This window comes from Streptomyces humidus, assembly GCF_014649655.1.
Classification (GTDB): Bacteria; Actinomycetota; Actinomycetes; order Streptomycetales; family Streptomycetaceae; genus Streptomyces; species Streptomyces humidus.
On the sequence record NZ_BMTL01000041.1, the window covers coordinates 1 to 57,387 of the forward strand.

Below are 57,387 nucleotides of genomic sequence, written 5' to 3' on the forward strand. Positions count from 1 at the left end.
GGGGGCCGGGGGCCGGGGGCCGGGGGCCGGGGGTCGGGGGTCGGGGGTCGGGGGTCGGGGGTCAGCCTCGCTGACCGTAGTCCCGGAGGCGGTGCGCCGCCTGCGCCAGTTGGTCCTCCGTCAGCAGCGTGGGGGTGTGGCCCGGGACCGACGAGGCCGTCAGCCACAGCCGGCACATCCACTCCAGCTGGGCCGTGCGGTCGTAGGCCTGGTCGAGGGTGGCGCCGTAGGTGAGGGTGCCGTGGTTCTGCAGCAGGCAGCCGGTGCGGCCGGCGAGCGCCCGGAGCGTGTTCCCGGCCAGCTCCTCGGTGCCGTACGTGGCGTAGGGGGCGACCCGGACGGGGCCGCCGAGCGCGCCCGCCATGTAGTGGACGAGGGGCAGTTCCGGGACGAGGGTCGAGACGGCCGTGGCGTGCACGGCGTGGGTGTGGACGACCGCCGCGGCGTCGGTGGTCCTGTATACGGCCAGGTGCATGGGCAGTTCGCTGGTCGGGACCAGGGAGCCGAGCACCTGCCGGCCGGCGAGGTCGACGCCGGTGACGTCGTCCGTGGCGAGCCGGTCGTAGGGCACCCCCGACGGAGTGACCAGCACGGTGTCGCCGACGCGTGCGGAGACGTTGCCCGAGGTGCCGACGACGAGCCCGTCGGCCACCGTGCGGCGGGCCGTCGCCACCAGCGCCTCCCAGGCCCGCGCCTCCTCGGGTGTCGCGCGCCTCCCCCGGCGCCCCTCCGCGCCCTGACCGCCGTCCCCGGGATCCCGGGCGTCCGTCTGCTCGTGCCGCTGCTCAGCCATGCCGCGATCCTGCCAGGACGCCGCCGCCCACGGGGACGCCCCGGCGGGTCCCGGACGTCTCGGCGGCGCGGGGCGTCGAGCGGAGCGTCAACTCCCCGCAAGGACACCGCGATGCCCGCCGGCGTTCATCTTCCGTTCACCCAGGTTGCCTACGGTCGACGCACCAATGACTTCGAACGATTGCCTGGGTAAATGGAAAGCTTCTCGCTGATTCTCGCGATTGTGGTCGTCACCGCACTCGCGTTCGATTTCACGAACGGTTTCCACGACACCGCCAACGCGATGGCCACGACCATCTCGACCGGTGCACTCAAGCCCAAGGTCGCGGTGGCCATGTCCGCCGTGCTGAACCTTGTGGGCGCCTTTCTCTCGGTGGAGGTCGCCAACACGATCTCCAAGGGTCTCGTCGACGAGACCGGCATCCGTCCCGAGGTCATCTTCGCCGCCCTGGTCGGCGCGATCCTCTGGAACCTGCTGACCTGGCTGGTGGGCCTGCCCTCCAGCTCCTCCCACGCCCTCATGGGCGGTCTGATCGGCGCCACCATCGCCTCAGCCGGAACTGGCGCGGTGCACGGCGACGTGCTGGTCACCAAGGTCCTGCTCCCGGCGGTCGCGGCCCCGATCGTGGCGGGCGTCGCCGCGATGCTCGCGACCCGGCTCTCGTACACCCTGGGCAGGAAGGCGGACGGAAAGGCCGCGGCGAAGGGCTACCGCACCGGACAGATCGCCTCGGCCGGACTGGTGTCCCTCGCTCACGGCACCAACGACGCGCAGAAGACGATGGGCATCATCACCCTCGCCCTGGTCGCCGGCGGCGCCGTGGCCCCCGACTCCGACCCGCCCACCTGGGTCATCCTCTCCGCGGGTCTGGCCATCGCGCTCGGTACGTACATCGGCGGCTGGCGCATCATCCGCACCATGGGCAAGGGTCTCACCGAGCTCGAGCCCCAGCAGGGCTTCTCCGCCCAGACCAGTGCGGCCACGGCCATCCTGGCCTCCTCCCACCTGGGCTTCTCCCTCTCCACCACGCACGTCGTCTCCGGTTCGGTGATGGGCGCGGGCCTGGGCCGCAAGGGCGGCGTGGTCCGCTGGTCGACGGCGACCCGTATGTTCGTCGCCTGGGGCCTGACCCTGCCGGCGGCCGCCCTGGTGGGCGCGCTCGCCGAGTCGGTGACCGGTCTGGGCGACTGGGGCACCGGCGTCGTCGCCGTCTTCCTGATCGCCTCCAGCGCGGCGATCTGGAAGATCTCCCGGCGCGAGGTCGTCGACGCCTCGAACGTCAACGAGCACGAGGAGCCCGCGGGCGTCGTCACGACGGCGATCGCGGTCGTCGCCCCGCCCCCGGCCGGTCAGCTCGTCGACGATCTGACCGCGACCATCGCCTCCCCGGCCCCCGAGCCCGTGGCCCCCGCCGCCCCGCCGGCCGCGGCCGTCTGAGCCGTCGCCTCCGGCACGAAGGAAGAGAAGCATCATGAAGATCGACTGGGCAGCCCTGGGCTCCGTGTTCGGCGTCAGCCTCGTGGTCACCGTGGGCCTCGTGGCCCTGTTCACCCTCGGCGTCATGGGCCTGTCGCGCCAGGAGCGCGCCACGGCGCAGGGCGGCTCGGCAGGCCTCGCGGTGACGGGCGCGTACGCGTGCTTCGCGGCCTGCGCGGCGGCGGTGGCGTACGGGATCTCCCTGATCGTGGCCTGACGGGTCATCGGGACACCCCTGGGGTGCGGGACGGGTCACCGTCCCGCACCCCTTCGCGTGTGACCCCGCCGATCACCCGCGTGTGGGGTTCTGCACACTCTCCCCTCGCAGGTCAACAGTGAGTTGACGGCCCTTCCGGGCCCGTGGTGGACTGCCCGGGCCATGTACGGCGGCAGAAGAGGAAGCCGGTGTGAATCCGGCGCGGTCCCGCCACTGTCACCGGGGTAGTGAGCCCCGGGAGCCAGGAACTCTCGCCGCGGTCTCGTCGAACCAGGGCGTGGACACCCTGAGTGAGGACACATAGCCATGTTCGGCTGCCCGGATCGCCCGTCGAGCGCCTCGCGCGTCGCCCCCAGGCCGTCTCCCGCCCGCACGGCCGGCTGAGCCGATGGGTGCCGATCGCGTTCACGCGTACGGCGCCGCCGCCGGCCTTCTCGGCGACCTGCTTCTCGGCGACCCCCGCCGGGGGCATCCGGTCGCCGCGTTCGGCCGGGCCGCGGGCGCCGTGGAGCGGCTGCTGTGGCGGGACCACCGGGGATGGGGCGCCCTGCACACCGTGGTGTGCGCGGGCGGCGCCGTCGCCGTGGCGGCCGTCGCCGCGCGGACCGTGCGCGAGCGTCCCGCCGCCTCCGTCGCCCTCACCGCCGCCGCCACCTGGGCGGTCGTCGGCGGCGCCTCACTCGTGCGCGAGGCCCGGGGCATCGCGCACGCCCTGGAGGCGGGGGACGTCGACGCCGCGCGGGAACGGCTGCCGCGTCTGTGCGGGCGCGACCCGCAGGCCCTGGACGCCGACGGGATCGCCCGGGCCGTGGTCGAGTCCGTCGCCGAGAACACCTCCGACGCCGTCGTGGGCGCGCTGGTGTGGGGCGCCGTGGCCGGTGTGCCGGGGCTGGCCGGGTTCCGGGCCGTCAACACCCTCGACGCCATGGTCGGGCACCGGTCGCCGCGCCATCTGCGCTACGGGTGGGCCTCGGCCCGCCTCGACGACGTCGCCGGATGGCCCGGGGCACGGCTGACCGCCGTGCTCGCCGCCGTGGCCGGCGACGATCCCCGGGGCGCGGTCCGGGCCTGGCGCGCCGACGGGCGCAGGCACCCCAGCCCCAACGCCGGGCCCGTGGAGGCGTCCTTCGCGGGCGCCCTCGGGGTGCGACTGGGCGGGACCCTGTCCTACGGCGGCCGGGTCGAGCACCGGCCCGTGCTCAACGGGGCGGCCGGGCGGCCCGTCGTCGCCGGGGACATCGAACGCGCCGCGCGGCTCTCCCGCCGCGTCGGTCTGCTCGCGCTCGGCGTCACCGTCGCCGCGCGCTTCGTCGTGACAAAGGCGCTCGACGCGCGGAAGGGGCGTACGTCATGAGCGGGGGTCTCCTGGTCGCCGGCACCACCTCCGACGCCGGCAAGAGCGTCGTCACGGCGGGGATCTGCCGGTGGCTGGTCCGGCAGGGGGTGAGGGTCGCGCCGTTCAAGGCGCAGAACATGTCCCTGAACTCGTTCGTCACGCGCGAGGGCGCGGAGATCGGGCGGGCGCAGGCCATGCAGGCGCAGGCCTGCCGGATCGAGCCGACGGCGCTGATGAATCCCGTGCTGCTCAAGCCCGGCGGGGAGCAGAGCAGTCAGGTGGTCCTGCTGGGCAAGCCGGTGGGCGAGCTGAGCGCCCGCGGGTACCACGGCGGGCGGCAGCAGAAGCTCCTCGGGACCGTTCTCGACTGTCTCGCCGAGTTGCGGGGCACGTATGACGCGGTGATCTGTGAGGGGGCAGGCAGTCCGGCCGAGATCAATCTGCGGCGGACGGACATCGTCAACATGGGGATCGCCCGCAATGCCGGGCTGCCCGTGCTGATCGTGGGGGACATCGACCGCGGCGGCGTCTTCGCCTCGTTCTTCGGGACCGTCGCGCTGCTGTCTCCCGAGGACCAGGCGCTGATCGCCGGGTTCCTCGTGAACAAGTTCCGCGGGGACGTCTCCCTGCTGGAGCCGGGCCTGGACATGCTGCACGGGCTCACCGGGCGGCGCGCCTACGGCGTGCTGCCGTTCCGGCACGGTCTCGGCATCGACGAGGAGGACGGCCTGAGAGTGTCGCTGCGGGGAACCGTGCGGGAGTCGAACACCGCCCCGCCCGTCGGGGAGGACGTGCTGCGGGTCGCCGTCTGCGCGGTCCCGCTGATGTCGAACTTCACGGACGTGGACGCGCTGGCCGCCGAACCCGGCGTGGTCGTGCGGTTCGTGGACCGGCCCGAGGAGCTGGCCGACGCCGACCTGGTGGTGATCCCGGGGACCCGGGGCACCGTGCGGGCGCTGGAGTGGCTGCGCGAACGCGGCCTGGCCGACGCCCTGTCGCGGCGGGCCGCCGAGGGACGGCCCGTCCTCGGCGTCTGCGGCGGCTTCCAGATCCTCGGCGAGCGCATCGAGGACGACGTCGAGAGCCGGCGGGGACAGGTCGACGGGCTCGGGATCCTTCCCGTCCGGGTGCGCTTCGCCCGTGAGAAGACCCTCACCCGGCCGGTCGGGGAAGCCCTCGGCGAGCCGGTCGAGGGGTACGAGATCCATCACGGCGTCGCCGACGTCACGGGGGGCGAGACGTTCATCTCCGACGGCGAGGGACGTGCCCTGGACGGCTGCCGGGTGGGACAGACCTGGGGCACGCACTGGCACGGCTCGCTGGAGTCGGACGGGTTCCGGCGGGCGTTCCTGCGCGAGGTGGCGGCCGCCGCGGGCCGCCGGTTCACACCGGCCCCCGACACCTCCTTCGCCGGGCTGCGCGAGGAGCAGCTCGACCGGCTCGGCGACCTGATCGAACAGCACGCGGACACCGACGCGCTCCGGCGGCTCATCGAGTCGGGCGCGCCGCAAGGACTGCCTTTCATTCCACCGGGAGCGCCCGCATGAGCACAGTGTTGTTGTTGTCGACCGCCGACACCGATCTGCTGGCGGCCCGGGCCGCCACCGGCGTCGACTACCGGATCGGCAACCCGACCCGCGTCGACGTCGCGCAGGAGCTGCCCGCGCTCCTCGACGGCGCGGACGTCGCCGTCGTACGGCTGCTCGGCGGGAAGCGCGCCTGGGAGGACGGGCTCGATGCGCTGCGGGCGTCCGGCGTCCCGACCGTGCTGCTGGGCGGGGAGAGCGTGCCGGACGCCGAGCTGATGGCCGCGTCGTCGGCGCCGGCCGGCGTGGTGGCGGAGGCCCTGCGGTATCTCGTCGAGGGCGGCCCCGCCAACCTCGCGGAGCTGGCGCGGTTCCTCTCCGACACCGTGCTGCTGACCGGCGAGGGGTTCGTCGAGCCGCAGCGGATGCCCGAGTACGGCGTCCACGGCGAGCGGGCGTTCGCCGAGGGCCGGCCGACCGTGGGCGTGCTGTTCTACCGGGCCCACGAACTGAGCGGGAACACCGCCTTCGTGGACACCCTGTGCGAGGCGGTCGAGGCGCGGGGGGCGAACGCCCTTCCCGTGTACTGCGGTTCGCTGCGCGGGGCGGACGCCGGCCTGTACGAGATCCTCGGCCGCTGCGACGTCCTCGTCGCCACCGTCCTGGCCGCCGGGGGCGCGCACGCCTCGCAGGCGTCGGCGGGCGGAATCGATCCAGTGGTGCGAAGCACCCCCGTTGAGGGTGGTGGCGGGAGACGGGCGGGCGAGGAGGCCTGGGACGTCGGAGCGCTCGCCGAACTCGACGTGCCTGTGCTGCAGGGCCTGTGCCTGACCTCGTCGCGCGCGGCCTGGGAGGCGTCCGACGCGGCCCTCTCCCCCATGGACGCGGCGATGCAGGTGGCGATCCCGGAGTTCGACGGGCGGCTCGTCACCGTCCCCTTCTCGTTCAAGGAGCAGGGGCCCGACGACGTCCCGGTGTACGTCGCCGACCCCGAGCGGGCCGCGCGGGTCGCCGGGATCGCCGTCCGGCACGCCCGGTTGCGGCACAAGCCGAACGCCGAGAAGAAGCTCGCGCTGGTCTTCACCGCCTACCCCACCAAGCACTCGCGGGTCGGCAACGCCGTCGGCCTGGACACGCCCGCCTCGGCCGTACGGGTGCTGGACGCCCTGCGGGACGCGGGCTACGTGGTCGAGGGGCACCCCGACGACGGCGACGAGCTGATCCACCGGCTCATCGACGCCGGCGGCCACGACGTCGAATGGCTCACCGAGGACCAGCTCGCCGCCGCGCCCGCGCGGGTGCCGCTGGCCGACTACCGGGCCTGGTTCGACCGGCTGGACCCGCAGCTCAGGGAGGGCATTCTCCAGGCGTGGGGCGAGCCGCCGGGCTCCCTGTACGTCGACGGCGACGACGTCGTGCTGGCCTGCCTGCAGTTCGGCAACGTCGTCGTGATGATCCAGCCGCCGCGCGGCTTCGGCGAGAACCCGATCGCGATCTACCACGACCCCGACATGCCGCCCTCGCACCACTACATGGCCGCGTACCGGTGGCTGGAGAACAGTTTCGGCGCCGACGCGATCGTGCACATGGGCAAGCACGGCACGATGGAGTGGCTGCCGGGCAAGGGGCTCGGACTGAGCGGCGGCTGCGCGCCGGACGCCGTCCTCGGCGAGCTGCCGCTGGTCTATCCGTTCATCGTCAACGACCCGGGCGAGGGCACCCAGGCCAAGCGGCGCGGGCACGCCACCGTCGTCGACCATCTCGTCCCGCCGATGGCGCGGGCGGACACCTACGGCGATCTGGCGAAGCTGGAGCAGCTGCTCGACGAGTACGCGCTCGTCTCCGACCTCGACCCGACGAAGGCGCCGGCGGTGCGCGCGCAGATCTGGACGCTGGTCAAGGCGGCCGAGCTCCACCACGACCTGCACGTCGACGACCAGCCCGACGACGACGCCTTCGACGAGTTCGTCATGCACATCGACGGCTATCTGTGCGAGATCAAGGACGTGCAGATCCGCGACGGGCTGCACATCCTGGGCGGCGGCCCGGTCGGCGAGCCGCGGGTGAACCTGGTGCTGGCCGTGCTGCGCGCCTCGCAGGTGTGGGGCGGGCAGGCCAACGCGCTGCCGGGGCTGAGGTCGTCGTTCGCGGCCCATTTCGGGCTCGACGAGAAGGAGTTGCTGGCCGAGCCGGGCGCGCCGGTGAAGGCGCCGGTGGAGCTGACGGACCTGGTCGAGGGGCCGTCGCGGTCCGCGGCCGACGCGATCGACCTGCTGGAGCAGCTGTGCCGGCGCGTCGCGGAGGGCATGGAGGCGCGGGACTGGGCGGTCGTCGAGTGCGGTCCGCTGGTGCGCGACGTCGTCGGCGCCGAACTGCCGGACGCCGTGGCGGTGCTGGAGTTCGCGTGCCGTGAGCTGGTGCCGAGGCTCGCCCGGACCACGGACGAGATCGGGCACATCCTCAAGGCGCTGGACGGCGGTTACGTCCCGGCCGGCCCCTCGGGCTCCCCCACCCGCGGGCTGGTCAACGTCCTGCCGACCGGCCGCAACTTCTACTCGGTCGACCCCAAGGCCATTCCCTCCAGGCTGAGTTGGGACGTCGGGCAGGCTCTCGCGGACTCCTTGGTGCAGCGGTACCTCCAGGACACGGGCGCGTACCCGAAGTCGGTCGGCCTGACGGTCTGGGGCACCTCCGCGATGCGCACCCAGGGCGACGACATCGCCGAGATCCTGGCGCTGCTGGGCTGCCGACCGGTCTGGGACGACGCCTCACGTCGGGTCACGGGCTTCGAGATCGTCTCCCTGGAGGAGCTCGGCCGGCCGCGCATCGACGTCACCGTCCGTATCTCCGGCTTCTTCCGGGACGCGTTCCCGCACGTGGTCGGGCTGATCGACGACGCGGTGCGGGCGGTGGCCGAGCTGGACGAGAGCGCGGAGTCGAACTTCGTGCGCGCGCACGTCGACGAGGACACGGCCGCGCACGGCGACCGGCGGCGCGCGAGCGCCCGGATCTTCGGCTCCAAGCCGGGGGCGTACGGGGCCGGTCTGCTGCCGCTGATCGACGCCCGCAACTGGCGCTCCGACGCCGACCTCGCCGAGGTGTACGCCGTCTGGGGCGGGTACGCCTACGGGCGCGGGCTCGACGGGCGGGCGGCGCGCGGGGACATGGAGACGGCGTTCCGGCGGATCGCCGTCGCCGCGAAGAACGTGGACACCCGCGAGCACGACCTCGTCGACGCCGACGACTACTTCCAGTACCACGGCGGCATGGTCGCCATGGTGCGGCATCTGACGGGCGCCAGCCCCGAGGCGTACGTGGGCGACTCCGCGACGCCGGACCAGGTGAGGACCCGCACGCTGGGCGAGGAGACGCACCGCGTGTTCCGGGCCCGGGTGGTCAACCCGCGCTGGATGGCGGCCATGCGGCGGCACGGCTACAAGGGCGCCTTCGAGATGGCGGCGACCGTCGACTACCTCTTCGGTTACGACGCCACCGCGGGGGTCGTCGACGACTGGATGTACGAGAAGCTCAGCGCGGAGTACGTGTTCGACGCGGACAACCGCGACTTCATGAAGAAGTCCAACCCGTGGGCGCTGAGGGGGATCACGGAACGGCTGCTCGAGGCCGCCGACCGGGGTCTGTGGGCGGAGCCGGACGCCGGCACGATCGAGCGGCTGCGCGCCACCTATCTGGAGCTGGAAGGCGATCTGGAGGACGACCAGAAGTGAGCACTCCTTTCCCGTTCACGGCCGTGGTCGGCCAGGACGACCTGCGGCTCGCGCTGCTGCTGAACGCCGTGTCGCCGAAGGTGGGCGGCGTGCTGGTCCGCGGCGAGAAGGGCACCGCCAAGTCGACGGCCGTGCGCGCCCTCTCGGCGCTGATGCCCGCGCTGGACGTGGTCGCCGGCTGCCGGTTCTCGTGCGACCCCGGCTCCCCCGACCCGGCCTGCCCGGACGGTCCGCACGAGCCCGGGGCGTACGAGACGCGGCCCGCGCGCATGGTCGAACTGCCGGTCGGCGCGTCCGAGGACCGGCTGGTGGGTGCCCTCGACATCGAGCGGGCGCTCGCCGAGGGCGTCAAGGCCTTCGAGCCGGGGCTCCTCGCCGACGCGCACCGCGGGATCCTCTACGTCGACGAGGTCAACCTCCTGCACGACCATCTGGTCGACCTGCTCCTCGACGCGGCCGCGATGGGCGCCTCGTACGTGGAGCGCGAGGGCGTCTCCGTGCGCCATGCCGCGCGGTTCCTGCTCGTGGGCACGATGAACCCCGAAGAGGGCGAGCTGCGGCCGCAGTTGCTCGACCGGTTCGGGCTGACGGTGGAGGTGGCCGCCTCGCGCGAGCCCGACCAGCGGGTGGAGGTCGTCCGGCGCAGGCTCGCCCACGACGACGATCCGGCCGCCTTCGCCGAGCGGTGGGCGGACGAGGAGGCCGCCGTGCGCGCCCGGATCGTGGCCGCGCGGGCGCTGCTGCCGTCGGTGCGGCTGGGCGACGGGGCGCTGCGGCAGATCGCGGCGACCTGCGCCGCGTTCGAGGTGGACGGCATGCGGGCGGACATCGTCATGGCGCGCACGGCCACCGCGCTGGCCGCCTGGGCCGGGCGCACGGACGTCCTCGCGGAGGACGTCCGGCAGGCCGCGCTGCTGGCGCTGCCGCACCGGCGGCGCCGCAACCCCTTCGACGCGCCGGGGCTCGACGAGGACAAGCTCGACGAGACGCTGGAGGAGTTCGGCGGCCCCGGCGACACCGGCCCCGGCGACGACGACCGCGGTGACGACGGCCTGGGCGACGAGGGACCCGAAGACGACGGACCCGACGGGGGCGGCGGGGGCGGCCGGCCCGCGCCCGACGCCGGTCCGGACGGCGGCGACCCGGGCGCCCGGCCCGAGGCCGGACAGGACGGCGGGCCACGGCCGGCGGGAGCCTCCGAGCGGTCCGCCGCACGGGCCGCCGAGCCGTTTCGCACCAAGGTGCTGAGTGTGCCGGGGATCGGCGAGGGGGCCGCCGGGCGGCGGTCACGGGCCCGGACCGAGCACGGGCGCACCACGGGCGCGCGCCGCCCCCGGGGCGCCCTGACCAAACTGCATCTGGCGGCGACCGTGCAGGCGGCCGCACCGCACCAGCGGGTGCGCGGGCGCTCCGGGCCGGGCCTGGTGGTGCGGCGGGACGATCTGCGGCAGGCGACCCGGGAGGGGCGCGAGGGCAACCTCGTGCTGTTCGTGGTCGACGCCTCCGGGTCGATGGCCGCACGGCAGCGGATGAGCGCGGTGAAGGGCGCCGTGCTGTCGCTGCTCCTCGACGCGTACCAGCGGCGGGACAAGGTGGGGCTCGTGACGTTCCGGGGGGCCGGTGCGGAACTCGCGCTGCCGCCCACCTCGTCGGTGGACGCCGCGGCCGTGCGGCTGGAGTCGCTGCCCACGGGCGGGCGGACGCCGCTGGCCGCCGGGCTGCTGAAGGCGCACGACGTGCTGCGGGTGGAGCGGCTGCGGGATCCGGCGCGCCGGGCGCTGGTCGTGGTCGTCACCGACGGACGGGCCACCGGCGGTCCGGAGCCCGTCGCCCTCGCCGGGCGGGCGGCGCGGCTGTTCGCGGCCGACGGCGTCGCCTGCGTGGTCGTGGACTGCGAGTCAGGGCCCGTGCGGCTGGGGCTCGCGGGGCAGTTGGCCGGTGAGCTGGGCGGCGCCGCCGTGACGCTGGAGGAGTTGCGGGCGGACTCCGTCGCGGGACTGGTCAGGGATGTGCAGGGGACTTCGAGGAGGGCCGCGTAATGCCGCAGGGACAGCCGAGTGTCGTGCCGGACGACGGACTGACGACCCGCCAGCGCCGCAACCGGCCGCTCGTGGTCGTGCACACCGGCGTCGGCAAGGGCAAGTCGACCGCCGCGTTCGGGCTCGCTCTGCGGGCCTGGAACCAGGGGTGGCCGATCGGGGTGTTCCAGTTCGTCAAGTCCGCGAAGTGGAAGGTCGGCGAGGAGAACGCGCTGCGCGTGCTGGGGGCGTCCGGCGAGGGCGGCACCGTCGACTGGCACAAGATGGGCGAGGGCTGGTCCTGGGTCCAGCGCGACCTCCAGGGTGACAACGCGACCAACGAGGAGAAGGCCCGCGAGGGCTGGGAGCAGGTCAAGCGGGACCTCGCCGCCGAGACGTACAAGCTGTACGTGCTCGACGAGTTCGCGTACCCGATGCACTGGGGCTGGATCGACACCGACGAGGTCGTCGACGTGCTGCGCGGGCGTCCGGGCACGCAGCACGTCGTGATCACGGGTCGCAACGCGCCCGAGAAGCTCGTCGGCTTCGCCGACCTCGTGACCGACATGTCCAAGGTCAAGCATCCGATGGACGCGGGCCAGAAGGGCCAGCGGGGCATCGAGTGGTGACGCCGTGCTGACCGCCCCCTCCCGCGTCCCCCGGCTGGTCGTCGCCGCGCCCTGCTCGGGCAGCGGCAAGACCACCGTCGCCACGGGGCTGATGGCCGCGTTCGCCGCCCGTGGGCTCGCGGTGTCCCCGCACAAGGTCGGGCCGGACTACATCGACCCCGGGTACCACGCGCTCGCCGCCGGGCGGGCAGGGCGCAATCTCGACGCGTATCTGTGCGGGCCGGAGCTGGTCGCCCCACTGTTCCTGCACGGGGCGCGCGGCTGTGACGTCGCCGTCGTCGAGGGCGTGATGGGGCTGTACGACGGAGCCGCCGGGGAGGGGGAGCTGGCGTCCACCGCCCAGGTGGCGAAGCTGCTGCGGGCCCCGGTGGTGCTGGTCGTCGACGCGTCGTCGCAGTCGCGGTCGGTGGCGGCGCTGGTGCACGGGTTCGCGTCCTGGGACCCGCAGGTGCGGATCGGGGGCGTGATCCTCAACAAGGTCGCCTCGGACCGGCACGAGGAGCTGTTGCGGGAGGCGCTGGAGTCGACGGGGACGCCGGTGCTGGGGGCGCTGCGGCGGACTCCGCAGGTGGACACCCCCTCGCGGCACCTCGGGCTGGTTCCGGTCGCCGAACGGCGTGCCGAGGCGGTCGAGGCGGTCGCCGCGATGGCCGCTCAGGTCGCGCGCGGGTGCGATCTCGAGGCGCTGCTCGCGCTGGCGCGGGGCGCCGGGGCGCTGTCCTGCGCGGCGTGGGACCCGGCGGAGGCGCTCTCCTCGGCCCCGCCGCCCCTTCCCGCCGCGGCCTCGGGGGCCGCCGCCCCGGCGTCCCGGTCCCGTCCGGTCGTCGCCGTGGCCGGTGGTGCGGCGTTCACCTTCTCCTACGCCGAGCACGCGGAGCTGCTCGACGCCGCCGGGGCCGAGGTCGTCGTCTTCGATCCCCTGCGCGACCGACGACTGCCCGACGGGACGGACGGGCTGGTGATCGGCGGCGGGTTCCCGGAGGTGTACGCCGCCGAACTGTCCGCCAACGAGGAGTTGCGCAAGGCCGTCACCGCGCTGGCGGAGTCCGGGACGCCGGTCGCCGCCGAGTGTGCGGGGCTGCTGTATCTGTGCCGTGAACTCGACGGGCTCCCGATGTGCGGGGTGCTCGACGCGCGGGCCCGGATGTCCGCACGGCTGACCCTCGGCTACCGCGACGCCGTCGCCGTGAGCGACAGTGTGCTCGCGCCCGCCGGTACGCGGATGCGGGGGCACGAGTTCCACCGGACGGTCGTCGAGCCGGGAGCGGGGGCGGCCCCGGCGTGGGGGGTGCGTGCGCCCGAGCGGCGGGTCGAGGGCTTCGTACAGCACGGCGTGCACGCGAGTTATCTGCACACGCACTGGGCGGCCGAGCCCGGTGCGGCCCGTCGGTTCGTCGAGAGGTGCCGGACGTCATGAGCAGCAGGCTGGTCGGAGTCGGGGTGGGCCCCGGGGATCCGGAGCTGGTGACCGTCAAGGGGGTCAACGCGCTGCGGGCCGCCGAGGTCGTCGTCGTGCCCGTGATGGACGGCGGTGAGCAGGGCCGGGCCGAGGCCACGGTGCTGCACTACGTGCCGCTGGACAAGGTCGTCCGGGTCGTCTTCGCGCTCAACGAGCGGACCGACCGGGCCCGCCGGGAGGCCGCCTGGGACGCCGCCGGGGAGCGGGTCGCCGAGCTGCTGCGGCAGCACGGGTCGGTCGCCTTCGCGACCATCGGCGATCCCAACGTGTACTCCACGTTCACCTATCTCGCGCAGACCGTGGCCGAGTCGGTGCCGGGCCTGGCGATCGAGACCGTCCCCGGAATCACCGCCATGCAGGATCTCGCCGCGCGGTCCGGCGCGGTGCTGACCGAGGGCACCGAGCCGCTGACGCTGGTGCCGGTGACCGCCGGATCGGCTGTCCTCAAGGACGCGCTCGCCGGTCCGGGGACCGTCGTCGCCTACAAGTTCGGGCGGCAGGCCGCCGAGGTCGTCGAGGCGCTGCGGGAGACCGGGCGGATCCAGGACGCGGTGTGGGGCTCGGCGCTCGGGCTGGCGCAGGAGACGATCCGGGCCGCCGAGGAGCTGGACGGCGAGCCGCTGCCGTACCTCTCCACGCTGATCGCGCCCGCGCGGCGCGGGAACGGCCGGGGCGGCAAGCTGTGAGCGCGCCCGCGTCCGGGTCACGCGGCCAGGCCCACCACCAGCCAGATGAAGGCCGCGCCCGCGATCGTGCACAGCACGGTCGAGCGGGCGGGGTGTTCGTGGTGGGCCTCGGGGAGGATCTCGGCGGCCGCCAGGTAGAGCAGCGCGCCGCCGAAGAAGCCCAGGTAGCCGCCGAGCAGCTGCTCCGGGATGGTGACGAAGGTCGTCGAGGCCGCGCCCAGGACCGGCGCGGCCGCGTCCGCGAACAGCATGGCCAGGGCCTTGCGCCGGGCGTTCCCGTACAGGCTGGTGATCGTGTAGGTGTTGAAGCCGTCCGCGAAGTCGTGGGCGATGACCGCCAGGGCCACGGCGATTCCCATGCCGCCGTCCACCTGGAAGGCCGCGCCGATCGCCACGCCGTCCATGGCGCTGTGGAAGACCATCGCCGCGGCCGCCGTCAGACCGACCTCCGGCGCCCTGCCGCCGCCGGGGGCCGCGCCGTGGAGGGCCGCGTCATGGCCGGCCGGGCCGTCGTGTGCCGGGCCGTCGGGGCCTCGTCCGGCGTGGGGTCCGTGGCCGGGGTGCTCGCGCGGCGCCGGGGTGCGGACGTGCTCCTCGGCGCCGTGCGCGGCCTGGCGGACGGCCAGCAGCCGTTCCACCACATGGGCCAGCAGGAAGCCCGCGACGAACAGCAGCAGCGCGGCCGGGACGCCGAACACCGGCGTGCCGGCCGCGCCGAGGGCCTCCGGCAGCAGGTCCAGGCCGACCACGCCCAGCATCAGGCCGCCGGCCAGCCCCAGCACCAGGTGACGGCGGTCGGTCACGCGTTGTGCCGTCCAGCCGCCGGCGAGCGTCATGAGGAACGCGCCGAGCGCGACGAAGACGGCCATACGCCCTTGCTATCCGATCGACCCACGATCGCGCACATCCGCGCCGCCCGCCGACACCGGTAAAACGGCACAAAGACCGTTATGAGAGGACCTGAACCCATGGCCGATGCCCCCACCGGCAAGGTGACCTTCGTCGGCGCCGGCCCCGGCGCCGCCGACCTGCTGACGTTCCGCGCCGCGCGCGCCATCGCCGAGGCCGACGTCGTGATCTGGGCCGCGAGCCTGGTGCAGGCGGAGGTCCTGAGCCACGCACGGGAGGGCGCGGAGATCCTCGACTCGGCGACGATGTCCCTGGAGGACGTGGTGGCCGTGTACGAGCGGGCGCGCGCCGAGGGGCTGAAGGTCGCCCGCATCCACTCAGGGGACCCTGCGCTGTGGGGCGGCACGCAGGAGCAGCTCGACCGGTGCGAGGAGATCGGTCTGGCGACCGAGATCGTCCCCGGCGTCTCCTCCTTCTCCGCGGTCGCCGCGATCGCCCGCCGCGAGCTGACGATCCCCGAGGTCGCCCAGTCCGTCGTCCTCACCCGGCTCGGCGGCGGCAAGACGCCGATGCCGCCCGGCGAGGAGGTGCGCGAGTTCGCCAGGCACGGCACCACGATGGCGGTCTTCCTGTCCGCCGCGCGCAGCGGGCAGCTCGTGCGGGAGCTGCTGGAGGGCGGCTACCCGACTGCCACCCCGGTCGTCGTCGCCCACCAGGCGACCTGGCCGGAGGAACTCGTCGTGAAGTGCACGATCGGGACGCTGGAGGAGACGGTGAAGGAGCACAGGCTCTGGAAGCACACCCTCTTCCTGGTCGGCCCGGCCCTGGACGCGCACGGCACCCGCTCGCACCTGTACCACCCCGGTCACTTCCACGGCCATCGCAAGGCCGACCCGGAGGCCCGGCGGGCCCTGCGCTCGCGGGGTGCCGGCACATGAGCCGTCCGATCACGGTGGTCGGCGCGGGGACGGGCGCGCCCGTCCCTCCCGACGCGCTGGCCGGGGCCGAGCTCGTCGTGGGCGGGCGCCGGCATCTGGACGCCGTGGAGCTGCCCGCGTCCGCGGAGCGGATCGTGCTCGGGCCGCTGGGGCCTGCCCTGGACGCCATGGAGGAGTACGTCGGCAAGGAGCGGCGCGTGGTCGTGCTGGCCTCGGGCGACCCCGGGTTCTTCGGGATCGTGCGGGCGCTGGCCGAGCGGTTCGGGCCGGAGCTGCTCGACGTCCGGCCCGGCGTCTCCTCCGTGGCGGCCGCCTTCGCGCGGCTCGGGCTGGCCTGGGACGACGCCGTGGTCGTCAGCGCGCACGGGCGGAACCCCCGGACGGCCGTCAACGTCTGCCGGGCGCACCCGAAGACGGCCGTGCTGACCGGACCGGGCGCCGGGCCCGGCGAGCTGGGCGCGGCGCTCGCGCGCAGCGCGCCCGGCCGGACGCTCGTCGTCGCCGAGGCGCTGGGCGATCCGGGGCGCGAGCGCCTGGAGCGGGTCTCGCCCGCCGAGGCCGCCGGGCGTGACTGGGGAAGCGCGGTGAGCGTCGTGCTGTGCCTGGACGAGACGCGGGCGCCCGGCCCGGCCCGCACGCTCGCCGGGCCCTGGGCCGGTCCCGCCGGGTGGGCGCTGCCCGAGGGCGACTTCGCCCACCGCGACTCGATGGTCACCAAGTTCGAGGTGCGGGCGCTGGCCCTGGCCCGGCTCGGGCCGCGCCCCGGCGAACTGGTCTGGGACGTCGGCTCCGGTTCGGGGTCGGTGGCCGTGGAGTGCGCCCGGCTCGGCGCCGCCGTCAGCGCCGTCGAGAAGGCGGCGGACGGGGTGGAGCGCGTCCGCGCCAACGCGGCCGCCCACGGCGTCGACGTGCACGTGGTGCACGGCACCGCGCCGGACGCGCTGAGCGGGCTCGACGATCCGGACGCCGTGTTCGTCGGCGGCGGCGGCCGCGAGCTGCCCGGCATCGTGGAGGTGTGCGCGCGGCGGGCCCGGCGCACGGTCGTGGTCGCCCTGGCCGCGCTGGACCGGGTGCCCGCGGTGCGCGCCGCGCTGACCGGAGCCGGGTTCGACTGCGACGGGGTGTTGCTCCAGTCCTCGCGGCTGGCGCCGCTGCCGGGCGACGTGACCCGGCTCGCGGCGGCCAATCCCGTCTTCCTGCTGTGGGGGAACCGGCGCCCAGCCGGCTCGAATCCCGTGAGACCTGAAGGAGTTGCCCAGTGATCGGCCTCATTTCCGCCACCGCGGCGGGCGCGGCGGCACGCGACCGGCTGGCCGCGGCATGGCCGGACCGCACCCGGGTGTACGACGGCCCCGTGGGCGACGCCGTGCGGCGGGCGTTCGCGGAGTGCGAGCAGCTCGTGTGCTTCCTGGCGACCGGCGCGGTCGTCCGGCTCATCGCGCCCCTGCTGTCCGACAAGGCGTCCGACCCGGGAGTGGTGTGCGTCGACGAGGCCGGGCGGTTCGCCGTCTCGCTGGTCGGCGGACACGGCGGCGGCGCCAATGAACTCGCCGTCCAGGTCGGGGAGTCGCTGGGCGCGGAGCCCGTGGTGACCACGGCCACGGACGCCGTGGGCATCCCCGGTCTGGACACCCTGGGCCTGCCGGTGGAGGGCGATGTGGCCGGCGTGACCCGGGCCCTGCTGGACGGGGAGCCGGTCGCGCTGGACGCCGAGGCGGCGTGGCCGCTGCCGCCGCTGCCGTTCACGGCGCGGGACCGTGCGCCGGGCGCACGCGTCGTGCGGCTGACGGACCGCGCCGTCGAACCCGGCGACGGGGAGGTGCTGCTGCGTCCGCCGTCCCTGGTCGTCGGCGTCGGCGCGTCCAGGGGCGTGCCGGTGGACGAGGTGCTCGATCTGGTGGAGGGCGCGTTGCGGGACGCGGGGCTGTCCCCGCGCAGCCTCGCCGAACTGGCCACGGTGGACGCCAAGCGCGACGAGCCCGGCATCGTCGAGGCGGCCGCGCGGCTCGCGGTGCCCCTGGTGACGTACCCCGCCGAGGAGTTGACGAAGGTCGAGGTGCCCAACCCCTCCGACGCGCCCCTGGCCGCCGTGGGCACCCCGTCCGTCGCCGAGGCGTCCGCGCTCGCCGGCGGCGGTGAACTCCTGGTCCCCAAGCGGAAGTCGGCGCGGGCGGACGGCCACGCCTCGATGGCCACCTGCGCCGTCGTACGGCGTCCCGCGCGCGGGCGGCTCGCGGTCGTCGGGCTCGGTCCCGGCGCCCGTGATCTGCTCACCCCGCGCGCCACGGCCGAACTGCGGCGGGCCGCCGTGCTCGTCGGCCTCGACCAGTACGTCGACCAGATCCGCGACCTGCTGCGGCCGGGCACCCGGATCCTGGAGTCCGGGCTGGGCGCCGAGGAGGAGCGGGCCCGCACGGCCGTCGAGGAGGCCCGGCGCGGACAGGCCGTCGCGCTGATCGGCAGCGGGGACGCGGGCGTGTACGCCATGGCCTCCCCCGCGCTCGCCGAGGCGTCCGACGACATCGACGTGGTCGGGGTGCCCGGTGTGACGGCCGCGCTCGCGGCCGGCGCGATCCTCGGTGCTCCGCTCGGCCACGACCATGTGTCCATCAGCCTGTCCGACCTGCACACGCCGTGGGAGGTCATCGAGCGCCGGGTGCGGGCGGCGGCCGAGGCGGATCTGGTGGTCACCTTCTACAACCCCCGCAGCCGGGGCCGCGACTGGCAGCTTCCCAAGGCGCTGTCGATCCTCGCCGAGCACCGGGAGCCGGCCACGCCCGTCGGCGTCGTGCGCAACGCCTCCCGGCCGGACGGGACCAGCAGGCTGTCCACGCTCGCCGGACTCGACCCGGCCTGGGTCGACATGATGACGGTCGTCACCGTGGGCAACACGGCGACCCGTGCCGTCGCCGGGCGCATGGTGACGCCCCGCGGCTACCGCTGGCAGGAAGCCGCCGCGGAGGAGGTCCGGTGACCCGGCCGCCGCACCCCGCGCCGGCCCACGACCGCCTGCCGTATCCACCCCTTCCCCACCCTGAGGAGAACCAGTGACCACCCCGCCGCCCGCCCTGCTCATCGCCGGCCACGGCACCCGGGACGAGGCCGGAGCCGAGGCGTTCCGCGAGTTCGTACGGGAGCTGGGCCGCCGCCATCCGGAACTGCCCGTCGCGGGCGGCTTCATCGAGCTGTCGCCGCCGCCGCTGGGCGACGCGGTCGCCGAGCTGGTGGAGCGCGGCGTGCGGCGCTTCGCGGCCGTCCCGCTGATGCTGGTCTCGGCCGGACACGCCAAGGGCGACATCCCGGCCGCGCTGTCCCGCGAGAAGGAGCGCCACCCCGGGATCTCCTACACCTACGGGCGTCCGCTGGGCCCGCACCCGGCGCTGCTGGACGTCCTGGAGCGACGGCTGGACGAGGCCCTGGGCACGGCGGGGCGGACGCCCGAGGACCTGGCCGACGTGACCGTGCTGCTGGTCGGACGCGGTTCGACGGACCCGGACGCCAACGCCGAGGTGTACAAGGCGGCCCGGCTGCTGTGGGAGGGACGCGGGTACGCGGGCGTGGAGACCGCGTTCGTGTCGCTGGCCGCGCCGGACGTGCCGGGCGGACTCGACCGGTGCGTACGGCTGGGCGCGCGGCGCGTCGTCGTCCTGCCGTACTTCCTGTTCACCGGGATCCTGCCGGACCGGGTGCGGCAGCAGACCGAGGACTGGGCGGCCGCGCATCCGGAGGTCGAGGTGCGCTCGGCGGACGTCATCGGCCCCGAGCCGGAACTGCTCGACCTGGTGATGGAGCGGTACGAGGAGGCCGTCAAGGGCGACCTGCGGATGAACTGCGACTCGTGCGTGTACCGGATCGCGCTGCCGGGCTTCGAGGACAGGGTCGGGATGCCGCAGCAGCCGCACTTCCACCCGGACGACGACGGACATCACCACGGCGGTCACCACCACGGGCACTCCCACTCCCATGCGCACTGAGGGCCACACCGAGGGGAACACCGAGGGGCACGACCTGCGCCACCACGGAGACGCCGAGGTGCGCGGCGACGGCTCGTCGCTCGTCGACCTCGCCGTGAACGTCCGCGCGGACACGCCCCCGCGCTGGCTGCGCGAGCGCGTCGCCGTGTCCCTCGGCGCCCTGGCGGCGTACCCGGACGGGCGGGCCGCGCGGGCGGCGGTCGCGGCGCGGCACGGGCTCCCCGTGGAGCGGGTGCTGCTCACGGCGGGCGCGGCGGAGGCGTTCGTGCTGCTGGCGCGCGCCCTGAAGGTCCGCCGGCCCGTCGTCGTGCATCCGCAGTTCACCGAGCCGGAGGCGGCGCTGCGGGACGCGGGGCACGCGGTGGACCGGGTGCTGCTGCGGGAGGAGGACGGTTTCCGGCTGGACCCCGCGGCCGTCCCCGACGACGCGGACCTGGTGGTGATCGGCAACCCGACGAACCCGACGTCGGTGCTGCATCCTGCGCGGGCCGTCCGGCGGCTGGCCCGGCCCGGGCGGACGCTGGTGGTCGACGAGGCGTTCATGGACGCGGTGCCGGGCGAGCGGGAGGCGCTCGCGGGGGCGACGGACGTGCCCGGTCTGGTCGTGCTGCGCAGCCTGACGAAGACCTGGGGGCTGGCGGGGCTGCGGATCGGGTACGTCCTCGCCGCGCCGGAGACTATCGCCGAGCTGGAGCGGGCACAGCCGCTGTGGCCGGTGTCCTCGCCGGCGCTGGCGGCGGCGGAGGCGTGCATGGGGGCGCAGGCGCTGGCGGAGGCCGCGCACGCCGCGCACCGCGTCGCGGCGGACCGGGCGCATCTGGTCGCCGGCCTGGAGGAGTTCGCCGCCGACGGGCTGCGGGTCGTCGGGCCGGCGGACGGCCCCTTCGTCCTCGTCCGGGCGCCCCGGGCCGCCGCCGTCCGGCAGCGGCTGCGCACCCTGGGGTTCGCGGTCCGGCGCGGGGACACGTTCCCGGGTCTCGACGAGGAGTGGCTGCGGCTGGCGGTGCGGGACCGGGCGACGGTGAACCGATTCCTCCAGGCACTGGACCAGGCGCTCGCGCTGACCCGCGGATAGACGGGCGGGGGACCGGACGGGACGGCCGAGCGCAGGACGAGGGCGGCTGCGTCCGGCCCTGCCTGGCGCGCCCCGCGCTCAGCCCACCACCCTCCCGTTCAGCACCACCCTGCGCGGCGCCGCCAGCACCCGGACGTCCGCGCGCGGGTCCGTCCCGTAGACCACCAGGTCCGCCGGGGCGCCCTCGGACAGACCAGGGCGTCCGAGCCACTCGCGGGCGCCCCAGGCGGCCGCCGAGAGCGCCGTCAGCGGCGGGATGCCCGCCGTCACCAGTTCGGCGACCTCCGCGGCCACCAGACCGTGCGGCAGCGCGCCGCCGGCGTCCGTGCCGACGAAGACGGCGATCCCGGCGTCGTGGGCGTTGCGCACGGTGTCGTACCGGCGTTCGTGGAGCCGGCGCATATGAGCCGCCCAGCGCGGGAACCTGGCCTCGCCGCCCATGGCCAGCCGCGGGAACGTCGCGATGTTCACCAGGGTCGGGACGATCGCCACGCCCCGTTCGGCGAACAGCGGGATCAGGTCCTCGGTGAGCCCCGTCGCGTGTTCGACGCAGTCGATGCCCGACTCGACCAGGTCCCGCAGCGAGTTCTCGGCGAAGCAGTGGGCGGTGACCCGCGCGCCCAGCCGGTGGGCCTCGGCGATGGCCGCCTCGGCCGCCTCCCGCGGCCAGCTGGGGGCCAGGTCACCCGCCTCGCGGTCGATCCAGTCGCCGACCAGCTTGACCCAGCCGTCGCCGCGCCGCGCCTCCCGGGCGACGTAGGCGACCAGGTCGTCGGGCTCGATCTCGTGCGCGTAGCCGCGCAGATAGCGGCGGGTGCGGGCGATGTGCCGGCCCGCCCTGATGATCTCCGGGAGGTCCTCACGGTCGTCGACCCACCGGGTGTCCGACGGCGAGCCCGCGTCCCTCAGCAGCAGCGCGCCGGCGTCGCGGTCGGCCAGCGCCTGCTTCTCGGCGACGTCCGCCTCGACCGGGCCGTGCGCACCGAGGCCCACATGGCAGTGGGCGTCGACGAGACCGGGCAGCGCCCAGCCCTCGACCACGCGCACGTCACGGGCGCCGACGGGACGGTCGTAGGAGATCCGGCCGCCGACGACCCACAGCTCGTCGCGGACGTCGTCGGGTCCGGTCAGGACCCGGCCCTTCACGTGCAGCACCGGGTGATCGCTCATGTCCGGCACTCTAGTGAAGCTACTTCCCGGGGCCGCCCACCTGGTCGGACGTCTCCTCCTCCACCTCGGCCATCGCCGGGTCGAGGAGTCGGGAGAGGAAGTGGCGGGTGCGTTCGTGCGCGGGGGCGCCGATGACCTGAGCCGGGGCGCCGTCCTCGACGATCACGCCGCCGTCCATGAAGACGACCCGGTCGGCGACCTCGCGCGCGAAGGTCATCTCATGGGTGACGACCATCATCGTCATGCCCTCCCGCGCCAGCATGCGCATGACGGCCAGGACGTCCCCCACCAGCTCCGGGTCGAGCGCCGACGTCGGCTCGTCGAACAGCATCACCTCGGGGCCCATGGCCAGGGCGCGGGCGATGGCGACCCGCTGCTGCTGGCCGCCGGAGAGGGAGGCGGGGTAGGCGGTCGCCTTGTCCGACAGACCGACGCGCTCCAGGTTCTCGGCGGCGACCTTCGCCGCCTCCGCCTTGCCGCGCCGGAGCACCCGGCGCTGCGGCAGCGTGAGGTTCTCGGTCACGGACAGGTGCGGGAAGAGGTTGAACTGCTGGAAGACCATGCCGATACGACGTCGTACGGCGTCGATGTCGACGTCTGGGTCGGTCAGTTCGGCGCCGCCGACGAAGACCTGGCCCCCGGACGGCTCCTCCAGCAGGTTCACGCACCGCAGCAGCGTCGACTTGCCCGAGCCGGAGGGCCCGATCACGCAGACGACCTCGCCGCGGCCGACCTCCAGGTCGATGCCCCGCAGCACCTCGTTGTCGCCGAACGACTTGTGCAGGCCGCGTACTTCGATCTCGGGTCGGCTCATTTCACGGCCTCCTGGGCCTTCGCCTCCATACGGCGCACGACGAAGCCGAGCGGGATGGTCACCAGCAGGTAGCAGAGGCCGGCGACCAGGATCGGCGTGGAGTTGGCGGTGGTGCTGGCCAGGTCGCGGCCGTACTTGGACAGTTCGCGCTCCTCCAGTGTCACGCCGAGCAGCAGGACCAGGGAGGAGTCCTTGAAGAGCATGATCAGCTCGTTGGTGAGCGGCGGGAGGATGATCCGGAAGGCCTGCGGGATGACGACCGAGACCATGGCTCGCGCGGGCGAGAAGCCCAGCGAGCGGGCGGCCTCCGTCTGGCCCTTGGGCACCGCCTGGATGCCGGCCCGGAACGTCTCCGCCATGTACGCGGCGCCGATCAGGCCGAGACCGAGGGCGGCCTTGCCGTAGGTGCCGCCGACGATCTCCGTGCCGGGGAAGGCCAGCGGCACCGCCACCCCGATGAACACGAAGATCAGCAGGGCGGGCAGGCCGCGGAAGATCTCGATGTAGACGCCGGCCAGCCAGCGGTACGGCCCCACCGAGGACAGCCGCATCAGGGCGACGACCAGCCCGAGCACCAGGCCCAGCAGGAACCCGGACACCGTGTACAGCACGGTGTTCTTCAGGGCCAGCGTGATGACGTCCGGGAACATCTGCTGGGCGATGTCCCACTGGGCGAACTGGTTCTTCAGCCGGCCCCAGTCCGCCGAGACCGCGAAGACGATCACGGCGGCGACGAAGACGACGTACTGCGCGCCCCGCGAGAGGCTGCGCTTCTGCCGCCGGGTCAGGCCCTTCTTCCTCGGCTGGAGGGGTACGTCCGTGTCGGCCATGGGGTCAGGACGCCGAGGCGGAGGCCGACGGGGAGGCGGCCGACGCGTCGTACGGGCCGATCCACTGCTCGTACAGCTTCTTGTAGGTGCCGTCGGCCTTCGCGTCCGCGAGCGCCTTATCGATGGCGGCGACCAGCTTCGCGTTGCCCTTCTTCACCGTGAAGCCGTACTGCTCGCCGGTGTTGAGGTTGTCGACGACCTTGAAGGCGTCGGCGTTGGCCTTGTCCTTCAGCCAGCCCTGGACGACCGGGTAGTCGATGACGACGGCCTTGACCTGGCCGGTGCGCAGACCGTTGAGGACGGCGTCGGAGGACTCGAAGGAGACCGGGTCGAGGCCCTGCTTCTTGGCGTAGTCCTCGCCGGTGGTCTGGGCCTGGGCGCCGAGCTTGACCTTCTCGGCCTTCACGTCGGCGAGCGAGGTGACGCCCGCGCCCTTGTCGACCAGGACGGCCTGGGTGGCGTCGAAGTACGGGTCGGAGAAGTCCACGTTCTTCTTGCGCTCGTCGGTGATGGTCATGCCGGCCGCGGCCAGGTCGCACTGCCCGGAGTTGAGGAAGGCGCCGGTCTTGAAGTTCTCGAACGGCGTGTCGGTGATCACCTGCTTCACGCCCAGGTTCTTGGCCACCAGGTCGATCAGGGACACGTCGAAGCCCTGCACCTTGCCGTCGATCTCCGACTGGAAGGGCGGGTAGGGCAGGTGGGTGCAGGTGGTGAGCTGGCCCGCCTTGACGAGCTCGACCCCTCCGGCGGCGGTCTTGGAGCCGCTGCCCCCGCTGTCGGTGGAGGTGCAGGCGGCCACGAGCATCAGCCCGGCCGTCGCGGTGGTGGCGGCCAGGATGCGGATCCGGCGCCCGGGGAGGGTGTTCACTGCGGGCCTTTCTGTCAGCGAGCTTTGGCTTCTGATTATAAGGAGAACTTTGGGTATCCCAAACCAAACCGATGGTTACGAGGCTGTGTGACCTGAGAAGTCGGCAGTAGGAGAGGCTCGGTAGGCGCCGGTTACCCTCGTCACCTCTACCCCGTGAGTGAAGAGAGCACCCTCGTGACCCACCCGTTCCTGGACCTCGCCCCGCTGAGCGCCGCGCACTTCGCCTCGATCGAGGACCGGGTGGCGCGGCTGCTGGACACCCGGCAGGACGTCGTGATCATGCAGGGCGAGGCGCTGCTGCCGCTGGAGGGCGCGATCCGCGGCGCGGCCGGTCCGGGCACGACCGCGCTGAACGTGATCACCGGGCCCTACGGGCAGGCCTTCGGCGACTGGCTGCGGGACTGCGGCGCGACCGTGATCGACCTGGCGGTCCCCTTCCACACCGCGGTCACGGCCGAGCAGATCCGAGCGGCCCTCACGGAGCACCCGGAGACCGACTTCGTGTCCCTGGTGCACGCGGAGGCGGCCACCGGCAACACCAACCCGGTCGCGGAGATCGGCGAGGCGGTCCGGGCGCACGGCGCGCTGTTCTACCTGGACGCGGTCGCCTCGGTCGGCGCCGAGCCGGTACTGCCGGACGCCTGGGGCGTGGACCTGTGCGTGATCGGCGCGCAGAAGGCGATGGGCGGGCCCGCGGGCGTGTCGGCGGTGTCGGTGAGCGAGCGGGCGTGGGCGCGGATGGCCGCGAACCCGCGGGCGCCCCGCCGCTCGTACCTGTCGCTGCTGGACTGGAAGGAGCGGTGGGTCGACGGCGGCCGCAAGGTGCTGCTGCACGCGCCGGCGCAGCTGGAGATGCTGGCGCTGGAGGCGTGCGTCGAGCGCATCGAGGCGGAGGGGCCGGCCACCGTGATGGCCCGGCACGCGTCGGCGGCGGCGGCGACGCGCGCGGGCGTCGTGGCGCTGGGCGGCGGACTGGAGCCGTATGTGCGCGACGCGGCGGACGCGGCGCCCGTCGCCACGACGCTGCGGACGCCCCCGGGGGTCATGGCGTCGGAGCTGGTGGCCCGGGCCCTGGCGGGCGACCCCGCGTTGCCGCTGGCGGCGGGCGGGGGCGCGCTGGCCCGGGAGATGGTCAGGGTCAACCACTACGGGGCCGACGCGACCGTGGGGGCGGTGCAGGCTTGCCTGGCGGCGCTGGGCGCGGCGCTGAAGGAGCAGGGCCGGACCGTGGACCTGGCGGCAGCCCGACGGGGCGTGGAGAACTCCTGGGGTTAGACCGGCGGGGGCGGAGGGGCCGGCTCGCGCCCGAACGGCGCCTGCGCCGACCGCAGTTCACCGGGGCCCGGGTCGAGCGGAGGCCGCTCGTCAGTGGTACGTGGCATGCTGACCGGCATGACCGCCGACCCTTCCCTCACCCTTCCCGACGGCCGCCCGCTCCCCCTGATGACCGGTGCCGAACTCCCCATGCTGGAGAGCTGGCTGGAGTTCCACCGGGCCACGCTCGAGCTGAAGTGCGCGGGGCTGGACGACCAGTTGCTGCGCCTGCCGTCCGCGGAGCCGTCCGAGCTGACGCTGCTCGGCCTCGTGCAGCATCTGGCCGAGGTCGAGCGGAACTGGTTCCAACGGGCCTTCGCCGGACTCGTCGTGCCGCCGGTCTTCGAGGAGGAGTCGGGGTACGCCCTCGACGCGGGGCGCGGCCTCGACGAGGCGCTGGCCGCCTGGCGGCGGGAGGCGGCGCGCGGGCGCGAGCTGATCGCCGGCCGGTCGCCCGAGGACACGGGCCGCATCCCCGACGGCCCCATGGCGGGCCTGGAGGTCAGCCTGCGCTGGATCCTCGTCCACATGATCGAGGAGTACGCCCGGCACAACGGCCACGCGGACATTCTCCGGGAACGCATCGACGGAGTCACCGGAATCTGAATTCGGCGCACGGGCCAATTACTGCTCGGCTATTCCTGCTCGGCGATTTCTCCACGACAGGTTTCCCGAGTTCTTCTGCCCGGATTCTCAGCGGCTAAACACAGATGATTCCGGGCGCGTCACACGTGCGTGACGTATTGCACAAGCGCAGCATTATGCACCTTTTGACCGGTGCAAATAAGGTCAATTCGACCAAGCGCCCCAGCCGTATCACGGAATCACCACGGCCTCTCCATGCTTTTTTGAATTTCGCTGGGTAAGTTCGATCCGCATGACCGCCGCACAAGCAGACCTGTGTATCGACCGTCCGTCGGTGGCGGACGGAGCCGCGCTATGGCGTATCGCCAAGGAATCCGGGACCCTCGATCTGAACTCCTCCTACAGCTATCTGCTGTGGTGCCGTGACTTCGCCGCGACCTCGGCGGTGGCACGGGCGGAGGACGGCGAGCCGGTCGGGTTCGTCACGGGGTACGTCCGGCCGGAGGACCCGCACACCCTGCTCGTCTGGCAGGTCGCCGTCGACTCCGCGTACCGCGGCCGCGGTCTCGCCGCCGCACTGCTCGACGGGCTGACCGCGCGGCTCGCCGCCGAGCGCCCGCTCACCGCCGTCGAGACCACGATCACTCCGGGCAACACCGCCTCCGAGCGGCTGTTCGCCTCGTACGCCGAGCGGCACGGAGCCGCCGTCGACCGCGAGGTGCTGTTCGACGCCGGGCTGTTCCCCGACGGCCCGCACGACCCCGAGGTCCTGTACCGCATCGGCCCGCTCGTCCTCTGAAACCCCCACACCCCCGGCCCACCCTCCCCGCCCCCACACCCCCAGGAGCTTTCCGTCGTGACCATCACCCAGCCCGACCTCAGCGTGTTCGAGACCCTCGAGTCCGAGGTGCGCAGCTACTGCCGCGGCTGGCCCGCCGTCTTCGACCGCGCCCAGGGCAGCCTCATGTACGACGAGGACGGGCACCGCTACCTCGACTTCTTCGCCGGCGCCGGTTCTCTCAACTACGGCCACAACAACCCGGTGCTGAAACGGGCGCTGATCGACTACCTGATGCGGGACGGCGTCACGCACGGGCTCGACATGTCGACCGTCGCCAAGCGGACGTTCCTGCAGACCTTCCAGGACCTGGTGCTGCGCCCGCGCGACCTGCCCTACAAGGTCATGTTCCCGGGCCCGACCGGCACCAACGCCGTGGAGTCCGCACTGAAGCTGGCGCGCAAGGTGAAGGGCCGCGAGGCCATCGTGTCGTTCACCAACGCCTTCCACGGCATGTCGCTCGGCTCGCTCGCGGTCACCGGCAACGCCTTCAAGCGGGCCGGCGCCGGGGTCCCGCTCGTGCACGGCACGCCCATGCCCTTCGACAACTACTTCGACGGCCAGGTCCCCGACTTCCTGTGGTTCGAGCGGCTCCTGGAGGACCAGGGATCCGGCCTCAACAAGCCGGCGGCCGTCATCGTCGAGACCGTCCAGGGCGAGGGCGGCATCAACGCCGCCCGTCCGGAGTGGCTGCGGGCGCTCAAGGAGCTGTGCGAGCGCCAGGACATGCTGCTGATCGTGGACGACATCCAGATGGGGTGCGGCCGCACCGGGGCCTTCTTCTCCTTCGAGGAGGCCGGCATCGTCCCGGACATCGTCACCGTGTCCAAGTCCATCAGCGGCTACGGACTGCCCATGTCGCTCTGCCTGTTCAGGCCGGAGCTGGACGTGTGGGAGCCGGGCGAGCACAACGGCACCTTCCGCGGCAACAACCCGGCCTTCGTCACCGCCACCGCGGCCCTGGAGACCTACTGGGCCGACGGGTCCGCGATGGAGAAGCAGACCCGCACCCGCGGCGAGCAGGTCGAGCAGGGGCTGATCTCGATCACCGAGGAGAACCTCGCCGACGTCAAGGAGTACCGGGGCCGCGGTCTCGTGTGGGGCCTGGAGTTCCACGAGAAGGCGCGGGCCGGGCGGATCGCCAAGCGGGCTTTCGAGCTCGGTCTGCTGATCGAGACGTCCGGCCCTGAGAGCGAGGTCGTCAAACTGCTGCCGGCCCTGACCGTCTCCCCCGAGGAACTGGACGAGGGCCTGAGCATCCTCGCCCGCGCCGTGCGCGAGACCCTCTGACGCCCGCACGGCACGTCACCCTCCCCACGTCACCCAGCCCACGTCACCTATCCAGGAGGCATCGCACCACCGTGATCGTCCGTTCGTTCGAAGAGATCGAGGGCACCGACCGCCATGTGCGGGCGGCGTCCGGCACCTGGGAGAGCAAGCGCATCGTCCTGGCCCGGGAACGGGTCGGATTCTCGCTGCACGAAACGATTCTGTACGCGGGCACCGAGACGTCGATGCACTACGCGAACCACGTCGAGGCCGTCGTCTGCGTGGCGGGCGAGGCCGAGCTGACCGACCACGAGTCCGGGCTGACGCACACCATCACGCCCGGAACCATGTACCTCCTCGACGGGCACGAGCGGCACACGCTGCGCGTCAAGGAGGACTTCCGCTGCCTCTGCGTGTTCAACCCGCCCGTGACCGGGCGGGAGGACCACGACGAGAACGGCGTCTACCCCCTGCTGACCGAGCCCGAGGAGGTGTGAGCATCGTGACCACCCTGACCGATCTCTACCCGACCCGTGGCACCACCGAGGTGTCCGTCCCCCGTCAGGACCCCGTCGTCTGGGGCTCACCCGACGCCCCCGGCCCGATCCCGGCCGCCGACCTGCGGACGTACGAGCGCGACGGCTTCCTGGCCGTCGACCGGCTGATCGGCGACGACGAGGTCACCGTCTGCCGGCGGGAGCTCGAGAGGCTCGTCGCGGACCCGGAGATCCGGGAGGACGAGCGCTCGATCGTCGAGCCGCGGTCCAAGGAGATCCGGTCCGTCTTCGAGGTGCACAGGCTGAGCCCGGTGTTCGCGGCCCTGGTGCGCGACGAAAGGGTCGTCGGACGGGCCCGGCAGATCCTCGGCTCGGACGTCTACGTCCACCAGTCGCGGATCAACGTCAAGCCGGGATTCGGGGCCGGCGGCTTCTACTGGCACTCAGACTTCGAGACCTGGCACGCCGAGGACGGCCTGCCGAACATGCGGACGGTGTCCGTCTCGATCGCGCTGACCGACAACCTCGACACCAACGGCGGCCTGATGATCATGCCGGGCTCGCACCGGACGTTCCTCGGCTGCGCCGGCGCCACGCCGAAGGACAACTACAAGAAGTCGCTGCAGATGCAGGACGCGGGCACGCCGTCGGACGAGGCGCTCACCGCCATGGCCGGTGACCACGGCATCAGGCTGTTCACGGGCAAGGCCGGTTCGGCGACCTGGTTCGACTGCAACGCCATGCACGGGTCCGGCGACAACATCACGCCCTTCCCGCGCAGCAACGTGTTCATCGTGTTCAACAGCGTGGAGAACACGGCCGTGGAGCCGTTCGCCGCGCCGGTCCGCCGCCCGGAGTTCATCGGCGCCCGGGACTTCACGCCGGTGAGGTGACCGCCCGCGTACGCGTCCCGCCGCAAGGGACGGCGACGAGGCCCGCGGCTCGCCCACCCGGCCGGGTGGGCGAGCCGCGGGCCTCGTCGGGACCGTCCCGTGGAGGTCAGCCGGCCAGGACGTCCAGCAGCCGGTCGACGTCGGCCGGCGTGTTGTACAGGTGGAAGGCGGCGCGCAGACTGCCGGACCGGGCGGAGACCTGGACGCCCGCGTCGGCCAGCTCGCCCTGGCGGAAGCCCAGTCCGGGCACGGAGACGATCGCGGAGCCGGGCGCGGGGAGGGGCTCGCGGCCGAGTGCGGCGAGCCCGGCGCGGAAGCGGTCGGCGAGGGCGAGATCGTGGGCGCCGATCGCCGTCACGCCGAGCTCCTCGATCAGTTCGAGGGAGCGGCGCAGTCCGGCGTAGCTGAACAGGGCGGGTGAGAGGTCGAACCGCTGTGCGGAGCGGGCGAGTTCGGCCACCGGCCCGTAGCAGCTGTCCCAGGGCTCCTGGCCGGCGACCCATCCCGCGAGGATCGGCGACAGCCCGCCGAAGTCCTCCGGGACGACGAGGAAGGCCGCGCCGTGCGGGCCGAGCAGCCACTTGTACGAGACGGCGGCCGAGAAGTCGTGGACGCCGGCGTCCGTCGGCAGCCAGCCCGCGGACTGCGAGAAGTCGACGTAGGTGCGCGCACCGTGCGCGCGAGCCGCCTCCCGCAGGGCGGGCAGGTCGACGATCCGCCCGTCGGCGGACTGGGCGGCGCTGACGGCGACCAGGGCGGTGCCGGGACGGACGGACTCGACGATCCGCTCCAGCGGGACGGCGCGCACCTTGAGGTCGCCGCGGACGTGGAACGGGTTGAGGACGGAGGTGAAGTCGCCCTCGGCGGTGAGCACTTCCGCCCCCGCGGGGAGCGAGGCGGCGATCAGGCCGGTGTGCGCGGCGACCGAGGCGCCCAGGGCCACCCTGGTGACCGGGACGCCGGCCAGCCGGGCGTACGCGGCCCGGCAGGCCTCCACGTCCTCGTACAGCGAAGTCAGCGACCTGCCCTCGGCCCGCAGCAGCACGGCCTCGTGCAGGGCGGCGACGGCTCGGGCGGGCAGCAGGCCGTTGCTCGCGGTGTTCAGGTAGGTGGTCTTCGGGGTGAACTCGGCCCTGACGAGGTTCTCGAAGGTGTCCATGTCTCCCACTGTGGGCCCCGCGGAACCCCCCGTCCATTGCCGATTGTTGCGCGATTCTCCTAAGCAACGCTTATATATCGGCTCTGAGCTGCGCATTCACCGCCGGGACTGGGAGGCGACGCCTTCACCCGGGACGGGGAGGCACGCCTTCCCCGGTGCGACGCCTTCACCGGCGGCTCGCCACCCGCCGCCCGCTCACTGCTGGGGGACCGCGCACCCGTCCGGGCCGCAGGCCTGCGCGCCGCCGTCGTCGATCAGCTTCAACGGGGAGCGGTCGCCCCAGGCCCGGGTCAGGGCCTGGGCGAAGACCTCGGCGGGCTGGGCGCCGGAGACGCCGTAGGCGCGGTCGAGGACGAAGAAGGGCACGCCGTTCGCACCGAGCTCGGCGGCCTCGCGCTCGTCGGCGCGGACCTCGTCGGCGTAGGCCGCCGGGTCGGCGAGGACGGTCCGGGCGGCCTCGGCGTCCAGTCCCGCCTCCGCCGCGAGCTGCACGAGGCGCTCCTCGCCCTCGGTGAACAGCGACCGTTCCTCGGCGAAGTTCGCCCGGTACAGGATCTGGATCAGTTCGTCCTGGCGGCCCTGCTCCTTGGCGAAGTGCAGCAGCCGGTGCATGTCGAAGGTGCTGCCGTGGTCACGGCCGCGGGTGCGGTAGTCGAGGCCCTCGGCGGCGGCCTGCGCGCCCAGGTTCTCCTCACCGGCCTGCGCCTGCGCCTCGCTCATGCCGTACTTCCGGGTCAGCATCGTCAGGACGGGCTGGACGTCGTCCTTGGCGCGGCCCGGGTCCAGCTCGAAGGAACGGTGGACCACCTCGACCTGCTCGCGGTGCGGGAAGGCCGCCAGCGCCTTCTCGAAGCGGGCCTTGCCCACGTAGCACCAGGGGCAGGCGATGTCGCTCCAGATCTCGACGCGCATGTCTCGGCTCTCTCCAGGTCGTACCGGTGACGCGGAGCATCCCTCCGCCGAGTGCATGAACGTTCAATCAGCTCGTTTCATTCCCCGGGAGCCCCGGCCGCCGCGTACCCCAGCCGGAGGCGGCGGCCGCCCTCGGATCAGCTGCCGTCTCTCAGGTCGTCCGGCCAGTCCGGCCGGAACTCCAGGTGGTCGTAGGTCACGACGCACCCCTCCCCCATCGGCGACTGCGTCATGAAGCCGACCAGGGCCGCGCCGGTCTCCTTCTCCTCGCCCAGCGTGAACAGCCGGACGAAGGTCCAGCGTCTGCCGTCCCGGGAGGCGTGGAAGGCGAAGGCGCGGCCGGTCCGGCTCACCCGGAGCCAGACGGAACTCCCCTGCACGGTGAAGGAGTTGGCGTCGTCGGAGTGCCCCCGGGTGACCACCGTGCAGACGGTGGCCACGTCCGGGGAGTACTCCAGACAGAGCTTGGCCCAGGCCCGTTCGCCGACCTGGACGTACAGCGCCCCCGCGTCGAAAGCCCAGTTGAACCCCACGGTGACCCGTGCGATCAGCTGGAAGTCGCCCTCCGGCGCCCCCAGCAGGCGGGGGGCGTCGGCGGCGGGTTCCACCCCGTCCCCGGTGGGCGGCACGAACCGGTCCTGCCGGGCTCCGGCCCACCCGGTGAGCACGCCGTCCTCGTGGGTCCAGTGCCCGTCGGGACCGTAGGTGCGCAAGGGGAAGGGCAGTTCGGGAAGCGAGACGTCCATGGCCCGATTATCGGGGTGGGGCGGGAGCGCTGCGCGCTATCGCTCCAGACGCCCGTTGAACCTCCGGGGCAGCCCCAGCTCGTTCTCGTCCCGGAGTTCCACCGGGAGGAGCGCGGCGGGGGTGTTCTGGTAGGCGACGGGCCGCAGCCAGCGCTCGATCGCCGTGCCGCCCACCGAGGTGGAGGTCGACGTCGTGGCCGGGTAGGGCCCCCCGTGGTGCTGGGCCGGCGCGACGGCGACGCCCGTGGGCCAGCCGTTCACCAGCACCCGCCCGGCGAGCGGCGTCAGCTCGGCGAGGATCTCCCCGCCGCGTCCCTCACCGGCCGCCTCGCCCTCGGAGAGCTGGACGGTGGCGGTCAGGTTGCCGGGCAGCCGGGACAGCACGGCCTTGACCTCGGCCTCGTCCTCGTAGCGGGCCACGACGGTCACCGGGCCGAAGCACTCCTCGAGGAGCAGGTCGTGCTCGCCCTCGGCGGCGAGCCGGGCCGCGGGCACGGTCAGGAAGCCCGCGCTGACGGTGTGCTCCCCGCCCGCGCCGGGCGTGACCGGCGACTCCACGTCGGCCAGCTCCGCGCGCTCGGCGACCCCGGCGATGAAGTTGTCCCGCATCCGGTGGTCGAGCAGCACGCCCGCGTCGGTGTCGCTCACCGCGTCCGTCAGCGACTTGACCAGCCCGTCGCCGGCCGCGCCGGAGGGCACCAGCACCAGACCCGGCTTGACGCAGAACTGACCGACGCCGAGCGTCATCGACCCGGCGAGCCCGGTTCCGATGGCCTCGGCGCGCTCGGCGGCGGCCGCCTCGGTCACCACGACGGGGTTCAGCGAGCCCAGCTCACCGTGGAAGGGGATCGGCACGGGCCGCGCCGCCGCGGCGTCGAACAGGGCCCGGCCTCCGCGGATCGAGCCGGTGAAGCCGGCCGCGGCGACCAGCGGGTGCCTGATCAGCTCGACGCCCGCCTCGAAGCCGTGCACCAGACCCAGCACATCCGCCGGGATGCCGTGCTCGACGGCGGCGTTGCGCACCACCTTGGCGACCAGCTCGGACAGCCCGGGGTGGTCGGGATGGGACTTGACGACGACCGGGTTGCCGGCCGCCAGCGCGCTCGCGGTGTCGCCGCCCGCCACCGAGAAGGCGAAGGGGAAGTTCGACGCCGAGTACACGGCCACCACACCGAGCGGCACCTTGTAGCGGCGCAGGTCGGGGATGGGCGGGGTGGCGGTGTCGTCGGGGTGGTTGACGACGACGTCGAGGAAGGAGCCCTCGTCGACGATGTCGGCGAACGCGCGCAGCTGGTAGCAGGTGCGGGCCAGCTCGCCGTTCAGACGGACCGGGCCGAGCGCGGTCTCCGCGTCGGCCACCTCGACGAGGGTGTCCTTGGCCGCCTGCAGCCGGTCGGCGGCGGAGCGCAGGAAGGCGGCGCGGACGGTACGGTCCGCGAGGGAGCCGCGCGCTTCGTGCGCGGCGCGGACGACGGCGTCGACCTCCTGGGCCGTGGCCTCCACCGCAACCTGTTCACGCTGCTTCCCGGTTCGGGGGTCGACACTCCAGACTGGTGCTGCTGCCACCGCGGGTCCCTCCACGTTTGGTACTGGCTCATCCATCAGGGTCGTTCGATATGCTGAACGGCGTCTCTGATGATGAATATGCTGTCGGAGCGTATTTCCCGTCGAACGAAGGGGTCAAGGGCGATGTCGGCTGGCGAGACGGGGGGCGGAGCGCAGGTCAAGTCCGCGGTGCGGACGGTTGAGCTGCTGGAGTACTTCGCCGGCCGCCCGGGAATGCACTCCCTCGCGTCGGTCCAGGAGGCCGTCGGATATCCCAAGTCGAGTCTCTACATGCTGCTGCGCACGCTGGTGGAACTGGGCTGGGTGGAGACGGACGCGACGGGCACGCGGTACGGCATCGGGGTGCGGGCGCTGCTCGTCGGCACCTCCTACATCGACGGCGACGAGGTGGTCGCGGCCGCCCGCCCCACCCTGGACCGGCTCTCGGACGACACCACCGAGACCATCCACCTGGCCCGGCTCGACGGCACCAACGTCGTCTACCTCGCCACCCGCCAGTCGCAGCACTACCTGCGCCCCTTCACCCGGGTCGGGCGCAGGCTGCCCGCGCACTCCACCTCCCTCGGCAAGGCGCTGCTGAGCACCTACTCCGACGAGCAGGTGCGCAAGATGCTGCCGGAGTCGCTGCCCGCGCTGACGGAGCACACCATCACGGACCGGGAGAAGCTGATCGAGGAGCTGCACCAGATCCGCGACCAGGGCTTCTCGGTGGACCGCGAGGAGAACACGCTGGGCCTGCGCTGCTTCGGCGTGGCGATCCCCTACCGCACCCCGGCCAGGGACGCGATCAGCTGCTCGGTGCCGGTGGCCAGGCTCACCCCCGCGCACGAGCAGATGGTGAAGGACGCGCTCTTCGACGCGCGTGACCGGCTCACGCTGGCGACCCGGCGGCTGTGAGGCCCGGGGCGCGGGAGGGGACGTGGGCTCCGGTTCATGCCGATCGCCCTGCGCCGGGTCCACGACAGCGATCTGCCGGTGTTCTTCCGGCAGTCGAACGACCCCGAGTCCCTGGTGACGGCCGCGTTCACACCGAAGGACCCGGCCGACCGGGACGCCTTCGACGCCCACTGGAGGCGGATCCGCGCGTCGTCCGACGTGCCGCGCACGATCCTGGCCGACGGGGACGTGGTCGGGAGCGCCGTGGTCCACGGGCGGCCGGGTGAGCGTGAGGTGACGTACTGGGTGGACCGGGCGTACTGGGGCCGGGGCATCGCCACGGAGGCGTTGTCGGCCCTGCTGTCCGAGGTCCGGGAGCGTCCGCTGTTCGCACGGGCGGCGGCCGGCGACGCCGGCTCGCTGCGCGTGCTGGAGAAGTGCGGTTTCCGGCCCACGGCCCGCGCCGCCTGCTTCGCGAACGCCCGCGGCCGCGAGACGGAGGAGATCGTGCTGCGGCTGGAGGCCTGAGGAAGTGGCCCGTCGGACAGGTCGCTTCGCTGCGGGGATCTGCTCGATCGGATCGATCGCGTCGAACCGGCCTCAGGTTTTCGCCGTGTTACGGAATCGGGCTCCGGGGACGTTCGGTCTGCCCCATCATGTTCGAACCCCTGTACCCCGGCAGGCCATCGACCACTGCTACGCTTCCCGGCCTCGCCCCGACAACCTCCTCGGGGCATCCCCATGTCATCCGCAGGACGCACACAGGCGCACCCCCACAGAACGCCCGAACCCGTACGAGCTCCACCAGCCGCACCAGCACCGAGAAGAGGTCACCCGTGGGCACAGTCGTCGACGACGCCGCCTCGGTGGAGTTCCACGCCTTCTTCGACCGCCACTACGCCGAACTGTCGCGCCTCGCCCACCTCCTGACCGGTGAGGCCGATGCCGCCGACGATCTGGCGGCGGACGCGCTCCTCGCGCTGTGGAACCGCTGGGACCGGGTGCGGGCGGCCGACCACCCGGTGGCCTACGCCCGCGGCGTCGTCGCCAACCTCGCCCGCACCCGCATCCGCAGCGCCGTGCGCGAGCGCCGCAGGATCGCGCTGTTCTGGTCGCAGCGCGAGGAGAAGACGGAGAACCCGGACGTCGCCGGTGTCGTGGACGTCCAGTCGGCGCTGCGTAGACTTCCGTTCCGCAAACGGGCCTGTGTGGTGCTGCGGCACGCCTTCGACCTCTCGGAGAAGGACACGGCGCTCGCCCTGGGGGTCTCGGTCGGTACGGTGAAGAGCCAGACGTCGAAGGGGATGGCCGAGCTGCAGAAGCTGCTCGGCGCCAAGGGAGCTCCGCTCAAGGTGCCCGCCATGGTGCGCACCGGTGAGGCCTCGGCCTCGGGAAGGGACCGATGACGATGCAGCGGGACGTGCACGACGATCTGCGCGCCCGGCTGCACGGAGCGGCCGAGGCGCACCAGCCCGACCGGGCGCGCATCCTGGCGCGGGTCGAGCGCGGCATGGCGGGAGGCGGGCAGGGGCGGCAGCGGTCCGACCACCGGGCGACCCGGCCGCCGCTGTGGAGCTGGACCAAGGTCGTCGGGGCCACGGCCGCGGTCGCGGGCATGCTCGCGGCCGGCGGTTACGCGGTGGCGTCCGCCGTGAAGAGCGAAGCTCCGGCGCAGCAGACGGTCTCCGTCTCCTCTCCGCCGGTCGCGTCCCCGCACGCCACGAGCCGTCCGTCCGCCTCCCCCGAGGCCACGCAGGGTTCCGGGGACGGCGCGCACCACTCGGCGAAGCCCGGCCCGCCGCCGTCGAAGAGCGCCGGGGCGACGCCGTCCGCTCCCGCGGCCACGACGCTGCCGCCCGTCGAGGCCGCCCAGGACGGCCCGTTGTGGTCGCAGGGTTCGGTGGACCCGCACAGCAACGACTTCTGGGCGCAGAGCAACGTCACGCTCCGCACGTCCGGCCGGCTCACGCTCCTCACCGTGCAGTTGAAGGTGGCGCAGACGGGGGGTGTCTCGTCGGCGGGGGCCTGGCGTTCGCTGCCCGAGGACGACTTCACCTTCACGGCGGTCGAGCGGGACGGCTTCCTGGTCTACACCTGGGTGCTCAAGGAGGGCCGGACGGTCCCCGAGGGCGAGTGGGTGTTCGCCGGGCAGTACAACCACGCCCGCGGCGGCCGGGACGCCCGCAACGACGTCTACACGATCTCGGGCCGGTCGGACGCCCGGCAGAGCTCCGTCGGCGGCGGCTTCGCCCCTCAGGACGGCAAGGGCTGAGTGAGCCGTGCGGGGGACCGACCGGTCCCCCGCACGCCGGTTCAGCCGACGAAGTACGTCGGGTTCGGCAGCTTGTAGGTGCGGTCGGCATAGCCGCCGTCGAGGTCGGAGTACTGGTCGCCGAAGTTGGCGATGATCTCGTACCCGAGGTCCTCCTCGATGTGCTTGCGGGTGCCGGACTTGTACTGAACGGTCGTGCAGGTCCAGGCGCCCGGGGTCGCGCAGGCGCTCAGGTAGGACGGCGGAGCGGCCGCGTTCTTGAGGAACATGTGGCCGGCGTCCAGGTCGACGTCGGCGCCGACCTTCTTCAGGTTCTCGACGGCGGCGGAGCGCTGCGCCTCGCCGAGGCCGGAGTTGTAGAAGACCTCGACGCCCTTCTTCTCGGCGTACCGCACGAGTTCGGGGCTGCCGAACACCGCCGGGCGGTCGGCCTTGTTCACGTAGGCCGCCCAACTGGCGGAGTTGTACGTGTAGTTGTACCGCTTCTCGTAGTCGAGGCTGAGCAGCAGGGTGTCGTCGACGTCGAAGACGACCGCGGGCCGCCGGTGCTTGTGGACCGCCTTGCGGGCGGCCTGGTCGATGTACTTCCGCGCGGCCTTGTCGATGCGCGCGAGGTCCTGGGCGTACGGGCTGGACGGGGACGCCTGGTACACGCCGTTCGCGTCCGGCGCGGTGCCGTAGTAGGTGTCGATGTCCTTCACCAACAGCCCGATGTTGTAGGGCTCGTGGGTGGATTCGGCCGTGGACTGGCCGGCCGTCGCCGCGCCGGCGCCGTACAGGGCGGCGCCGGCGACGGCACAGGCTGCGGCCGCGGCCGCGATGCGCAGTGGCTTATGCATGACACAGCTTTCTACGCGCGTCACCCCCGGCGGCGCGAGACCCGCCGGGCAAAAAACGGGTCAAGCGCCCCGGCGGAGTCGGTTCAAGGTGGCGCCGACGGCGACGCACCGGCGCACCCCCCTCGCGGGGCTCGCGGGCCTCACGCGCGGCCTCGCCAGGCCCCCCGCCCGTGCGCACTCCCCGCCGCACCCTGCACGGGCAGCGCACCTCAGCACTCCTGCTTCCAGGGCTCCCAGTCGCCCAGGTACGCCTCGCGGGTGGCCGAGCCCGCCTGTGCGTCGGTGAGCTGGGGGCGGTTCTCGGGGACGGTGATCCGCGCTCCGGGCCCGCTGTTGCGGTACTCGGCGAACCGCTGGCTCTGCCAGGGGAAGGAGGCCGACATGTTCGCGTAGGGCGCGACCGCGTCGATCCCGGCGTCCAGACGGGTGTCGCGGACGACGAGGCTCGGGCGGGCGGTGGTGTCGGAGCTGGGGACCCAGGGGCGGGCCAGCTTGTAGTACGCGTCCGGCGCCTCGCTGCTGATCCGGCTCCCGACGACCAGGTACCCGAACGGGCCCGCGCCCGCGGTCGAGGGTGCGAAGACGAAGCCGTAGGGGGCGGTGGCCAGGTCGGTGCGGTCGAGGGTGCGGAAGCGGCAGTGCTCGTACACGGCGGTGGCCCGGCCGAAGACGAAGTCGACGTCGCCTTCGACGTAGCAGTGCGCGAAGTACTGGCGGGCGAAGGCGGTGAGGGCGAGGGAGTCGGCGTACAGGGTGTCCTGGTGGCCGAGGAAGCGGCAGTGGTGGAAGGCGGAGCGGTCGCCCTGGACCTTCACGGCGACGGCCTGGGTGCCGGTGATGCCGGGGTGGGCGGCGCGCAGCCAGTCGTTGGCGAAGGTGATCCGGTGGGCGGTGAAGCCGTCGGCCTGGAGGGTCGTGGTGGCCGAGCCGGTGGTGCCGTAGGTGCCGCCGCCGGGCTTGGGGGTGCCGGCCGCCCTGTCGTGGACGATCACGACGTCGCGCGGGTCGTCGGAGGCGCCGATCCAGGTGGCCTCGGTGCGGGTGGCGTCGAGGACGACCGTCTCCCGGTAGACGCCGGGCGCGAGCACCAGCGTCCAGCCGCTGCCGGCGGCGGCCGCGACGGCGTCCCCGACGGAGGTGTGGTCGCCCCGGCCGAGCGGGTCGACGTACAGGGTGCGGGGCGTACGGCGGGAGGACGGGGAGCCGTGGCGGCCGAACGGGCGCGGGCCGCCGGCGGCCCGCGCGGGCCACGCGGCCGGCCCGAGCGCGGCAGCCGTCCCGGCGCTCGCGGCGAGGAATCCCCTTCTGGACAGGGGACGTCCGGACAGGGGACGTCGGGGGTGGGGCGAGGGCATGCGGGTGCTCCTTCGCGGTACGGCGGCGGTGGGCTGGTGCGGGGAGGGCCCCCGGCAGGGGGCCCGTAAGGCGGGTGCAAGGGGTGGGCCGGGCGGTGGGCCGGGGGCCGGGGCGGTGGGCGCCGCCCCGGCCGTCGTACGGGTCAGCCCAGGCGGCCGGCGCCCGCGCCGCAGTCCACGATCCGGGGGACCGCCTTCGCCGGGTCGACCCCGGTGCGCAGGACGGGCGTCCATCCGGCGCCGGACTGCAGGGTCTCGGCCGGGATCTCCGCGTTGTGCACGGCGATCAGGTCGGTCTTCACGCCGTTGACGTAGTTGTCGGCGGCGGTCAGCGGCGAGACGTTCCACCGCTTGAGCACCTTGGCCGCGCTGACCCCCTGCGGCAGGGTGAACGCGTTGTGCTCGGCGACGAGCCGGGACTCCTTGCCGATGCCGAAGCTGTAGGAGTAGCCGCCGTTCGCGACGAAGTGGTTGTTGTAGGAGTCGACCTGCCCGAAGCGGACGCGGGGGGCACGCTCGACGAGGCCGGAGAACAGGTTGTGGTGGAAGGTCACCCTCAGGTGGCCCCGGTCGCCGGCCGCCGTCGACTCGCCGTCGCTGTTGCCGATGAGGATCGTCTTGTCGTGCTCGGTGAAGACGTTCCAGGAGGCGGTGACGAGGTCGGCGCCGCGCACGATGTCCAGTTCGCCGTCGTGCTGCTGGTAGAGCATGCCGAAGTAGGAGGGCGCCGCGCTGTCCGGGTGCGAGCCGTCGGTGAACGTGTTGTGGTCCAGCCACACGTGCGTGGAGCCGTAGACGACGGCGGTGTCGTACTCGGAGTTCCAGTTGCCCTTGGCGCCGTCGGTCGGGTCCCACTGCGGGAAGCAGTCGATGGGGGACTCGAAGGACAGGTTCCTGATGATCACGTTGTCGACGGCCTTGATCTGCAGACTGACGCCCTTGAACCCGGCGTCGCGGCCGACGCCGACGATGGTGGTGTTGGCGGGGACGTTCGCCTTGATGGCCGTGTCCTGGGCGGCGGCCGAGGCGCGTCGCAGCCCCTCGGGGCTGTCGTCGGGCTCGGCGCTCAGGTCGGTGTCCAGTCCCCAGGCCTCGGGCGAGTACTTCGCGAGGTAGGCGTCGAAGTCGTAGCCGGGCGCGGCGAAGGCGTCGCATCCCTCGGCGACGGCGTCGATGACGCCCTTCACCTTGATGATCTTCGGCGCGGAGCCCCCGGCGGCGAGGGCGGCCCGGAACTCGGCCCAGGTGGTGACGGTGTACACGTGGGCGGCGTCGGCGGCCGACCCGCCGGTGGTGCCCGTCCCCTGGGAGGCCCAGCCGTCGCTCGCGCCCAGGACCTGGCGGCCGAGGTCGCGGGACGGGGAGCGGTACTCGGTCCGGGCGGAGGCGGTCGAGGCCGCGGTGACGGAGAGCACCAGTGCGGTGCACCCCACCAGAGCTGCGATGACGCGTCCATGACATGATCGGTTCGGCACTGTGCGGGTCTCCTCCGAGTAGGGCGGGGCGGTGGTCTCGAGAGCGGTCACGAGAGGGGCGCGGGCCAGGTGATCCAGGACGGGGGGATCGCCTCGTCCAGCCGGATCACGTCACGCGAGGCGAGCACCCGGGTGCGCAGGAGCTCCTGGACGACGAGCCGCGCCACGGCGATCGCGCCCGGCGGGTTGAAGTGGGTGTTGTCCTGCTCGGTCGCGGTCCAGTTGAAGTACGTCTTCGTCGCCTCGACGCCCAGCCGCTGCCAGAGCGCCAGCGACAGCGCCTGGACGTCGAGCAGCGCCACCCCCTCCTCGGCGGCCAGCGCGCGCATGGCGGCGGGGTACTCCCCGTGGGTGGGCAGGGCGTCGCCCGCCGCGTCGAACCTGCGCCGCTCGACGGGCGTGGCCAGCACGGGCCGCGCGCCCTTGGCCCGGGCGCCGTCGAGGTACTTGCGCAGACAGTCCTGGTACGTCGTCCAGGGCTCGGTGTGGCGGGCGGGGTCGGCGGTCTTCTCGTCGTTGTGCGCGAACTGCACCAGCAGGAAGTCGCCGGGCCGGATCGCGGCGAGCACCGCGTCGAGCCGGCCCTCGTCGACGAAGCTCTTGGAACTGCGCCCGTTCACCGCATGGTTGGCGACGGGCAGGCCGGACCGCAGGAAGAAGGGGAGCGCCATGCCCCAGCCGGTCTCGGGCGCGGCGTCGGAGTACTTCTGGGCGGCCGTGGAGTCGCCGGCGATGTAGACGGTTCTCGGCCGGCGGGCGCCGGCATGGGCGGGAGCGGCCGCCGCCCCGAGCGGGAGGGCGGCCAGCGCCGCCGAGGTGACCTGTCTGCGGGTCAGGGACACGACATGCACCTTTCGAGGGGTCGGTTCGTGTGCCGGGGGCGCGGGGGCCGCGCGGCCGGTGTCGGCCGGCGCGCGGTCACCCCGCGACCGCGTCCGCCCGGGCTACTTGTGGTTCTTCTTCCAGTCGGCCTGCGCGGCGTTCAGCTGGCCGGCCAGCCGGTCCAGGAAGTCCTTCGCGCTCTGCTTGCCCAGCAGCACCTTCTGGAAGTTCGGCTCGTTGTCGGCCTTGGAGATCGTGTTCCAGTCGGGCAGGTAGTAGGGCAGCTGCACGATCTTCGTGGTGGTGCCCGTCAGCGCCTCGGCGGCCAGCCTGGTCGGCTCGGAGGCCTTCACCCAGCCGTCCTGCGCGGCCTCCAGGTTGGCCGGCACCTGTCCCGCCGTCTTGTTCCACTTGCTGTTCGACTCGTGCGAGGCGGCGAACTCGATGAACTTCCAGGCGGCGGTCTTGTTCTTGCTCGACTTGAACAGGCCCAGCCCGTCGACCGGGTTGGACACCTGCACCCGGGTGCCGTTGTCCTGCGTCGGCGCGGGGATCCCCTTGAACTTGCCGGCCAGCGCCTTCTGGTGGTCGCCGAAGGAGCCCAGGTTGTGGCTCAGCATGCCGATGGTGCCGGAGTCCCACTGGGCGACCATCTTGGTGAAGTCGTTGTTGACGTCGGCGGACGGGGTGTCCTTCTTGTACAGGCCGACGTACTTCTCCAGCGCGGCCACGTTCCTCGGGTCGTTGACCGTGGTCTTGTCGCCGTTCCAGAACTCGGTGACGCCGCTCTGCCCGTAGGTCGCGTCGAGCGCCTGGGCGATCGACCCGGAGCCGCCGCGGATGGTGTAGCCGAAGGCGTTCTTGTCCTTGTCGGTCAGCTTGTCGGCCGCCGCGTAGAACTTCGTCCAGGTGGTCGGCGCGTCCAGGCCCGCCTTCTGGAAGAGGTCCGTGCGGTACCAGAGCGTGCCGTTGTTGGCGGAGGTCGGCACGGTGTACGTCTTGCCGTCGATCCCGGCGGCCTTGACGCCCTCCAGGAACTTGGCGTTCAGCTGGCCGCCCAGCTCGCTCTTCTCCAGGCGGTCGTCCAGCGGCTCGAGGGCGCCCTGCGCGGCGATCTCGGCGAGCATCGCGGTGCCCACGCCGCCGACGTCGGGCAGACCTCCGCCCTGGATGGCGGTGTCGTACTTGGACTGGACACTGTCGGACGGCACGCCCACGTACTTGACCTTGATGTCCGGGTTCGCCTTCTCGAAGTCGGCGATGATCTCCTTCCAGACGTCGGTGCGGACGCCGCCGTTGTTGTCCCAGAAGGTGATCTCCCCCTTGCCGGAGCCGTCGCCTCCCTTGTCTCCGGCCGCGCCGCTGCCGTCGTCGCCGCAGGCGGTGGCGGTCAGCGCGAGCACGGAGCCCAGGGCGACGGCCAGGGCGGCTCGCCTGCTTCTGCGGATGCTGCTCTTCATGTGGTCGGCTCTCTTCTTCTGGATCCCAGCGGACAGGTGACGTTGTGGGGGGTCAGTGGGTGGTGCCGTGGGGGAAGCGATGGGTGGCGCGGCGGCCGGTACGGCTGGTGGTGCGGCCGGTCGCACGGCGGGTGGTGCGGCCGTAAGGCCTCCGGCCGTCCGCGGCCTCGACATGGTTCGCGGCCTCGGCATGGGCCGCGACGGTGTACGCCTGTCGCCTGGCCGGGGGCGTGGCCGGGCGGGGGCCGGGGCCGGTCGCCGGTGGCGGACGTCTCCGGCCCCCGGTCGCGGTACTCCGCGACCCGGACGTCCCGCCAAGGGAATCCGCTCCTGCCGGTGCACGGCGACGGCTCGGCCTCGACCGCCGTCGGCGGCCCGGCGGCGTCCCGGATCAGCACCCGGGTGACCGCCCGCGGCCCCCCGTCCGGACGCCGGGGCCGCCCTGGGCCGGTGGCGCCGCCGGCGAGGAAGGCGAGGGAGGCGAGGCCGTGGGCCCGGCCGGTCCGGCGGGCCGCCGAGGAGACAGCCGGGGTGGCCGCGGGCTTCGGCGCGCCGACGACGCCCGGACAGCCACGGGACGACGGACCGGGGGCGGCCGCCGGGACGGTGCCCGGTCTCACCGTGACCGGCCACGGTAAACGCTTGCTGGGGAAGTGCGTCATTGCGGCTCCCAAGGGCGTACACGACAGAGGGGTCAGAGCGGTCTGATCCGGAACGCGTCGAACGTGGCCGCCCCTGCGTGTCCCGTTCCGGGGGGCGCGAGGGCGAACAGGCCGAGCAGCGCGCCGACCCAGCGCCAGGGGGTGGCGGCGAAGACGGGGCCCGAGCGGACCGGGCCGTCGCCGACGTCGCACGCGAAACGGCAGCGCGCTCCGGCGCCGATCTCGATCCGCAGCCGTACCCGACCCTCGGGGGCGGGCACGGGACGGGCGGCGTCCCGTTCCCGGTCGGCCACCGGCTCGGCGAACCGGTGCACCACGTGGACGGCGCCGTCGGCGGCGCGCTGAAGACCGATCCAGCCGAACGCGTCCCCGAGGACCGCGAGTCCGGCGCGGGCTCCTGGCTCCTCGCTGTGCAGTCGCAGTTCCACCTCGACGGCCGAGGGGCGGCCGGGCAGTCGCTGCGTGAGGACGTTCGGCAGGGTGCGCAGGTCGTGCGCGTCGGCCGTGCGCACGCAGGCCAGCCGCAGCCCGTCGGCGGAGTGCCGGACCGCCCAGCCGTCCCGGGGGTTGGCCGTCCACGACCACTGGCGGCCGAAGCGTCCGCCGGGGAAGTCGTCGTCGGCGGCGGGCGCGGCCGGGGGCTGCGGGGGCAGGGCGGGCCGCCGGTGCTCCAGGACGGGGGCGCCCTCGTCGCCGATGACCGGCCACCCGTCCGGGCCCCACCGCATCGGCTGCAGATGGACGACCCTGCCGTAGGCGCCGCGCTGCTGGAAGTGCAGGAACCAGTCCTCACCGGACGGGGTGCGCACCCAGCCGCCCTGGTGGGGGCCGTTGACGTCGGTGTCCCGCTGCTCCAGGACGATGCGCTCCTCGTAGGGGCCGAAGAAGTCCCGGGCGCGGAAGGCCCCCTGCCAGCCGGTCTCCACCCCGCCGGCGGGGGCGAGGATCCAGAACCAGCCGTCGTGCCGGTAGAGCTTCGGCCCTTCGAGGGTGAACCAGCCGGGAATGCGGTCCCCGTCGACGATCACCTTGCCCGCGTCGAGGACGGCCGTCCCCTCGGGGTGCATACGGTGGCCGGTGAGCCGGTTCTTGATGCCCGCCCGGGACTTCGCCCAGGCGTGCACCAGATAGGCCTCGCCGGTCTCCTCGTCCCACGACGGACAGGGGTCGATGAGCCCCTTGCCCGCCTTCACCAGATGCGGTCGGGTCCAGGGGCCCCTGAAATGAGGGGCGTTGACCTGGAAGATGCCCTGGTCCGGGTCGCCCCAGAAGATCCAGAAGCGGTCGTCGTGGTGGCGCAGGGCGGGCGCCCAGACCCCGCAGTCGTGGCGCGGGGTCCGGAACTCGTCCGCCGGTTCGAGGCGTTCGAGGGCGTGGCCGACCAGCGTCCAGTTGACCAGGTCGCGCGAGTGCAGCAGCGGCAGGCCGGGGGCACGGCCGAAGCTGGAGGCGGTGAGATAGAAGTCGTCACCCACGCGCACGACGTCGGGGTCGGACCAGTCGGCGTCCAGAACCGGGTTCGTGTACGTCTCACGCGCCCGGTACGTCTCGTCTATCTCGTTTATCTCTTGTGTCTCGTGCGTCTCGTTCGCCGCGCGCTGCTCGCGCTGTGCGTACAGCTCGTGCGTCACTGGCCGACCGCCTTCCGGACCAGGGCCGCCGCCTCGCCCCGGTTCAGCCTGCCGTCCGCGACGACGGTGACGATCCGGCGCACGGCCGTCCCGCCGGGCGGGATCGGCAGCCGCTCGGCGCAGGCCAGCGAGGATCCGACGCCCGGGTACTCGGCGGCGCGCACGAACCAGGGGTCGCGGCGGGTGGCCTCGGTGGCGCCCGCGAAGACGAGGGTCCACCCTCCCCCGCTCCCGGCCGCCGCCGCGCGCGGGGCGCACCGTCCGCTCAGGGCGAGCCAGTCGGCTCGGGAGCCGTGGACGGCGGCCTCGCCCTCCGTGTCCGCGGTGAAGACCTCGGGGGGCGTGTCCTCCTTCCTGGCCCGCCAGAAGAAGCCGCCGTAGGCCGCTCCGGGGCGTCCGTTCGTCGCCGGGCTGCCGATGGACAGCGGTCCGGACGTGACGTTGGTCAGCGAGAAGGTGAAGTCCAACGCCCAAGCGGTGGAGGTCAGTTCGGTGGCCGCCACGGTGCGGCGCTCCCGCAGCAGCTCGGTTCCCGAGGCGACCCAGCGCAGCTCCTCCACGAAGCCGTCGGGGTCGCGCAGCTGGAACGAGCCGTGCCACTGGGCGCCGTGATCGTCCAGCTCGGTCGGACCCCGGTCGCGGACGTAGGTGCGGCCGCCCCAGAAGTTGTGCCCCTCGACGTCGGGTACGGCTACACCGACGCCGAGGTGGTGGGTGTGGTCGGCGGGGCTGAGCTCGGTGACCGCCGTGCCGGCCAGGGTGGTGACGGGGTGCAGATAGGGGCGCGGGGAGAGCCGGGCGGGCAGCTCGGGCCGGATGACGTAGCGGGCGACCGGGCGGCCGGCGACACGCAGGACGACCGGTGAGTCGGGTGCCGGTGCGGTCATCAGGGGCTCACCTCTTTCGGATGCGCGGTCGGGAACGCCCAGGAGGCGCCCAGTTCGGAGTAGAGGCTGAGGGTGTCGGCGGCGGCCGCCACCAGGCCGTCGACGCCGGGGACGACGCGCCGGTCCTCGTCGGGCAGCAGGCGCCAGGCCCGCTCGGGCAGCTGGACCGGGTCGGGGGCCGTCCGGATCGCCTCGACGACCCGCATGAACGACTCGGTCGCGGCGGGCGGCACGAGCAGCGGCGTCCCGTCGGTGAGGTGCTCGACGAGGTTCTCCAGCAGGTCGGTGCTGCCGTGGTCGAACTCCTCGGGGCCGTGGCCGGCCCGCTGGAGCAGCACCCGGTCCTGCTTGTACCAGTAGGTGATCCGGCCGCGGCTGCCGTGGACGACGACGTAGGGGTCGTCGGGGTCCTCGGCGCACAGCGTGGCCGCGACGACGACGCGCCGGCCGTCGGCCGTGCTCACGCGGACGCAGGAGGTGTCGTCGGACTCGATGGCGTTGGCGTGCGCCAGTTCGGTCTCGATGCGGGCGACGTCCTCGGAGCGGGTGGCGCCGGCCAGTGCGAGGGCGGTGGCGACGGCGTGCGCCAGCGGGTTGGTGAGCGCTCCGTCGATCACGTCGACGCCGTTCAGCCGACGCCGGCCCGCCCAGGGCGCCCGCCGGTAGTAGGCCTGGGCGCGCGCCCAGGCTCCGGCGCCGCCGACTCCGCTCACCTCGCCGATCGCGTCGTCCTCGATCAGCCTGCGGATCGCGGGCACGGCGTGCGAGCCCAGCGACTGGAAGCCGATCTGGCAGGCCACGCCGGCCCGCGCGACCCCGTCGGCCATCCGCCGGAACTCGGCCCAGGACGGGGCGGGCGGCTTCTCCAGGAGCAGGTGCACGCCCTTGGCGGCCGCGGTCAGCGCGAGGTCGGTGTGGGTGGGGATCGGCGTGCAGACGACGGCGACGCGGGCGCCGGTCGTCTCCAGCAGCGCGCCGAAGTCGGCGGACTGCTCGGGCTCGCCGAGGCCCTCGGGGAGCTCGGCCGGGGTCAGCGGGGTCAGCTCGCAGACGCCCGCCAGCCGGACGATGCCCTTGTCCTGGAGCCTGCGGATGTTGTCCAGGTGCCAGCGGCCGTGGCCGCGCGCACCCGCGAGGACGATGGGGACGGCGGTGTCCGAGGTGTTCATGGGATCCTCCCTGCGCCCGCGCCGCGTGCCACCTCGCGGTCGGCCACCGCGGCGCCGTCGATCTTTTGATGCAGGGTAGGCGTCCCGCCGGCGTCCGCCGTGAGGCGCCCGCTGCGGCCGTCGAGGGCTCGGCGGACTCCGCCCGGTGCGGTGGCGGCGTTCCCGGGGTTCCTCATCCCTTCACCGCCCCTGCGCTGAAGCCGGTGATCAGCCACTTCTGGATGAAGGCGAAGACGATCACCACGGGGACGGCGGCGATGATGCCGCCCGCGGCCAGTGCGCCCAGGTCGACGCTGTCGGCGCTCATCAGGGTGTTCAGGCCGACGGGGATCGTCTGCTTGGTCTGGTCGGACAGGAACATCAGGGCGAAGAGGAAGTGGTTCCAGGCGTGCACGAAGGCGAAGGAGCCGACGGCGATCAGTCCGGGCCGCAGCAGCGGCAGGACGACGATGCGGAAGGCGGCGAGCCGCCCGCAGCCGTCGACCCACGCGGCCTCCTCCAGGGAGTAGGGGACGTTGCGGATGAAGCCGCTGATCAGGATCATCGACAGCGGCAGCTGGAAGACCGTTTCGGCGATGATGACGCTGCCCAGCGAGTTGATCATCTTGAGCTGGGCGAAGATCTGGAAGAGCGGCACGAGGAGCAGCGCGCCCGGCACGAACTGGGTGCACAGCAGGGCGAGCATGAACCCGCGTTTGATCCTGAAGTCGAAGCGGGCGAGGGCGTAGCCGCCGGCCAGGGCGACCCCGGTGGTGAGCAGCAGGGTGGCCACGCCGGTGATCACGCTGTTCTGGAAGTAGATCCCGAAGTCACGCTCGTTCCAGACCTTCTCGAAGTGGTCGAAGGTCATCGGCCAGGGCACGAGCGAGGTCGAGCCGGCCGGGCGGAGCGCGAACAGCAGGATCCAGTAGAAGGGGACGAGGGTGAAGACCAGGTAGATGCCCAGGGGAAGGTAGATCTGCCAGCGCGGGGCCTCGTCCCAGGCGCGTTTGCGGCCGGGCGGCTGCCGGTCCGCCGCGGCGGGCAGGCGCACGGGGACGGGTGTGACCTCGGTGGCCTCCTCGGTGATCACTTGTCGCCTCCTCCGAACTTGCTCAGCCGCAGATAGACCATCGAGCAGAAGAGCAGGATCACGAACGCGACCGTGGTGAGGGCGGACGCGTAGCCGAAGTTGTGGGCGTCGACGCTGGTGTTGGCGATGTAGAGCGGGAGGGTGGTGGTCTCCCCCGCGGGGCCGCCGCCGGTGAGTGTGTAGAGCAGGTCGACGTTGTTGAACTCCCACACCGCGCGCAGCAGCGTGGACAGGACGATGGCGTCCTTCAGGTGGGGCAGGGTGATGTGCCAGAACTGCTTGATCCGGCCGGCTCCGTCGACCTCGGCGGCCTCGTAGAGGTCCTTGGAGACGGACTGGAGGTCGGCGAGGATGAGGATCGCGAAGAAGGGGACGCCGCGCCACAGGTCGGCGACGACCACCGCCGGGAAGACGGTGGAGGTGTCCGACAGCCAGCTGGCGCCGTACTCGCCGATCCCCATGTCCGCGAGGTAACGGGTGACGCCCGTCTGGGAGTTGTAGAGGAGTACCCAGATCGCGGAGGTCAGCACGCCGGAGACGGCCCAGGGCGAGAACACCAGCGCGCGGCCCAGCGCCCGCCCGACGAAGGTCTGGTTGACGATCAGCGCCAGCGCCAGGCCGAACAGCAGCTGCAGCCCGACCTCGACGAACACCCACTTCGCGCTGAAGGTCAGCGTGTCCCAGAACTGCGGGTCCTCGGTGAAGATCTGGACGAAGTTGTCGAAGCCCGCGAAGCCGTTGCGCCACGGCTTGGTGGGGTTGAAGTTCTGCAGGCTGTAGTAGAAGACGCTGACGACCGGGTAGGCGATGAAGCCCAGCATCAGCAGGGCCGCCGGCGCGATCAGCAGGTACGGCAGCCTGCGGGGCGTGGCGGAGGCACGGCGCCGCCGGGGTGGCGCGGGCGGCTTCGCCACGGCTGCGGCTTGGGCCATGACTGTTCTCCGTTCTCGGTGTGTCTCTCGGTGCGTCTCTCGGTGCTGCGAGCGTTCACGTGCGTCGGGCTGACGCGTACGTCGGGCTTGTCGCGTACGTCGGGCTGTCGCTTGCGTCTGCTGTCGCGTACGTCGTGCTGTCGTGGGAGCAAGCGCTTTCCGCAGGGGCGGGCGGGTGCGCTGCCGAGCCGCCGGGCGGTCAGCCCGCGTAGGGGTCCGCGACCTTGCCCGGGCGGGCCAGGAACGCGAAGTCGCAGCCCGTGTCGGCCTGGGTGATCTGTTCGTTGTAGAGCGCGCCGTAGCCGCGTTCGTACCGGGTGGGCGGCGGCGTCCACCGCGCCCGGCGCCGCTCCAGTTCCTCCTCGTCCACATGGAGCCGCAGGGAGCGGGCCTCGACGTCGAGGGTGATGAGATCGCCCGTGCGGACCAGGGCGAGGGGCCCGCCGACGTACGACTCGGGCGCCACGTGCAGCACGCACGCGCCGTAACTCGTCCCGCTCATCCGGGCGTCGGAGATGCGCACCATGTCCCGGACCCCCTGCTTGAGGAGGTGGTCGGGAATGGGCAGCATGCCGTACTCGGGCATGCCCGGTCCGCCCTTGGGACCGGAGCCCCGCAGGACCAGGACCGTGTCGGCGGTGATCCCCAGCCCCGGGTCGTTGATGGTGCGCTGCATGGTCCGGTAGTCGTCGAAGACGACCGCGGGACCGGTGTGCTTGAGCAGGTGGGGCTCGGCGGCGATGTGCTTGATGACCGCGCCGTCCGGGCAGAGGTTGCCCCGCAGCACGGCGACCCCGCCCTCGCTCGCCACCGGGTTGTCCCGGGGGCGGATGACGTCGTCGTCGTGCACCCGGGCGCCGGCGAGCTGCTCGCGCAGCGTGTCGTGCGAGACGGTCGGCCGGTCCAGGTGGAGCAGGTCCGTGATCCGGGAGAGGAAGCCGGGCAGACCGCCGGCGAAGTGGAAGTCCTCCATGAGGTACTTCTGGCCGCCGGGCCGCACGTTGGCGAGGACGGGGACCGTGCGGGCGAGGCGGTCGAAGTCGTCGAGGGTGAGCTCGACGCCGGCGCGGCCCGCCATGGCGATCAGATGGATCACCGCGTTGGTGGAGCCGCCGAGGCCCAGGACGGTCGTCACCGCGTCCTCGAAGGCGTCCGCGGTGAGGATGTCGCTCAGCCTGCGTCCGCGGTGGACCAGTTCGACGATGCGCAGACCTGCGGCGGCCGCCATCCGGTCGTGCCCGGAGTCGACGGCGGGGATGCTCGACGCCCCCGGGACCGTCACGCCCAGCGCCTCCGCCGCGGCCGTCAGCGTGGACGCGGTCCCCATCGTCATGCAGTGGCCCGGCGAGCGGGCCAGGCCGCTCTCCAGCTCGGCCAGCTCGCAGTCGCCGATGAGGCCGGCCCGCCTGTCGTCCCAGTACTTCCACATGTCGGTGCCCGAGCCGAGGACCTCGTTGCGCCAGTGGCCCGGCAGCATGGGCCCGGCGGGCACGAAGACGGCCGGCAGGTCGACGCTCGCCGCGCCCATCAGCAGGGCCGGCGTGGTCTTGTCGCAGCCGCCCATCAGCACGGCCCCGTCGACCGGGTAGGAGCGCAGCAGCTCCTCGGTCTCCATCGCCAGGAGGTTGCGGTAGAGCATCGGGGTCGGCTTCTGGAAGGTCTCGCTGAGCGTGGAGACCGGGAACTCCAGAGGGAAACCGCCCGCCTGCCACACGCCCCGCTTCACGGCCTGCGCGCGGTCGCGCAGGTGGACGTGGCAGGGGTTGATGTCGGACCAGGTGTTGAGGACGGCGATGACGGGCTTGCCGAGGTGCTCCTCGGGGAGGTAGCCGAGCTGGCGGGTGCGGGCGCGGTGGCTGAAGGAACGCAGGCCCTCCGCGCCGTACCACTGGTGGCTGCGGAGGTCCTCCGGACGGGTGCGAGCCGGATCGTCGAAGCGCTTCATATGGACCATCCGGCGGCGATGGCGGCGACCTCGGCCCGCTCGTCCTCGGGCAGCGGCCGGCTCGGCGGGCGCACCTCACGACGGCACAGGCCGAGCGAGGCGAGGGCCTCCTTGACGACGGTGACGTTGTCGGCGGAGCCGTTGGCGGCCCGCAGCTCCTCGAACCGCCTGATCTGTTCCCACACCTTCATCGCGGCCGGGTAGTCCCCCGACCGAAGCGCTTCGATCATGTTCAGCGAGACGGCCGGGGCGACGTTCACGAGGCCCGAGGTGAAACCGGTGGCGCCCGCGGAGAAGTAGGAGGGCGCGTACGGCTCGGCGAGACCGGCGACCCAGACGAAGCGTTCCAGACCGGCGTCCCGCGCGAACGCCGCGAAGCGGGAGGCGTCCGGGACGGCGTACTTGACGCCGATGACGTTCGGGCAGTCGTCGGCGAGCTCTGCCAGGCGCTCGCCGTGCAGCTGGGCGTTGCGGATGTAGGGGACGACGCCCAGTTCGGGCACGGACTCGGCGATGGCCCGGTGGTAGTCGACCCAGCCGCGCTGCGAGACGTAGGGGTGGACGGGCTGGTGGACCATCACCATCTGTGCACCCAGCTCGCGGGCGTGGCGGGCGGAGGCGACGGCGGTTGGCACGTCGTGTCCGACGCCGACCAGGATCACGGCCCGGTCGCCCGCCTCGTCCACCGTCAGCTCCGTGACCAGACGGCGCTCCTCGGGGGTGAGGGCGTAGAACTCGCCGGTGTTGCCGTTCGGGGTGAGGGTGGTGATCCCGCCGTCGATCAGCCGGCGCACCAGGGCCCGGTGGGCGTCCCGGTCGACGGCGCCGTCCTCGGCGAACGGGGTCACCGGGATGGCCACCACGTCGGCCAGGGCCGCGCGCTGGGCCTCGAACGCCACGCTGCTCATACCTGACCTTCCTCGGCCGGAGCCTCTTCGGGAGCGTCCGCCCGGGCCGTCTCGGGGAACGCCCGGTGCACGAAGGACGCGATGTGGGCATGCAGGGCGCGGGCCGCGCCGTCCGCGTCGCCTGCCAGGGCGAGTCGCAGGATCTCGCGGTGCTCGCCGGCCTCCCGCTCCCAGGAGGGCGAGGCCGCCCAGGCGACGGCGGAGACCAGGGCCGCCTGGTCGCGGACCTCGTCGAGCATCCGGCCGAGCAGCGGGTTGCCGCACGGCAGGTACAGGGCGCGGTGGAACTCCCGGTTGGCCAGGGACCGTTCCGCGGTGTCGGCGGCCTCGTCGGCCATGGTCAGCGCGTCGCGTGCGGCGTCCAGGGAGGCGCCCCGGCGCACGGCCCGCCTGAGCGCCTCGGGTTCGAGGAGCAGGCGTACGTCGTAGACCTCGCGCGCCATGTCCGCGTCCACCATGCGCACCGTGACGCCCTTGTACTGGCTCATGACGACCAGGCCGGTGCCGGCCAGGGTCTTGAGCGCCTCACGCACCGGGGTCTTGGAGACCCCGAACTGCGCGGCGAGCTCGGTCTCGACCAGAGCCTGACCGGGCGTCAGCCGCCCGGTGAGGATGCGGCGTTTGATCTCCTCCAGCACGTACTGCGTGCGGGACGGGATCGGCGTGGGCACAGAGGTCATGCGCGCCTCTCGGATGTCGCGTGTCTGATCTCGGATCTCGCATATCGCGTCTCATATATGACGTACGAAGTACGACGCGTTGAAGGTAGGAGGGGCCCAGGGTTTCGTCAATGCTTCTGACAGAGGAAGTTGAGGTTGCCGGGACGCGGGGGTCCCGGGGGAGGTCAGAGGGGGATGGTCTCGCCCTCGCGCGCCGTGCGGGTGGGCCCCTCGAAGACGGCGGCGGCGCGGGCGGTCGCCGCCTTCCGGGTCAGCGTCGGGCCGACGTGGGTGACGTACAGCTCGCGCACCCCCGCCTTGCGGGCGGCCTCGCCGGCCTCCTCGGGCGTCAGATGCACCGGCTGCTCGTGTTCGCCTTCGCGATGCCGGTCGAGGTCCGCCTCGCACAGGAACAGGTCGGCCCCCGAGGCGAGTCCGGTGAGCGCGTCGCACGGCCCGCTGTCCCCCGAGTACACGAGGACGCTGCCCTGGCACTCGGCGCGCAGCGCGTACGCCTCGGTGTCGTGGGCCACCGCGCGCGAGGTGAGGCGCAGGTTCCAGTGCCGCACGGTGTGCCCGTCGAACAGCGGCCTGAAGTCGAGGTACTCGCTGAGGAACCGTACGTCCGGCCTGCCCAGGAAGCCGGCCAGCCGCCGGGCGCAGTCCAGCGGCGCGTACACCGGGATCGGGGCCGGCGGGGCCATCCCTCCGTAGGCGAACGCGTAGGCGGCGGCGAGGAGGTCCGCGCTGTGGTCGGCGTGCAGGTGGGAGATCCAGACGGCCGTGAGCCGGTCGGGATCCGTGTGCCTGCGCAACTCCGCGAACGTGCCGGGCCCCGCGTCCACCCACACCTCCGCCCCCGCGCCGCGCAGCAGGTATCCGGAGCAGGGACGGCCCGGCCCCGGGTGCGGAGAGGCGGTGCCGAGGACGGTGAGGCTGAGGGGCATGCTGGGCAGCGTACGTTTCGCTCCCCCCGGACGCGCCCGGATCACGTCCGTCTACGGCAACCGCAGCCCGGTGTCTACGGCACGCTCGCGGGCTCGGTGCGCCCGGGCCCGCGCGCGGGTGCGGGTGCGGGTCCGTGCGCGTGTGGGCCGGTGTGTGCCCGCAGGTGCCCGCCGCGGCATGCGCCCGGGGCTACGACCCGGGCGTCCACCCCGGATCGCGCCCGCTCAGCCCGAGCGCGCGGTCGAGCAGCGGGGCGTCCTGGGGGACGGGGACGACGGGTCCGAAGGGGCCCGCGCCGGATTCGGCGTCGGCGGCGGCGGTCAGGAATCCGTACGCCGCCGACAGCGCCGCCGGGTCCGGGGCGTACTCCTGGCCGGTGGCCCGGGCCAGGTCCCAGCCGTGGATCACCAGCTCGTCGGCGACGACGGCGGCGGCGACCGCTCCGGGCAGGTCCACGCCGCCCGCGCGGGTCATGCCGGTCCGCGCCGCCGGGTCGCGCCAGGCGGCGACGAGGGCGTCGAGCGCTGCGGCCAGGTTTTCGCGCCGGCCGGGGCCGACATCCGGCGCGGCCGCGTCGGGAGGGGTGTCGGTCGTGGGGCCGAGGTCCTTGCGGGCAACGTCCCGGAAGGCGACGGACAGGCCGGTGAGGTGCCCGAGCAGATTGCGCACGGCCCAGCCCGGGCAGGGCGTCTCGTCCCCGAGCTGCGCCTCGCGCACGCCGTCCGCGAGGCGCGCGATGATCCGGGCCTGCGGCCCGAGGTCGAAGGTGGTCGTCGTGTCGGTCATACGAGAGAGACCGTCCGCGCGCCGGAAACTCATCGCGCCGCCCGGGCAGGGCACCCGCCCGATGCGGTGCGGACCTCATTGGACCCACGATGACCGGGCATGACGGAGAACCGGCCGTGGGGAGGGTCCCGTGCGACCGCTCCCCGTCACCGGCCCTGCGCTGCCGCGCGTGCGCCCCCGGTCCGCGTGCTCAGCGTGCGGCGAGCGCCTCGCGCACCGCCTTCAGGTCGGCGTCCGACGCCAGCCCGGCGTGGTACAGGCGCACTTCCGTGCCGCCGAGTTCCCGCGCGCGGGCCATGTCGGCGCTCAGTGTGCGCGGCCTGCCGCCCATGCCGGAGACGACGCCGAGGTTGGCGGCGAGGACCGCGTCCGCGCGCCCGCCCTGTGCGGCGAAGGGCGTCAGCAGGCCGGGGCCGTCGGCGCACGGCACGACGACTCCGTCCGCGACGGACAGGATGTGCGCGGGGTCGACGCCGGCGTTGGCGCCGACGTGGTACGTCACGGGGTCGGCGTGCAGCAGGACCTGGAAGCCGGCGGGCGCGGCCGCCCGGACGGCGGCCACGGCCGCCTCCTGGAGGGTGCGCGCCCGTTCGTCGCGCCATGCGCGGGTCGCCGCGGCCGTCTCCTCCCCGAGGAGCTTCTCGACCCCCGTCCAGCCCTGGTCGTCCGCCGCCCCTCGCCACAGCGGTTCCAGCGCCTCGCGTACAGCGGCGGCGAGCGCGTCGGCGTCCAGTCCGTGTTCGCCGTATCCGGCCCGGCAGTCGGGGCAGAAGCAGAGCGCCATCAGGTAGTGGCCGGCGTCCCCGAGGCTCACGCCGCCGGTCTTGTCGTGGGCGTGCAGATGCTGGAGGCCGTACCAGCCGAGGGACTCCAGCTCGGCGCCGGCCGCGCCGGGTCGCACGGCGGCCTCGGCGGCGAGGTCGACCAGGTACGCGCGGGTGGCGGGCTGCGCGATGCAGGGCGCCCAGGGGTACCGGTCGCCGTAGGCGTTGACCACCGAGGTGTCCGGACGCTCCGCGCCCAGGCGGGAGTTGTGCGCGAGGACCACCCAGGTGTGCACTTCCAGCCCGGTGCCGGCGAGCGCCTCGGCGGCCTCGCCGTAGGCGTCGCCGGGGGCCCAGTCGCCGGCCGGCCAGGGGCGCAGGGCGCGTCCCTCCCAGCGGCCGTCCGGCGGGTAGAGCACGGCCGCGTGCTCGGCGGTGACGATGCGGTGGCGCGGGTGGCGGGGGGTCAGGGCGCGGGTGGAGTGGTAGGCGGCGGCGAGGGTCACCTGTTCCACGCCGAGGTCGGCGATCCGGGCCGGTGCCCCCGGGTCGCCCACCACGTCCCAGGGATAGACGAATGTCGACGCCTTCACTTAACCGTCCTCCTCCAGCAGCGCGTAGCCGCGCTCGATGACCAGGGCGAGCTGTTGGACATGATCCTCACTCGGTTCGTGCAGCGGCGCGCGGACCTCGCCGACGTCGAGGCCACGCAGCCGCACCGCGGCCTTGACGAGCGAGACGGCGTAACCGCGGCCCTGGGCGCGCAGTTCGACGAACGGCCGGTAGAAGCCGTCGAGAAGGCGGTGGACGGTGCCGTCGTCGCCGGTGGCGAGCGCCCGGTGGAAGGCGAGGGCGATCTCGGGGGCGAAGCAGAACACGGCCGAGGAGTAGAGGGTGACGCCGAGGGCGCGGTAGGCGAGCTGGGTCTGTTCGGCGGTCGGCAGGCCGTTGAAGTAGAGGAAGTCGCCGGGGGCCTCGGTGCGCACGGCGCTGATGATCCGCTGCATCAGGTCGAGGTCGCCGAGGCCGTCCTTGAGGCCGACGATCCCCTCGGTCCGGGCGAGTTCGACGACGGTCCGCGGGGTGAAGACGGCGTTGTCGCGCTGGTAGACGACGACGGGCAGGGAGGTGGCGGCCGCCACCGACCGGTAGTGCCGCAGCAGGCCTTCCTGGGCGGCGACGACGAGGTAGGGCGGCATGGCGAGCAGGCCGTCAGCACCGGCCGACTCGGCGAGCCGCGCGTAGCGGACGGCGAGCGCGGCGCCGTAACCGGCGCCCGCGACGACCGGCACCCGCCCCGCGGCCTCCTCCACGGCCGCGCGGACGCAGGCCTCGAACTCCTCCGGCGCGAGCGCGTGGAACTCCCCGGTGCCGCAGGCCGCGAAGACGGCGGCGGCGCCCGCCTCGACGCCGCGGCGGACGTGGGCGCGGAAGACGTCGAGGTCGAGGGAGCCGTCGGGGGCGTAGGCGGTGACGGGGAAGAACAGCGGTCCGCTGGGGACGCGGAGGCGGGCGGCGAGCGGGGCTGACGTCACGGGCTCTCCCGGTCCATATTCTTGAGCGGCGTCCATATTCCTGAACAGGTTCACGCTAAGGTGCCCGATCGAGCCCGGTCAAGCCGACCAACCCCGGAGACACCAGCACTTTCACCCCCCGTGCCGCACACTTGACGGGCACCGCCGCCGCTCCTTAGCGTGTCCACGCATGTGAACTGCGGCCATGGATGCGCCTGTCCGCTCGAGTGATTCCAGGGAGACCCG

General features: G+C 73.3%; 51 protein-coding genes and 1 riboswitch. Of the genes, 24 read left to right on the top strand and 27 right to left on the bottom strand.

Annotation, left to right across the window (positions count from 1 at the left end; translation table 11 throughout):
* Positions 1-61: 61 nt before the first annotated feature.
* Positions 62-793, bottom strand: a complete 732-nt coding sequence (locus IE239_RS35045) for a class II aldolase/adducin family protein (RefSeq protein ID WP_190153520.1) — start codon at positions 791-793, stop codon at positions 62-64.
* A 192-nt stretch (positions 794-985) separates the two neighbouring features.
* Between IE239_RS35045 and IE239_RS35050 the strand changes: the two genes are divergently transcribed.
* The 9 genes from IE239_RS35050 (at position 986) to cobI (ending at position 13,868) form a co-directional block, all read left to right on the top strand.
* Positions 986-2,230: an inorganic phosphate transporter gene (locus tag IE239_RS35050; protein ID WP_190153521.1), complete on the top strand. Its 1,245-nt coding sequence runs from the start codon at positions 986-988 to the stop codon at positions 2,228-2,230.
* Positions 2,231-2,264: 34 nt separating this feature from the next.
* Positions 2,265-2,486, top strand: a complete 222-nt coding sequence (locus tag IE239_RS35055; protein ID WP_190153522.1) for a hypothetical protein — start codon at positions 2,265-2,267, stop codon at positions 2,484-2,486.
* Between the two features lie 129 nt (positions 2,487-2,615).
* Positions 2,616-2,757: riboswitch (cobalamin riboswitch) on the top strand.
* Between the two features lie 117 nt (positions 2,758-2,874).
* Entirely contained in the window at positions 2,875-3,840 is a 966-nt protein-coding gene (locus IE239_RS35060) for a cobalamin biosynthesis protein (protein WP_190153523.1), read from the top strand.
* Complete coding sequence (locus IE239_RS35065; RefSeq protein ID WP_190153524.1) at positions 3,837-5,369, top strand: cobyric acid synthase; 1,533 nt, start codon at positions 3,837-3,839, stop codon at positions 5,367-5,369. The genes IE239_RS35060 and IE239_RS35065 overlap by 4 nt, the downstream gene beginning before the upstream one ends.
* Positions 5,366-9,076: a cobaltochelatase subunit CobN gene (gene cobN / locus IE239_RS35070; protein WP_190153525.1), complete on the top strand. Its 3,711-nt coding sequence runs from the start codon at positions 5,366-5,368 to the stop codon at positions 9,074-9,076. Before IE239_RS35065 ends, cobN begins: the two co-directional genes overlap by 4 nt.
* Positions 9,073-11,115, top strand: coding sequence for a putative cobaltochelatase (locus tag IE239_RS35075; protein WP_190153526.1), 2,043 nt, complete (start codon positions 9,073-9,075; stop codon positions 11,113-11,115). The genes cobN and IE239_RS35075 overlap by 4 nt, the downstream gene beginning before the upstream one ends.
* The gene (gene cobO, locus IE239_RS35080) at positions 11,115-11,723 is read left to right on the top strand and encodes a cob(I)yrinic acid a,c-diamide adenosyltransferase (RefSeq protein WP_190153527.1); all 609 of its coding nucleotides are present in this window, start codon (positions 11,115-11,117) and stop codon (positions 11,721-11,723) included. Before IE239_RS35075 ends, cobO begins: the two co-directional genes overlap by 1 nt.
* 4 nt (positions 11,724-11,727) lie before the next feature.
* A complete protein-coding gene (locus tag IE239_RS35085; RefSeq protein ID WP_373308191.1) occupies positions 11,728-13,140 on the top strand; it encodes a cobyrinic acid a,c-diamide synthase CobB in 1,413 nt (470 codons plus the stop codon).
* The gene (gene cobI, locus IE239_RS35090) at positions 13,137-13,868 is read left to right on the top strand and encodes a precorrin-2 C(20)-methyltransferase (protein ID WP_190153528.1); all 732 of its coding nucleotides are present in this window, start codon (positions 13,137-13,139) and stop codon (positions 13,866-13,868) included. Before IE239_RS35085 ends, cobI begins: the two co-directional genes overlap by 4 nt.
* A 17-nt stretch (positions 13,869-13,885) precedes the next feature.
* Here cobI and IE239_RS35095 read toward each other — a convergent pair whose 3' ends face one another.
* Positions 13,886-14,737, bottom strand: coding sequence for a ZIP family metal transporter (locus IE239_RS35095; RefSeq protein ID WP_190153529.1), 852 nt, complete (start codon positions 14,735-14,737; stop codon positions 13,886-13,888).
* A 99-nt stretch (positions 14,738-14,836) separates the two neighbouring features.
* On the opposite strand from IE239_RS35095, the gene cobM reads away from it, so the two are divergent.
* From cobM to cobC, 5 genes are all read left to right on the top strand, one after another.
* Positions 14,837-15,655, top strand: coding sequence for a precorrin-4 C(11)-methyltransferase (gene cobM, locus IE239_RS35100; protein WP_190153530.1), 819 nt, complete (start codon positions 14,837-14,839; stop codon positions 15,653-15,655).
* The gene (gene cbiE, locus IE239_RS35105; protein WP_190153531.1) at positions 15,652-16,917 is read left to right on the top strand and encodes a precorrin-6y C5,15-methyltransferase (decarboxylating) subunit CbiE; all 1,266 of its coding nucleotides are present in this window, start codon (positions 15,652-15,654) and stop codon (positions 16,915-16,917) included. Before cobM ends, cbiE begins: the two co-directional genes overlap by 4 nt.
* Positions 16,914-18,629 carry a precorrin-3B C(17)-methyltransferase gene (cobJ, locus tag IE239_RS35110; protein ID WP_190153532.1) on the top strand — a complete coding sequence of 572 codons (1,716 nt, stop codon included), beginning with the start codon at positions 16,914-16,916 and terminating at the stop codon, positions 18,627-18,629. Before cbiE ends, cobJ begins: the two co-directional genes overlap by 4 nt.
* Before the next feature lie 73 nt (positions 18,630-18,702).
* Positions 18,703-19,629 carry a sirohydrochlorin chelatase gene (locus tag IE239_RS35115; protein WP_190153533.1) on the top strand — a complete coding sequence of 309 codons (927 nt, stop codon included), beginning with the start codon at positions 18,703-18,705 and terminating at the stop codon, positions 19,627-19,629.
* On the top strand, positions 19,619-20,704 hold the full coding sequence (gene cobC / locus IE239_RS35120; RefSeq protein WP_190153534.1) for an Rv2231c family histidinol phosphate aminotransferase CobC: 1,086 nt from the start codon (positions 19,619-19,621) through the stop codon (positions 20,702-20,704). Before IE239_RS35115 ends, cobC begins: the two co-directional genes overlap by 11 nt.
* 78 nt (positions 20,705-20,782) lie before the next feature.
* Here cobC and IE239_RS35125 read toward each other — a convergent pair whose 3' ends face one another.
* The 4 genes from IE239_RS35125 to IE239_RS35140 are packed head-to-tail and all read right to left on the bottom strand — an operon-like array spanning position 20,783 to position 24,386.
* Complete coding sequence (locus tag IE239_RS35125) at positions 20,783-21,874, bottom strand: amidohydrolase family protein (RefSeq protein WP_190153535.1); 1,092 nt, start codon at positions 21,872-21,874, stop codon at positions 20,783-20,785.
* A gap of 19 nt (positions 21,875-21,893) precedes the next feature.
* Positions 21,894-22,688: an amino acid ABC transporter ATP-binding protein gene (locus tag IE239_RS35130; RefSeq protein ID WP_190153536.1), complete on the bottom strand. Its 795-nt coding sequence runs from the start codon at positions 22,686-22,688 to the stop codon at positions 21,894-21,896.
* Positions 22,685-23,518 (bottom strand): amino acid ABC transporter permease, encoded by an 834-nt coding sequence (locus tag IE239_RS35135; protein ID WP_190153537.1) that lies wholly within the window; start codon positions 23,516-23,518, stop codon positions 22,685-22,687. The genes IE239_RS35130 and IE239_RS35135 overlap by 4 nt, the downstream gene beginning before the upstream one ends.
* A 4-nt stretch (positions 23,519-23,522) precedes the next feature.
* Positions 23,523-24,386, bottom strand: a complete 864-nt coding sequence (locus tag IE239_RS35140) for a transporter substrate-binding domain-containing protein (RefSeq protein WP_190153538.1) — start codon at positions 24,384-24,386, stop codon at positions 23,523-23,525.
* A 174-nt stretch (positions 24,387-24,560) separates the two neighbouring features.
* On the opposite strand from IE239_RS35140, the gene IE239_RS35145 reads away from it, so the two are divergent.
* From IE239_RS35145 to thpD, 6 genes are all read left to right on the top strand, one after another.
* A complete protein-coding gene (locus tag IE239_RS35145; protein ID WP_190153586.1) occupies positions 24,561-25,661 on the top strand; it encodes a pyridoxal-phosphate-dependent aminotransferase family protein in 1,101 nt (366 codons plus the stop codon).
* Positions 25,662-25,778: 117 nt separating this feature from the next.
* On the top strand, positions 25,779-26,306 hold the full coding sequence (locus tag IE239_RS35150) for a DinB family protein (RefSeq protein WP_190153539.1): 528 nt from the start codon (positions 25,779-25,781) through the stop codon (positions 26,304-26,306).
* Between the two features lie 271 nt (positions 26,307-26,577).
* Positions 26,578-27,084 carry a diaminobutyrate acetyltransferase gene (gene ectA, locus IE239_RS35155; protein ID WP_190153540.1) on the top strand — a complete coding sequence of 169 codons (507 nt, stop codon included), beginning with the start codon at positions 26,578-26,580 and terminating at the stop codon, positions 27,082-27,084.
* A gap of 57 nt (positions 27,085-27,141) precedes the next feature.
* Entirely contained in the window at positions 27,142-28,413 is a 1,272-nt protein-coding gene (ectB, locus tag IE239_RS35160; RefSeq protein WP_190153541.1) for a diaminobutyrate--2-oxoglutarate transaminase, read from the top strand.
* A 71-nt stretch (positions 28,414-28,484) separates the two neighbouring features.
* Positions 28,485-28,889, top strand: a complete 405-nt coding sequence (locus tag IE239_RS35165) for an ectoine synthase (RefSeq protein WP_190153542.1) — start codon at positions 28,485-28,487, stop codon at positions 28,887-28,889.
* A 5-nt stretch (positions 28,890-28,894) separates the two neighbouring features.
* Positions 28,895-29,782 (top strand): ectoine hydroxylase, encoded by an 888-nt coding sequence (thpD, locus tag IE239_RS35170; protein WP_190153587.1) that lies wholly within the window; start codon positions 28,895-28,897, stop codon positions 29,780-29,782.
* 106 nt (positions 29,783-29,888) lie between these two features.
* Here the strand turns inward: thpD and IE239_RS35175 are convergent, their stop codons facing one another.
* From IE239_RS35175 to IE239_RS35190, 4 genes are all read right to left on the bottom strand, one after another.
* On the bottom strand, positions 29,889-30,941 hold the full coding sequence (locus tag IE239_RS35175) for an aminotransferase class V-fold PLP-dependent enzyme (RefSeq protein ID WP_190153543.1): 1,053 nt from the start codon (positions 30,939-30,941) through the stop codon (positions 29,889-29,891).
* A gap of 195 nt (positions 30,942-31,136) precedes the next feature.
* On the bottom strand, positions 31,137-31,853 hold the full coding sequence (locus IE239_RS35180; protein WP_190153544.1) for a DsbA family oxidoreductase: 717 nt from the start codon (positions 31,851-31,853) through the stop codon (positions 31,137-31,139).
* Positions 31,854-31,990: 137 nt separating this feature from the next.
* Complete coding sequence (locus IE239_RS35185; RefSeq protein ID WP_190153545.1) at positions 31,991-32,599, bottom strand: DUF1349 domain-containing protein; 609 nt, start codon at positions 32,597-32,599, stop codon at positions 31,991-31,993.
* 36 nt (positions 32,600-32,635) lie between these two features.
* Entirely contained in the window at positions 32,636-34,165 is a 1,530-nt protein-coding gene (locus IE239_RS35190; RefSeq protein WP_190153546.1) for an aldehyde dehydrogenase (NADP(+)), read from the bottom strand.
* 123 nt (positions 34,166-34,288) lie between these two features.
* Here IE239_RS35190 and IE239_RS35195 point away from each other — a divergent pair, with 123 nt between their 5' ends.
* The 4 genes from IE239_RS35195 (at position 34,289) to IE239_RS35210 (ending at position 37,313) form a co-directional block, all read left to right on the top strand.
* Positions 34,289-35,062, top strand: a complete 774-nt coding sequence (locus IE239_RS35195) for an IclR family transcriptional regulator (RefSeq protein WP_190153547.1) — start codon at positions 34,289-34,291, stop codon at positions 35,060-35,062.
* A gap of 36 nt (positions 35,063-35,098) precedes the next feature.
* Positions 35,099-35,569 (top strand): GNAT family N-acetyltransferase, encoded by a 471-nt coding sequence (locus tag IE239_RS35200; protein WP_190153548.1) that lies wholly within the window; start codon positions 35,099-35,101, stop codon positions 35,567-35,569.
* Between the two features lie 308 nt (positions 35,570-35,877).
* Positions 35,878-36,447 carry a SigE family RNA polymerase sigma factor gene (locus IE239_RS35205; RefSeq protein ID WP_190153549.1) on the top strand — a complete coding sequence of 190 codons (570 nt, stop codon included), beginning with the start codon at positions 35,878-35,880 and terminating at the stop codon, positions 36,445-36,447.
* Positions 36,444-37,313 carry a hypothetical protein gene (locus tag IE239_RS35210; protein ID WP_190153550.1) on the top strand — a complete coding sequence of 290 codons (870 nt, stop codon included), beginning with the start codon at positions 36,444-36,446 and terminating at the stop codon, positions 37,311-37,313. The genes IE239_RS35205 and IE239_RS35210 overlap by 4 nt, the downstream gene beginning before the upstream one ends.
* A gap of 41 nt (positions 37,314-37,354) precedes the next feature.
* On the opposite strand, the gene IE239_RS35215 is transcribed toward IE239_RS35210, so the two are convergent.
* The 17 genes from IE239_RS35215 to IE239_RS35295 form a co-directional block, all read right to left on the bottom strand.
* Positions 37,355-38,152, bottom strand: coding sequence for an HAD family acid phosphatase (locus tag IE239_RS35215; RefSeq protein ID WP_190153551.1), 798 nt, complete (start codon positions 38,150-38,152; stop codon positions 37,355-37,357).
* Between the two features lie 209 nt (positions 38,153-38,361).
* On the bottom strand, positions 38,362-39,507 hold the full coding sequence (locus IE239_RS35220; RefSeq protein WP_190153552.1) for a pectinesterase family protein: 1,146 nt from the start codon (positions 39,505-39,507) through the stop codon (positions 38,362-38,364).
* Between the two features lie 143 nt (positions 39,508-39,650).
* Positions 39,651-40,982, bottom strand: a complete 1,332-nt coding sequence (locus IE239_RS35225; RefSeq protein ID WP_352307124.1) for a pectate lyase family protein — start codon at positions 40,980-40,982, stop codon at positions 39,651-39,653.
* 47 nt (positions 40,983-41,029) lie between these two features.
* Entirely contained in the window at positions 41,030-41,824 is a 795-nt protein-coding gene (locus IE239_RS35230) for a rhamnogalacturonan acetylesterase (RefSeq protein ID WP_190153553.1), read from the bottom strand.
* 102 nt (positions 41,825-41,926) lie between these two features.
* Positions 41,927-43,264 carry an ABC transporter substrate-binding protein gene (locus tag IE239_RS35235; protein WP_190153554.1) on the bottom strand — a complete coding sequence of 446 codons (1,338 nt, stop codon included), beginning with the start codon at positions 43,262-43,264 and terminating at the stop codon, positions 41,927-41,929.
* 694 nt (positions 43,265-43,958) lie between these two features.
* The gene (locus IE239_RS35240; protein ID WP_190153589.1) at positions 43,959-45,482 is read right to left on the bottom strand and encodes a glycoside hydrolase family 43 protein; all 1,524 of its coding nucleotides are present in this window, start codon (positions 45,480-45,482) and stop codon (positions 43,959-43,961) included.
* A gap of 71 nt (positions 45,483-45,553) precedes the next feature.
* Positions 45,554-46,444, bottom strand: coding sequence for a DUF6807 domain-containing protein (locus IE239_RS35245; protein ID WP_190153555.1), 891 nt, complete (start codon positions 46,442-46,444; stop codon positions 45,554-45,556).
* The gene (locus tag IE239_RS35250) at positions 46,444-47,613 is read right to left on the bottom strand and encodes a Gfo/Idh/MocA family protein (RefSeq protein WP_190153556.1); all 1,170 of its coding nucleotides are present in this window, start codon (positions 47,611-47,613) and stop codon (positions 46,444-46,446) included. The genes IE239_RS35245 and IE239_RS35250 overlap by 1 nt, the downstream gene beginning before the upstream one ends.
* 172 nt (positions 47,614-47,785) lie before the next feature.
* On the bottom strand, positions 47,786-48,685 hold the full coding sequence (locus IE239_RS35255; RefSeq protein ID WP_190153557.1) for a carbohydrate ABC transporter permease: 900 nt from the start codon (positions 48,683-48,685) through the stop codon (positions 47,786-47,788).
* On the bottom strand, positions 48,682-49,617 hold the full coding sequence (locus IE239_RS35260; protein ID WP_190153558.1) for a carbohydrate ABC transporter permease: 936 nt from the start codon (positions 49,615-49,617) through the stop codon (positions 48,682-48,684). Before IE239_RS35260 ends, IE239_RS35255 begins: the two co-directional genes overlap by 4 nt.
* A 199-nt stretch (positions 49,618-49,816) precedes the next feature.
* Positions 49,817-51,562: an L-arabinonate dehydratase gene (gene araD, locus IE239_RS35265; protein WP_190153559.1), complete on the bottom strand. Its 1,746-nt coding sequence runs from the start codon at positions 51,560-51,562 to the stop codon at positions 49,817-49,819.
* A complete protein-coding gene (locus tag IE239_RS35270) occupies positions 51,559-52,470 on the bottom strand; it encodes a dihydrodipicolinate synthase family protein (protein WP_190153560.1) in 912 nt (303 codons plus the stop codon). Before IE239_RS35270 ends, araD begins: the two co-directional genes overlap by 4 nt.
* Entirely contained in the window at positions 52,467-53,150 is a 684-nt protein-coding gene (locus IE239_RS35275) for a GntR family transcriptional regulator (RefSeq protein ID WP_190153561.1), read from the bottom strand. Before IE239_RS35275 ends, IE239_RS35270 begins: the two co-directional genes overlap by 4 nt.
* A gap of 164 nt (positions 53,151-53,314) precedes the next feature.
* Positions 53,315-54,076 (bottom strand): MBL fold metallo-hydrolase, encoded by a 762-nt coding sequence (locus tag IE239_RS35280; protein WP_190153562.1) that lies wholly within the window; start codon positions 54,074-54,076, stop codon positions 53,315-53,317.
* Positions 54,077-54,266: 190 nt separating this feature from the next.
* Positions 54,267-54,863, bottom strand: coding sequence for a TIGR03086 family metal-binding protein (locus IE239_RS35285; protein ID WP_190153563.1), 597 nt, complete (start codon positions 54,861-54,863; stop codon positions 54,267-54,269).
* A 190-nt stretch (positions 54,864-55,053) separates the two neighbouring features.
* A complete protein-coding gene (locus IE239_RS35290) occupies positions 55,054-56,220 on the bottom strand; it encodes a hypothetical protein (protein ID WP_190153564.1) in 1,167 nt (388 codons plus the stop codon).
* Positions 56,221-57,162, bottom strand: coding sequence for a 5-dehydro-4-deoxyglucarate dehydratase (locus IE239_RS35295; protein ID WP_190153565.1), 942 nt, complete (start codon positions 57,160-57,162; stop codon positions 56,221-56,223). It abuts the gene before it with no gap.
* Positions 57,163-57,387 lie beyond the last annotated feature (225 nt).

Coding starts and splice junctions, on each gene's coding strand:
- IE239_RS35045 (WP_190153520.1), bottom strand. CDS start 793: ATGGCTGAGCAGCGGCACGAGCAGACGGACGCCCGGGATCCCGGGGAC.
- IE239_RS35050 (WP_190153521.1), top strand. CDS start 986: ATGGAAAGCTTCTCGCTGATTCTCGCGATTGTGGTCGTCACCGCACTC.
- IE239_RS35055 (WP_190153522.1), top strand. CDS start 2,265: ATGAAGATCGACTGGGCAGCCCTGGGCTCCGTGTTCGGCGTCAGCCTC.
- IE239_RS35060 (WP_190153523.1), top strand. CDS start 2,875: ATGGGTGCCGATCGCGTTCACGCGTACGGCGCCGCCGCCGGCCTTCTC.
- IE239_RS35065 (WP_190153524.1), top strand. CDS start 3,837: ATGAGCGGGGGTCTCCTGGTCGCCGGCACCACCTCCGACGCCGGCAAG.
- cobN (WP_190153525.1), top strand. CDS start 5,366: ATGAGCACAGTGTTGTTGTTGTCGACCGCCGACACCGATCTGCTGGCG.
- cobO (WP_190153527.1), top strand. CDS start 11,115: ATGCCGCAGGGACAGCCGAGTGTCGTGCCGGACGACGGACTGACGACC.
- cobI (WP_190153528.1), top strand. CDS start 13,137: ATGAGCAGCAGGCTGGTCGGAGTCGGGGTGGGCCCCGGGGATCCGGAG.
- IE239_RS35095 (WP_190153529.1), bottom strand. CDS start 14,737: ATGGCCGTCTTCGTCGCGCTCGGCGCGTTCCTCATGACGCTCGCCGGC.
- cobM (WP_190153530.1), top strand. CDS start 14,837: ATGGCCGATGCCCCCACCGGCAAGGTGACCTTCGTCGGCGCCGGCCCC.
- cbiE (WP_190153531.1), top strand. CDS start 15,652: ATGAGCCGTCCGATCACGGTGGTCGGCGCGGGGACGGGCGCGCCCGTC.
- cobC (WP_190153534.1), top strand. CDS start 19,619: ATGCGCACTGAGGGCCACACCGAGGGGAACACCGAGGGGCACGACCTG.
- IE239_RS35125 (WP_190153535.1), bottom strand. CDS start 21,874: ATGAGCGATCACCCGGTGCTGCACGTGAAGGGCCGGGTCCTGACCGGA.
- IE239_RS35130 (WP_190153536.1), bottom strand. CDS start 22,688: ATGAGCCGACCCGAGATCGAAGTACGCGGCCTGCACAAGTCGTTCGGC.
- IE239_RS35135 (WP_190153537.1), bottom strand. CDS start 23,518: ATGGCCGACACGGACGTACCCCTCCAGCCGAGGAAGAAGGGCCTGACC.
- IE239_RS35150 (WP_190153539.1), top strand. CDS start 25,779: ATGACCGCCGACCCTTCCCTCACCCTTCCCGACGGCCGCCCGCTCCCC.
- ectA (WP_190153540.1), top strand. CDS start 26,578: ATGACCGCCGCACAAGCAGACCTGTGTATCGACCGTCCGTCGGTGGCG.
- IE239_RS35175 (WP_190153543.1), bottom strand. CDS start 30,941: ATGGACACCTTCGAGAACCTCGTCAGGGCCGAGTTCACCCCGAAGACC.
- IE239_RS35180 (WP_190153544.1), bottom strand. CDS start 31,853: ATGCGCGTCGAGATCTGGAGCGACATCGCCTGCCCCTGGTGCTACGTG.
- IE239_RS35185 (WP_190153545.1), bottom strand. CDS start 32,599: ATGGACGTCTCGCTTCCCGAACTGCCCTTCCCCTTGCGCACCTACGGT.
- IE239_RS35195 (WP_190153547.1), top strand. CDS start 34,289: ATGTCGGCTGGCGAGACGGGGGGCGGAGCGCAGGTCAAGTCCGCGGTG.
- IE239_RS35200 (WP_190153548.1), top strand. CDS start 35,099: ATGCCGATCGCCCTGCGCCGGGTCCACGACAGCGATCTGCCGGTGTTC.
- IE239_RS35210 (WP_190153550.1), top strand. CDS start 36,444: ATGACGATGCAGCGGGACGTGCACGACGATCTGCGCGCCCGGCTGCAC.
- IE239_RS35215 (WP_190153551.1), bottom strand. CDS start 38,152: ATGCATAAGCCACTGCGCATCGCGGCCGCGGCCGCAGCCTGTGCCGTC.
- IE239_RS35220 (WP_190153552.1), bottom strand. CDS start 39,507: ATGCCCTCGCCCCACCCCCGACGTCCCCTGTCCGGACGTCCCCTGTCC.
- IE239_RS35235 (WP_190153554.1), bottom strand. CDS start 43,264: ATGAAGAGCAGCATCCGCAGAAGCAGGCGAGCCGCCCTGGCCGTCGCC.
- IE239_RS35245 (WP_190153555.1), bottom strand. CDS start 46,444: ATGACCGCACCGGCACCCGACTCACCGGTCGTCCTGCGTGTCGCCGGC.
- IE239_RS35250 (WP_190153556.1), bottom strand. CDS start 47,613: ATGAACACCTCGGACACCGCCGTCCCCATCGTCCTCGCGGGTGCGCGC.
- IE239_RS35260 (WP_190153558.1), bottom strand. CDS start 49,617: ATGGCCCAAGCCGCAGCCGTGGCGAAGCCGCCCGCGCCACCCCGGCGG.
- araD (WP_190153559.1), bottom strand. CDS start 51,562: ATGAAGCGCTTCGACGATCCGGCTCGCACCCGTCCGGAGGACCTCCGC.
- IE239_RS35270 (WP_190153560.1), bottom strand. CDS start 52,470: ATGAGCAGCGTGGCGTTCGAGGCCCAGCGCGCGGCCCTGGCCGACGTG.
- IE239_RS35275 (WP_190153561.1), bottom strand. CDS start 53,150: ATGACCTCTGTGCCCACGCCGATCCCGTCCCGCACGCAGTACGTGCTG.
- IE239_RS35280 (WP_190153562.1), bottom strand. CDS start 54,076: ATGCCCCTCAGCCTCACCGTCCTCGGCACCGCCTCTCCGCACCCGGGG.
- IE239_RS35285 (WP_190153563.1), bottom strand. CDS start 54,863: ATGACCGACACGACGACCACCTTCGACCTCGGGCCGCAGGCCCGGATC.